General features: G+C 40.9%; 42 protein-coding genes (1 of these 42 running past the window's edge). 17 read left to right on the top strand and 25 right to left on the bottom strand.

Features of this window, described 5'->3' with window-relative positions:
• From arcA to QUB80_RS06485, 6 genes are all read left to right on the top strand, one after another.
• Positions 1-780 carry the 3' portion of an arginine deiminase gene (gene arcA, locus QUB80_RS06510; RefSeq protein ID WP_289788694.1) on the top strand. 486 nt of this gene lie to the left of the window's left edge, so only the last 780 of its 1,266 coding nucleotides appear in the window; the start codon falls outside the window, past its left edge; the stop codon is at positions 778-780.
• A 149-nt stretch (positions 781-929) separates the two neighbouring features.
• The gene (locus QUB80_RS06505) at positions 930-1,733 is read left to right on the top strand and encodes a cyanophycinase (RefSeq protein WP_289788693.1); all 804 of its coding nucleotides are present in this window, start codon (positions 930-932) and stop codon (positions 1,731-1,733) included.
• A gap of 51 nt (positions 1,734-1,784) precedes the next feature.
• Positions 1,785-2,861, top strand: coding sequence for an AOC03_06830 family ribosome hibernation factor (locus tag QUB80_RS06500; RefSeq protein WP_289788692.1), 1,077 nt, complete (start codon positions 1,785-1,787; stop codon positions 2,859-2,861).
• A 96-nt stretch (positions 2,862-2,957) separates the two neighbouring features.
• Positions 2,958-3,554, top strand: coding sequence for a hypothetical protein (locus QUB80_RS06495; protein WP_289788691.1), 597 nt, complete (start codon positions 2,958-2,960; stop codon positions 3,552-3,554).
• 86 nt (positions 3,555-3,640) lie between these two features.
• Positions 3,641-4,747, top strand: coding sequence for a M14 family metallopeptidase (locus QUB80_RS06490; protein WP_289788690.1), 1,107 nt, complete (start codon positions 3,641-3,643; stop codon positions 4,745-4,747).
• 147 nt (positions 4,748-4,894) lie between these two features.
• Positions 4,895-5,452: an HdeD family acid-resistance protein gene (locus QUB80_RS06485; protein WP_289788689.1), complete on the top strand. Its 558-nt coding sequence runs from the start codon at positions 4,895-4,897 to the stop codon at positions 5,450-5,452.
• A gap of 149 nt (positions 5,453-5,601) precedes the next feature.
• Here the strand turns inward: QUB80_RS06485 and QUB80_RS06480 are convergent, their stop codons facing one another.
• The 5 genes from QUB80_RS06480 to QUB80_RS06460 all read right to left on the bottom strand — a co-directional run bounded on the left by QUB80_RS06480 (position 5,602) and on the right by QUB80_RS06460 (position 10,248).
• The gene (locus QUB80_RS06480; protein ID WP_289788688.1) at positions 5,602-6,027 is read right to left on the bottom strand and encodes a KTSC domain-containing protein; all 426 of its coding nucleotides are present in this window, start codon (positions 6,025-6,027) and stop codon (positions 5,602-5,604) included.
• 263 nt (positions 6,028-6,290) lie between these two features.
• The gene (locus QUB80_RS06475; RefSeq protein WP_289788687.1) at positions 6,291-6,707 is read right to left on the bottom strand and encodes a secondary thiamine-phosphate synthase enzyme YjbQ; all 417 of its coding nucleotides are present in this window, start codon (positions 6,705-6,707) and stop codon (positions 6,291-6,293) included.
• 102 nt (positions 6,708-6,809) lie between these two features.
• Positions 6,810-7,841 (bottom strand): fatty acid desaturase family protein, encoded by a 1,032-nt coding sequence (locus tag QUB80_RS06470; protein WP_289788686.1) that lies wholly within the window; start codon positions 7,839-7,841, stop codon positions 6,810-6,812.
• Between the two features lie 629 nt (positions 7,842-8,470).
• A complete protein-coding gene (locus QUB80_RS06465; protein WP_502875284.1) occupies positions 8,471-9,076 on the bottom strand; it encodes an exopolysaccharide biosynthesis protein in 606 nt (201 codons plus the stop codon).
• Positions 9,077-9,327: 251 nt separating this feature from the next.
• Positions 9,328-10,248 carry a lipid kinase gene (locus QUB80_RS06460; protein ID WP_289788684.1) on the bottom strand — a complete coding sequence of 307 codons (921 nt, stop codon included), beginning with the start codon at positions 10,246-10,248 and terminating at the stop codon, positions 9,328-9,330.
• Positions 10,249-10,847: 599 nt separating this feature from the next.
• On the opposite strand from QUB80_RS06460, the gene QUB80_RS06455 reads away from it, so the two are divergent.
• On the top strand, positions 10,848-12,479 hold the full coding sequence (locus QUB80_RS06455) for an MFS transporter (protein ID WP_289788683.1): 1,632 nt from the start codon (positions 10,848-10,850) through the stop codon (positions 12,477-12,479).
• Between the two features lie 89 nt (positions 12,480-12,568).
• Here the strand turns inward: QUB80_RS06455 and QUB80_RS06450 are convergent, their stop codons facing one another.
• The 6 genes from QUB80_RS06450 to QUB80_RS06425 all read right to left on the bottom strand — a co-directional run bounded on the left by QUB80_RS06450 (position 12,569) and on the right by QUB80_RS06425 (position 22,547).
• Positions 12,569-13,987 (bottom strand): cation:proton antiporter, encoded by a 1,419-nt coding sequence (locus tag QUB80_RS06450; RefSeq protein ID WP_289788682.1) that lies wholly within the window; start codon positions 13,985-13,987, stop codon positions 12,569-12,571.
• 276 nt (positions 13,988-14,263) lie between these two features.
• Positions 14,264-15,982 (bottom strand): bicarbonate transporter BicA, encoded by a 1,719-nt coding sequence (bicA, locus tag QUB80_RS06445; protein ID WP_289788681.1) that lies wholly within the window; start codon positions 15,980-15,982, stop codon positions 14,264-14,266.
• Positions 15,983-17,088: 1,106 nt separating this feature from the next.
• Entirely contained in the window at positions 17,089-17,958 is an 870-nt protein-coding gene (locus tag QUB80_RS06440) for a nitrate ABC transporter ATP-binding protein (RefSeq protein ID WP_289788680.1), read from the bottom strand.
• A 200-nt stretch (positions 17,959-18,158) separates the two neighbouring features.
• Positions 18,159-20,162, bottom strand: coding sequence for an ABC transporter ATP-binding/substrate-binding protein (locus QUB80_RS06435; RefSeq protein WP_289788679.1), 2,004 nt, complete (start codon positions 20,160-20,162; stop codon positions 18,159-18,161).
• Positions 20,163-20,263: 101 nt separating this feature from the next.
• On the bottom strand, positions 20,264-21,106 hold the full coding sequence (ntrB, locus tag QUB80_RS06430; RefSeq protein WP_289788678.1) for a nitrate ABC transporter permease: 843 nt from the start codon (positions 21,104-21,106) through the stop codon (positions 20,264-20,266).
• 61 nt (positions 21,107-21,167) lie between these two features.
• On the bottom strand, positions 21,168-22,547 hold the full coding sequence (locus QUB80_RS06425) for a CmpA/NrtA family ABC transporter substrate-binding protein (protein WP_289788677.1): 1,380 nt from the start codon (positions 22,545-22,547) through the stop codon (positions 21,168-21,170).
• 1,045 nt (positions 22,548-23,592) lie between these two features.
• Between QUB80_RS06425 and QUB80_RS06420 the strand changes: the two genes are divergently transcribed.
• The 3 genes from QUB80_RS06420 (at position 23,593) to QUB80_RS06410 (ending at position 29,328) form a co-directional block, all read left to right on the top strand.
• Positions 23,593-24,906: an FAD-binding oxidoreductase gene (locus QUB80_RS06420; protein WP_289788676.1), complete on the top strand. Its 1,314-nt coding sequence runs from the start codon at positions 23,593-23,595 to the stop codon at positions 24,904-24,906.
• Between the two features lie 56 nt (positions 24,907-24,962).
• A complete protein-coding gene (locus QUB80_RS06415) occupies positions 24,963-26,318 on the top strand; it encodes a (Fe-S)-binding protein (protein WP_289788675.1) in 1,356 nt (451 codons plus the stop codon).
• Positions 26,319-26,676: 358 nt separating this feature from the next.
• On the top strand, positions 26,677-29,328 hold the full coding sequence (locus QUB80_RS06410; protein WP_289789090.1) for a hybrid sensor histidine kinase/response regulator: 2,652 nt from the start codon (positions 26,677-26,679) through the stop codon (positions 29,326-29,328).
• Positions 29,329-29,527: 199 nt separating this feature from the next.
• Here the strand turns inward: QUB80_RS06410 and QUB80_RS06405 are convergent, their stop codons facing one another.
• Entirely contained in the window at positions 29,528-29,731 is a 204-nt protein-coding gene (locus tag QUB80_RS06405) for a hypothetical protein (RefSeq protein ID WP_289788674.1), read from the bottom strand.
• Positions 29,732-29,944: 213 nt separating this feature from the next.
• Between QUB80_RS06405 and QUB80_RS06400 the strand changes: the two genes are divergently transcribed.
• Positions 29,945-31,243: a cation:proton antiporter gene (locus tag QUB80_RS06400; protein ID WP_289788673.1), complete on the top strand. Its 1,299-nt coding sequence runs from the start codon at positions 29,945-29,947 to the stop codon at positions 31,241-31,243.
• Here QUB80_RS06400 and QUB80_RS06395 read toward each other — a convergent pair.
• The 3 genes from QUB80_RS06395 to QUB80_RS06385 all read right to left on the bottom strand — a co-directional run bounded on the left by QUB80_RS06395 (position 31,227) and on the right by QUB80_RS06385 (position 34,485).
• The gene (locus QUB80_RS06395; protein WP_289788672.1) at positions 31,227-31,634 is read right to left on the bottom strand and encodes a hypothetical protein; all 408 of its coding nucleotides are present in this window, start codon (positions 31,632-31,634) and stop codon (positions 31,227-31,229) included. The two genes, QUB80_RS06400 and QUB80_RS06395, sit on opposite strands and share 17 nt — an antisense overlap.
• A gap of 428 nt (positions 31,635-32,062) precedes the next feature.
• The gene (locus tag QUB80_RS06390; protein WP_289788671.1) at positions 32,063-33,520 is read right to left on the bottom strand and encodes an O-antigen ligase family protein; all 1,458 of its coding nucleotides are present in this window, start codon (positions 33,518-33,520) and stop codon (positions 32,063-32,065) included.
• 122 nt (positions 33,521-33,642) lie between these two features.
• Positions 33,643-34,485 (bottom strand): YaaW family protein, encoded by an 843-nt coding sequence (locus QUB80_RS06385; protein ID WP_289788670.1) that lies wholly within the window; start codon positions 34,483-34,485, stop codon positions 33,643-33,645.
• Between the two features lie 846 nt (positions 34,486-35,331).
• On the opposite strand from QUB80_RS06385, the gene QUB80_RS06380 reads away from it, so the two are divergent.
• Positions 35,332-35,685: a hypothetical protein gene (locus QUB80_RS06380; RefSeq protein ID WP_289788669.1), complete on the top strand. Its 354-nt coding sequence runs from the start codon at positions 35,332-35,334 to the stop codon at positions 35,683-35,685.
• 155 nt (positions 35,686-35,840) lie between these two features.
• On the opposite strand, the gene QUB80_RS06375 is transcribed toward QUB80_RS06380, so the two are convergent.
• The 3 genes from QUB80_RS06375 to QUB80_RS06365 all read right to left on the bottom strand — a co-directional run bounded on the left by QUB80_RS06375 (position 35,841) and on the right by QUB80_RS06365 (position 37,978).
• Entirely contained in the window at positions 35,841-36,182 is a 342-nt protein-coding gene (locus QUB80_RS06375) for a DUF3140 domain-containing protein (RefSeq protein ID WP_289788668.1), read from the bottom strand.
• A gap of 10 nt (positions 36,183-36,192) precedes the next feature.
• On the bottom strand, positions 36,193-36,408 hold the full coding sequence (locus QUB80_RS06370) for a hypervirulence associated TUDOR domain-containing protein (RefSeq protein ID WP_289788667.1): 216 nt from the start codon (positions 36,406-36,408) through the stop codon (positions 36,193-36,195).
• Between the two features lie 172 nt (positions 36,409-36,580).
• The gene (locus tag QUB80_RS06365) at positions 36,581-37,978 is read right to left on the bottom strand and encodes a metal-dependent hydrolase family protein (protein ID WP_289788666.1); all 1,398 of its coding nucleotides are present in this window, start codon (positions 37,976-37,978) and stop codon (positions 36,581-36,583) included.
• 534 nt (positions 37,979-38,512) lie between these two features.
• Here QUB80_RS06365 and QUB80_RS06360 point away from each other — a divergent pair.
• Positions 38,513-39,835 carry a TonB-dependent receptor gene (locus QUB80_RS06360; RefSeq protein WP_289788665.1) on the top strand — a complete coding sequence of 441 codons (1,323 nt, stop codon included), beginning with the start codon at positions 38,513-38,515 and terminating at the stop codon, positions 39,833-39,835.
• A gap of 256 nt (positions 39,836-40,091) precedes the next feature.
• Here the strand turns inward: QUB80_RS06360 and QUB80_RS06355 are convergent, their stop codons facing one another.
• From QUB80_RS06355 to QUB80_RS06330, 6 genes are all read right to left on the bottom strand, one after another.
• Positions 40,092-40,544: a GNAT family N-acetyltransferase gene (locus tag QUB80_RS06355; RefSeq protein ID WP_289788664.1), complete on the bottom strand. Its 453-nt coding sequence runs from the start codon at positions 40,542-40,544 to the stop codon at positions 40,092-40,094.
• Positions 40,545-40,886: 342 nt separating this feature from the next.
• Complete coding sequence (locus QUB80_RS06350; protein WP_289788663.1) at positions 40,887-41,798, bottom strand: putative selenate ABC transporter substrate-binding protein; 912 nt, start codon at positions 41,796-41,798, stop codon at positions 40,887-40,889.
• A 158-nt stretch (positions 41,799-41,956) separates the two neighbouring features.
• Positions 41,957-43,342: an AAA-like domain-containing protein gene (locus QUB80_RS06345; protein WP_289788662.1), complete on the bottom strand. Its 1,386-nt coding sequence runs from the start codon at positions 43,340-43,342 to the stop codon at positions 41,957-41,959.
• Between the two features lie 203 nt (positions 43,343-43,545).
• Positions 43,546-44,349, bottom strand: coding sequence for a MinD/ParA family ATP-binding protein (locus QUB80_RS06340; protein ID WP_289788661.1), 804 nt, complete (start codon positions 44,347-44,349; stop codon positions 43,546-43,548).
• 16 nt (positions 44,350-44,365) lie between these two features.
• On the bottom strand, positions 44,366-44,629 hold the full coding sequence (locus QUB80_RS06335) for a hypothetical protein (RefSeq protein ID WP_289788660.1): 264 nt from the start codon (positions 44,627-44,629) through the stop codon (positions 44,366-44,368).
• Positions 44,630-44,974: 345 nt separating this feature from the next.
• Entirely contained in the window at positions 44,975-45,883 is a 909-nt protein-coding gene (locus QUB80_RS06330; protein ID WP_289788659.1) for a pyridoxamine 5'-phosphate oxidase family protein, read from the bottom strand.
• 179 nt (positions 45,884-46,062) lie between these two features.
• Between QUB80_RS06330 and QUB80_RS06325 the strand changes: the two genes are divergently transcribed.
• Positions 46,063-49,644 (top strand): NB-ARC domain-containing protein, encoded by a 3,582-nt coding sequence (locus tag QUB80_RS06325; protein ID WP_289789089.1) that lies wholly within the window; start codon positions 46,063-46,065, stop codon positions 49,642-49,644.
• Between the two features lie 161 nt (positions 49,645-49,805).
• Positions 49,806-49,997 (top strand): DUF4278 domain-containing protein, encoded by a 192-nt coding sequence (locus QUB80_RS06320; RefSeq protein ID WP_016874791.1) that lies wholly within the window; start codon positions 49,806-49,808, stop codon positions 49,995-49,997.
• Between the two features lie 323 nt (positions 49,998-50,320).
• Here QUB80_RS06320 and QUB80_RS06315 read toward each other — a convergent pair whose 3' ends face one another.
• A complete protein-coding gene (locus QUB80_RS06315; RefSeq protein ID WP_289788658.1) occupies positions 50,321-51,685 on the bottom strand; it encodes a hypothetical protein in 1,365 nt (454 codons plus the stop codon).
• Between the two features lie 467 nt (positions 51,686-52,152).
• Between QUB80_RS06315 and QUB80_RS06310 the strand changes: the two genes are divergently transcribed.
• Both QUB80_RS06310 and QUB80_RS06305 read left to right on the top strand, forming a co-directional pair.
• On the top strand, positions 52,153-55,749 hold the full coding sequence (locus tag QUB80_RS06310) for a WD40 domain-containing protein (protein ID WP_502875282.1): 3,597 nt from the start codon (positions 52,153-52,155) through the stop codon (positions 55,747-55,749).
• A gap of 289 nt (positions 55,750-56,038) precedes the next feature.
• Entirely contained in the window at positions 56,039-57,502 is a 1,464-nt protein-coding gene (locus tag QUB80_RS06305; RefSeq protein WP_289788657.1) for an amidohydrolase, read from the top strand.
• The last annotated feature ends 169 nt before the right edge of the window (positions 57,503-57,671 follow it).

Here is a 57,671-nt window from a genome sequence, read left to right as displayed (position 1 = left end):
CCCAACACCTTATATACCCGTGATACTACTTGCTGGGTTTACAATGGTGTCACACTCAATCCACTCTACTGGCCTGCTCGGCACGAAGAAACTGTCCTAACAACAGCGATATATAAGTTTCACCCCAGTTTTGCCCAGGCAAACTTTGCTATCTGGTGGGGCGATCCAGAAGTCAACCACGGTTGTGCCACCCTTGAAGGGGGTGATGTCATGCCCATTGGTAATGGTATTGTACTGATCGGCATGAGTGAGCGCACTTCGCGCCAAGCCATTACTCAACTGGCGGCGTCTTTATTTGCCAAGCAAGGTGCAAAACGGGTGATTGTTGCCGCAATGCCCAAACTTCGGTCAGCAATGCACCTGGATACAGTCTTCACCTTTTGCGATCGGGATGTAGTAACTTTATTTCCCGAAATCATGGATCAAATTGTGACATTTTCCCTGTGGCCTAGTGACAAACCTCCTGGATATGATTTGATGCAAGAATCAAAACCATTTGTCGATGTCGTCGCTTCATCCTTAGGTTTGAAAAAGCTGCGCGTAATTGAGACAGGAGGTAATGCCTATGCAAGACAGCGTCAACAGTGGGATAGCGGCAACAATGTTGTCTGTATTGAACCAGGCGTGGTTGTTGCCTATGATCGCAATACTTTTACAAATACAGCCTTACGCAAGGAAGGAATAGAAGTGATTACCATTATTGGTGCTGAACTGGGACGCGGACGGGGTGGTGGTCATTGCATGACCTGCCCGTTAATTCGGGATGGAGTCGATTTCTAAGAGGATAATTTAATGTTCAATTAAAGTGATGTTGGTACCTCTCAAAAGTAACTTAGCAGTGCTAACCTCAAGAACTTTGTTGGATTGAGGAGCGTTTAGTCTACATAAATGCTGCAAAGGCAGAGATTATATTAGGTGGGAGAGTCACTATGAATAGTGAGCAAAAGCGTGGCGCTCTAGTCATTATTGGCGGAGCAGAAGATCGGCAGGGCGATTGCGTAGTTCTACGGGAATTTGTTCGAGCGGCGGGTGGAGTGAAAGCACACATTGCGGTGATGACGGCAGCTACCAGTTTACCTAGAGAAGTTGGGGATGATTACATCCGCGTGTTTGAGCGCTTAGGAGCAGAGTCGGTACAGGTAGTACATACCGAACACCGAGAAGATTCCGAACGAGAATACTCTATCCGTACAGTTGAACAGGCAACCGGTATCTTCTTTACGGGGGGTGACCAATTACGTATTGTAGACTTTATCAAGGGAACACCACTAGACAAGGTAATTCACAAGCGTCATGAGGAAGGAGCAGTGGTTGGCGGTACCAGTGCGGGAGCTGCCATGATGCCTGATGAAATGATTGTGGGCGGTGTATCTGTATCCAATCCCAGTGTTAATGCAGTTAATATAGGCCCTGGTATGGGATTTTTACCAGGAATTTTAGTAGATCAACACTTCGCTCAACGAGGTCGCCTTGGTCGCCTACTGGCAGCCCTGGTACTGCAACCTGCGGTGCTTGGTTTAGGCATCGATGAAGATACAGCTATTATTGTCAGCGGCGATGAATTTGAAGTGGTTGGGCAGGGAGCCGTAACGGTTGTTGATGAAACCACTTCTACTCACAACAACCTGCAAGGATTATTAAAAGATGAACCCATCGCACTTTGTGGAGTTAAGTTGCACGTTTTGCCCCACGGCTATCGCTTTAACATGAAAACACACCTACCACTGATGTAAAAGACAAATGGAAAGTGGTATTCAAACCCATTGGGTTAGTAGGAAATATTCATGATTACTCGCCAGGATCTCAATCAATTGCAATCCTTAACTAAGGTGCCTGCCCTTTCTATTTTATTGCCGACTCATCGGACATGGCCCGACAACAAACAAGATCCCATCCGGGTCAAAAATCTGGTAGATGAGGCAAAGAATCGACTTCGTGCAGAATTTTCTGATCGCGAGTTAGAACCGCTACTGAAGCGACTGGAATCACTCGTGAGCGAAATTGATTACCCCTACACGCTGGATGGATTAGCACTGTATATCAGCCACGACTTTGCTAAACTTTACTATCTGCCGTTTCCGGTACCCGCCCGCGTTGTGATTGATCAAACTTTTGCAACACGAGATTTAGTGTATGGTATGCATAGGGCGCTGCGCTATTGGGTGCTGTTATTGAGCCAAGCATCTACTCGCTTATTAGCTGGAACAGGTGAGACTGTTGAAGAAGTTAACGACCAAAACTTTCCGATGCCAATGACAGGGCCAGGAGCAACAACTGCTCTTCCCTATGATGCTGATTCTAGCTATGTAGATGACCGACATCGCCGATTTTTTCAGCAGGTAGACAGTGTATTTACCTCTTATACCAAAGATGATGAACTGCCATTAGTTGTGGGAGGTGTGGATCGGCAGATATCTTTCTTTCAGGAAGTTACGCAACATACATCATCAATTGCAGGCACCCTGATCGGCAATTTTGACAAAGCAACGATTCCCGAACTGGCTCCTCAAGTATGGTCAATCATCCAAACTGTGAGAGAGGCTCAACAAACCAATGCCTTGCAAGAATTGAATTATGCAGTGGGTGCTCAAAAGGTCGTCTCAGCGATCGAGGAAGTCTGGCAATTAGCGCAACAAGGGCGAGGGAAACTGCTGTTGATTGAAAAAAACTATCATGTTCCCGCGATCGCTACTGAAGACGGCAGGCTGGAATTGGTGGAAAGCTCAGGCGGCACAGAGGTAATGGATGATGCCGTGGATGAAATTATTGAAGTAGTGTTGGCTAAGGGGGGAAAGGTTGCAATTGTTAATGATGATGCACTATCCGATCATCAACACATTGCATTAATTTTGCGGTACTGAGATCCTTGCTGTAGTTGGTTGAGTAGATACTCAATAATTGAACGAACGCACCAATTATTCAGTAACTCTCCAAACCAAAATGATATGTCATGAATCATGAACTTCTTAATCGGTTTAACAAACAAAACAGATGAAGATAGGGTTTTTAGAGAACTATACAAAATCGATGACTCTACCAATCTTTACATGATTGAGATTGCCCTGGATCAGTACACAGATATTTTCAACGAATGGGATCCTGCTCCCTTTAAACATCGAGAGCTTGATCCTGAACTGCGCCTCTATCTGGAGGAAAGTTCCAACGAAATTCCATCCAAATATCCCATTGAATTGTGTTTCACCGTTCCAGTGGCAATGCAAAATGAGCAAATAGAAGATGATTTGCGGGATAGTTTAAAAAATAGTTTTATTTACAAACGATTCTTTCTGAGAAAGGAAGTAGAGAAGACCAATAAACAGATGCTTTTGTTAGTCGTGGTTGGTTTTGTGTGTCTATGGGTAGCAAATACTATTTCTACAGAAGCAGATTTGCAATCTATCCTACTTGAAGGACTGGCAATCAGTGGATGGGTTTTTATCTGGGAAGCAGTTTCTTTGTTCTTTTTCACAAATCGTGAATTGTATCACCGTTACAAGACCTATAAAAGATTGCAAAACGCACCTGTGATTTTCCGAGAAGCAAAACAATCTTAGTGGTTAAGACCTGAGTTTGAATAGTTTCACTGCCAACAAGTATGGGCTGATGAGCGTCATTTACGACGACCAAAGGAGCTTTCAAAATGCTTTCTCACAATGATACTTACGAAATGGGGATGCATCTGAGGACAATCTTCACGGGTGACCAAATTCAAGGCGCACCAGTCATCAGTCAGCTAGATGTCAATGACCTCGAACCTGGCAAAAAGTACCGCTTTTTTTTCCAAGGTGTGCAGATGGGTACTGGTCAGCACTGGTATGTCCCCGTTGTTGTTGCAAAGGGTGCTCAAGATGGCAAACGCATCTCGCTCACCGCAGGTGTGCATGGTGATGAGTTGAGTCCGGTAAACGCAGTGCAGCGCATTATGGGCAATCTTGATCCAGCGAAGATGTCGGGTACAGCGATCGCCGTTTATGATCTCTCCCGCCCAGCCAAGGAATATACACAGCGCCAGTGGCCAGTTGCACAGAAAGGCGGCTCAGTGGTTGACCTTAATCGCGTTTGGCCGGGCGATGAAATGGGAAATGACGCACCGTCACGTCACGCTGGCATTCTCTGGAATCGACTATTCAAGCACAATGTCGATATTGCGCTCGACTATCATACAGCATCAACAGGCGGCGATTTCACAATGTTCATCTTTGCTGACTTTCGCAAAGCAGAGATTCGACAAATTGCTGAACTGTTTCCAATTGAGCAAATTAAGAACGATGCTGGTGAGAGTGGCTCCCTCGAAATGGCTTTTGTCGAGGCTGGTATCCCAGTAATAACTATCGAGGTCGGTGCTCCACGAATCTTTGATGCCCGGAAAATTGCGATGGCTGTCGAAGGCAGCATGAATGTACTTAAGCACTACAAAGTCATTAATGGCCCCATAGATCGCACATCCAAAGAAGCCGGAACATTCTTCGGTGATATGTTTGAAACTATTCGTTCGACAACCGGCGGTTACCTTGAATTGCTGGTGGATCTAAATGACAAGGTGACGCCAGGACAGAAAGTCGCAATTCAGCGCGATTCTTTTGGTGACGTTGTTGCTGAGTATACAGTGAGTGTAATTGGTAAAGTTGCAACGATCGCGAGGGACGCACTTAGCGAACCAGGCTCGCGAGTGATGCAGATTCTGTACAACAGCACAGAGCTGAATTTCAAAACAGGCACTACTCACCAACCTGGAGATGACTATTGATTCTTTTGAGATAATTCAATCCGCACACTATTTATCTCTTTCTATTAATCAATAAACAAAGATGGATGCAATCAATTTTTTCCAGAAAAGAGGATAAACAAATACAAACTTTCGATAAAAACCATTTCATTAACAAAGGTGAGTGATATGACTGCTGATTTTCAATCTGATGTAGATATCCGAAAATCTATCGGTTGGGTAATCGCCCTTAGCATTGCTCTAATTATTCTTGGCATACTGGCGATTTTCATGCCAGGTATTGCATCGGCTTTTTTTACCTCTGTGATTGGTTGGATTGCCCTGATCAGTGGCGTTGTGATGATTGTTCAGTCATTTCAGTCAAAACCAGTAAGAGGATTTTGGCTAAATCTGATTGTGGGTATTTTCTATGCCATTGCAGGTATTTACATTCTGTTTAATGTGGGAGCCGCACTGCTGGCGTTGACCTTTGCCTTTGGCATTCTGTTCATTGTTGAAGGTATTTTTACTATCATCATGGCATTTACTAATCGGGCAGGTCACAGAATGTCTTGGCTAGTAGCATTAAATGGAGTCATTACTTTGATTCTGGGCATAATGGTGCTAAATCGATTTCCCTTCAGTGCTATCTGGCTGATTGGTTTATATGTTGGTCTTAGTCTGCTCATGAGCGGCATCTCTTTGTTAGCTGCTGGGTTAGCTGCTCGGCGGGCAGTTGCTAGTTAAAATTTCATACGTTGTCACACTTTTAGGTTAAAGGTGAAGTTTTTTGAGAAATGGCCAATAATTGAGTAAAAATAAAGAAAAGGCTAATTACTAATGTCTGTTCACCATTAGCAATTAGCCAGAGCACCAGGAACGCTTACAAGAGGTAATTAACAGTCATGGTCAAAATCTATACGGTCATACTGATATTTACCTCTAAATTTTTCATTGAAAAATTTACCAGCTGAACTAGCCTCATGTAAATCCTGACAAGTCTTTTTGTCTACTTCGGTGTACTGATACACCGCCTGATGACGAAATTCAACTTGTAAAATTTTATTACGACCCTCATACTCAATAGCATTTGCCATTGGTGATTTAACCGGAAGCATGGTAACTGAATTTGGGAATGAGGGTTTTGCTTTTGCTTGAGCTACTATTTCATTTAAATATTGCAGTCCTTCAAAAGCCTCAACTGGCAAGGAAATTTCTAAAAACTCTAGCTCCTTACCACCCAGATCTAGCAATAACTGTAAATTTCCTTGAGTATGAGCGATCGCGACAACATTGCTTAAGTCCAGCTTAGATAGCTTCATCGGTTGCTCTCCTGTAGACAAAAGAGGTGCAATTTACAAAATCGGAGCAGTAATTTCTGGTGCCAAAGTTGATTGATTGCTACAGTACATATGTACTATATAAATTATAAAAAGTCAAGCACTACAGAGAAAAAATTTAAACAATGTAAAAGGGACTGGGTATCGGGGATGGGGGAGCGAGAAGAGGACACGGGGACAAGGTGACGCGGAGACACGGAGAATCAATCAGCACGTTCTTGCCCCTGTTCCCTAGTCCCCAGTCCCTAATCCCCATATACGGTGACTACGATTTGGCGCTGGCGGGGTTTGATGTCACATTCGAGGTGAAAGATTTGCTGCCAAGTACCCGAAATTAATTTACTATCTCGAATGGGAACGGTAATTTCTGGCCCTAACCAGGTAGCCTGCAAGTGTGAATGTCCGTTACCGTCGTGCCAAGTTTGCTCATGTCCGTATTCCCGATTGGGGGGAATTAACTTGTTGAGAAGTTGTGGTAAGTCTCTTTGCAGTCCCGGTTCAAATTCAATTGTACCAATTGCTGCTGTACTACCAATATTAAACACATTCACCATCCCAGCCTTGACGCCAGATTTTTTAATAATTTGATTGACTTTATCAGTCAAATCGTGCATTTCACCGTGGCCTTTAGTAGAAATTGTGATTTGCTCTTGATAAACCATATTGCTTATTGATTTCATTGATGACGTTGTTACCAAAATAGTGCCATTTGCTTACTCTGGAGCAAAAGAGCAAAGACAACTGGTATACCAAGCGCGATCGCATCAAACTAAAATCATCTGATGACGGCATGTTGGCTCAGATTGGTTAATATCGCCAATTAATGAGGGATGACGGCTAAACCAATAGGTAGATTGAAGGTAACCCGGTTCCATTTGCATGAGGGGAAGTCCACGCTTTTGCAATATGCTTTGAATTCGCTCATATGCTTCTGGAAGTCGGTTAAAGGGAATATTAGGAAAAGCATGATGAACAGCATGATAGTTCAAACCACCCATCAACCATCCAATTAAGGAACTGGTTTTGAGATTACGACAAGCATAGAGCTGTGTCAGTTGATGACTGGTAAACTTGCCCCAAAGTCCGTAGTGTTCTAAGTGGTCGCGTGTCTGTCCGATCATTCCCATAATGCGTTCTAAAATTAACCAAAACAATAAGTAATGCAGCAGTTCTCCTTGCAAAATAACTATAGTCAGCAAAACACCGTTGACGATCAGCATACCTGTTAAATCAAGCAGCATTTGTCGGCGGATGCGAGGTACTAACTTCTGAAAACGCACAGCCTTAGTAAAAGTTTTCACAATCATCCCAAATCCGCTCAGTAAGAAAATATCCCAAATCCACTGATAGCAAACATACCACTGCAAGAGGGGGTGAGCTTGCTGGTATTCTTGCCAAGTCCACTGTACTCGCTCTGGATCTCGCAGATCAATTCCATTCCAGCTATGATGCAAACGGTGCAGTTCTGAATAGAGACTGTAAGGCCAAAGCATTGGCCAGGTTATCAACCGAGACATTACAGAATCAAACCACGTCCAACCTGTCAAGGTTCGATGAATCATATCATGGGTGCAGATGAACCAGAAAGCATAAAAAACTCCAGCCAGTGCTGTTACACTCACAAACAGAATTGTGTTCGATACTGACCAAGCTAATGTCACCAAGCTAAAGAAGATTAAACCAATTACACTGAAGCGTAGTAGTCCTGCCCAAGCATTCACTCGGTGTAAATCTGCGGTGACTTGCTGTAACTCTTGGGAGAGACTAGTCGTCGAAGTCATGGTGCGATCGCCCATAACCCACCTCACCTGAATTTGTAACCTAAGTTACTTTTAGCTTAACTCTTGAAATTAATATTGCTATGTTGCGATTCTAAAATGATTTATAAACAAAAGTATTTAATCGCTAATTGCTAATACTTGATTACCTAATGACAATTAGCTATTAACTGTTAGCAACTTCTCAATCGTATTTTTGACTTTAGTAGTGAGAATAGGTATAAATTCCCAGAAAAATTGGGAATTATGATGAATAAAATTATCCGGATACAGTCGTCAGAATCAAGGATAAAGAAATGGTAGATACACCCGAATTTGTAGCCTTCAGCCTCTGGCTGGGGGCTTTATTATAACATATTAAAATTTTAAATTCTCTCTATCTTTGTAGAGATGAAAATTTTTCTTTTCTAATTAAATATTTCCGGATGCTCAAATTAGGATTGCGGATACATAAATGGTAGATGCACCCTAATCGCTGCCCTCAGTTTTTAGCTGGGGGTTTTTCCTGTAAATATAAAAACTACTAAGTAAAATTTTTTATATTAATGTGTTTGAAGAGAACTAGTTAGAATTGCCAACTCAAATAATTCTATTGCTTATATTTTAAGCTTTAAGGTAATCTCAGCAAGAATTATGTAACTTAGTAACTATCGAAATATTGCTGGTAGCCAACTAGGAGCGTACCACAATAAATAACCAATCAGTGCAAATACTAATGTTGTTAATATTGTAAATATGTAACCAAAACACATCAGTAAACCATCAGATTCTATTGTTGCTACAGCTAGCAGTAAAATACCGATAGTAGGGATGGGATTGGTCAAAGGAACTGGTGAAATTAATAATACAGCTAACCAAGAAATACAAAACCCGTTAAAACGCCAAACTAAAGGTTTTTCAGCTATTCGCATTAAACGGGGACGAGTAATTTTTTCTAATATTTTGGTAACACGTTGCAAATTTTGCAGGAGAATTTTTGCAAAAGGACGAGAAAATTTATACTGAGAAATTTTTTTTGGTAGCCAAGGCGATCGCCTTCCTAACATCATTTGCATTGATAATAACAAGCAAGCGCCACCAAAAGGGCCTGTTAATCCTGGTGGCATGGGAAACAAAAAGGGTAAAACTAATAATGCAATCACTAAGCTAAAACCCCGCTCGGAGGTTTCTGCCAAAATATCTCCTATGCTCAAAGGTTTCTCGGCTAGACGTTGTAGCAATAACTTAATATCTTGTGAAAATCTCAAGTGTATTTGACGTGAAGGAACTTTAGTAGTCACAATATCCTTATATTACTAACTAAAATAAATTTAATTTGATTATTAATCAAAAAGGAACTCCATGCTTTTTTCAGAAGAACTCAGAACCCACAATAGATATAAGAATTTTGTATTATTTATGGCAGCTTAAACCTTGGGTAGAGTAATTCTGTATGCTGAGTACTTTTATTTCTAAAATATCAGATTTTGATTTGTTTAAGCTAAATTTTGGCTAATATTCAGGATTAAACACCAGCAACTTTTGGACTTGTATTTGTTTTGACTATATTTGATTTGAGTGGAACAAATACTGCCAAAGCCTGAGGAACAACACGGAAATTAGCAGGTGTGTAAGTTGTAATTTCACCATCGGTATTAATAGGACGTGGTTTACGGGTATAGACTTTAATTTCTTGCCCGTGAAGGGCGCGAACATTAGACTGATGAATATGCTGTCCTTGTCGCATTGCAGGTAACAAAAGAATTATTTCCCACCAGTGCTTAATCTCTAAACTGTATAAATCCAATCTTTGATCATCGATAGCAGCATCAGGAGCTACCGCCATTCCACCACCATAATATCGACCGTTTCCAACAGCAATTTGTACTGTTTTCACACGCATTGATTTGCCATTCATATCAATCTCTGCACTAAAAGGTCGAGATTCAAAAATTACTTGTAACGCTGTAAAAGCATAGGCAAATACTCCCCAACGACGCTTAACTTCTTTAGTTAATCGTTGTGTTATTTTTACACTTAATCCTAAACTGGCAACATTGAAAAAGTGTTTACCGTTTACACATCCCAAATCAATGCGTCTTAACTCTCCCTGAGCGATCGCTTTGCTAGCTTCGGGTAGGGAGTTGGGTATTCCTAAAGTTCTTGCCAAATCATTGGCAGTTCCTAAAGGCAAGATTCCCAAAGGTAAATGAGTTTCTATCAATGTATCTACTGCCGCATTGAGGCTACCATCTCCACCACCAATAATTACCAAGTCAACTTGATGTTGGTACCTGCGAATCACTAGTGAAAAATCTTCAGGTTTTTCTGCGGATGCAGCGATAATCTCGAAGCCTTGCTGCACAAGACAACTGATCGCTTCTGGCAAACGCCTTTGCCCTTGGCGAGATTGACAGTTTACTAATAGCAGTGCACGCTGACTCATGGGCATTACTCTTCATTGATTATACTGAAAATTGGTAGTATAACACCTACAATTCATGAAAGTTTTCTTTCAATATGCATAGATTTAATTATAAATTTTGGAATTAATTCAGTTTTTATAAGCTTATTATACCGATTTATATATTTTTTAATATGTTGTTTTGTTTTGCTTTCTATTGCTAGCTATAATAATGTTTTTATCTCAAAGTAATTAAATTACTGAGAGTATAATAATGAATGCAAAATATCTAATTAAAATATATTTATTGATTCTAGCATTAGAATATCAATTAAAAAAATTGCTTTTGATTTAGCATAACTAAAGATATGGAGGATATTCAAACCAGATTTAAAGTTTATTTAAAAATAATAAAAAAATTGTATATGTAACAATTACAACTAGAACAACCAAATTAAATGTAAAATATGTCTTGTTTATAACCCCAACTTCTGGTAAGAAGTTGGGAGCCTATGTTTAGATTTTAGTAAGTAATATTACGACATCTTAGTAACACCATCTCAACAACTAAAAATTAGATAGAAAATTATTAATGTCGCAGATTAGGATATTGATTAATACCATCAACTGAGATAAATCTCATGATACAGGAGCGGCAATCATTTCTTCAGAAGTGGTCTTCTCCAATAGGTCTATGCTTGACCCTATTTTTAGTGGCATACAACGTCAGTGTTGTCCCGGCAATCATGCCGCGTATTGTGCGGGATCTAGATTCGAGTGTGGGTAGCATTCAAGGAGCATTAGTGCTGCTGGCTCTGGTTAAAGCCTCATTTGCCCCTACTTGTGAAAATCTGATCAAACAATTTGGGCGCAAAAAAGTCTTGATAGCAGGATTGGGACTGTTCACACTCGGTGTGCTCGCCACCTCCTTCAGTCAGACTATAGGTTTATTTGTTGTTGCCTATTCTTTCATTACTGGATTGGGAGCTACACCCTTGGTTGGCTCACCACGAGATCTGGTCGGTAGAATTTATCAGGAAAAGACAGAAAAATATGCGCTGTTAGCTTTGATTGTCTTCTCAATTATCGGTGGTTTGACAGGAGCGTTACTTGGAGGATGGATTGCTTCTAGATATGGCTGGCGATGGTCTTTTTTTCCAGAATTTATACTCATTCCTGTCATTGCTTTACTGCTGCGAAGCGTTCCCCGAATTCCTCCAACCCAATCTGTGCCATTAGATTGGATTGGAGGACTATTATCATTTTTAGGATTTGGTTTGACTCTTGTTGGTGTCAGTTTGGCAGGTGAATATGGCTGGTGGAAACCCAAACAACCATTTACAATATTTGGAATTGTGATTCCGCCCTTTGCACTCTCAATAGTTCCGGTGTTGATTGCAGTGGGTATGATCTGTTTAGGAATCTTTGCAGCCTGGCAACGACAACAGGCTCAACAAGGAAAAGCCTCACTGCTGCGAGCAGGATTGCTTCGCCACAAGCCTTTTTTGCTGGGGCTATTCACAGCGACTCTGCACACTATGATTACAACAGGAATGCAGTTCAACCTTTATCAGTTCTTACCTGTCATACTGCAACTGAATCCATTCCAAACAGCCCTTGCCGTTTTACCTTTGTCTTTAGCCACTTTAGTTGTGGTTGTCTTTACCACATTCAAAGTCGTTGGACGAGTTCCATCTCAGTTACCAATCTATACTGGACTGACGTTGTTCTGTCTTGGAGTTTGGCTGCTGCATAATGCTATTGGCTTCAATATGACTACTCTAAAGTTGCTGCCTGCCTTGGTAATTATGGGAGCAGGTTCGGGTTTGTTTCTGGCACAAATTGGCACAATTACTTTTTCGACAGTCAACCGAGATCATATCGCTGAAGCTAGTGGCATTTATACCCCATTTCAAAATTTAGGTAATGCATTGGGGCGAGGAATCTTAGGATCTGTCTTGATTGGAACTGCTTCCATTAGAATTGTTGATCAAGCGATCGCACAACTGGGGACAACAGTAACCTTAACGCAGAGAAATGAAGCGATCGCCAAATTAGAACAAGTGATTCAAACCTATAGCCGCGATGAGCGACAAGAATTTTTCAGTAACTTACCTCATGCAATTCAACCCTCCCTCAACACTATTCTCAATACATCTGCGATAGAAGCGATGCAAACCGCTTTATTGTTTATCCTTGCATTGAGTGTATGTTGCTTGTTATTATCATTCTTTCTACCTAAGCACCCCTCTTTGCAAGCAAAGAAGAGTTAGTAAAAACATAGATTCCCGACTTTTCTAAAAAGCCGGGAATCCTACAGAGCGCATTTTACTTAAATTTGATTGCTCTACTTATCAGCTTGTTACCCAGTCACATCAGCTTGTTCGATTATTTCTTCCGCTTCCACAGGCTGTCTGTTAAATGCAACCCTCAAAAAAGGCGGTGCTAAGAAGGTTGTGAGAATAACCATGATAATAATAGCTGCTTGCAAAGGTTTGTCGATTGCACCGCTAGCTGCACCAATCCCAAGGAATACTAAACCCACTTCACCCCGTGGAATCATACCGACACCAATTGCGAGACGATTAATTCCAGATTGACCAAATACTGACCAACCTGTGACTATTTTGCCAAGAATGGCCACTACCACTAAGAAAATAGCAATAATCAATCCTTGCTGATTCTCAGGTACAACGGGATTGAGAACACCTAAATCAACTCTAGCACCGACGGTGACAAAGAAAATTGGCACCAAGATATCAGCAATAGGAATTACTTGCTGATCGAGTTCTTTGCGCTTATCTGTTTCGTCTAAGACTAATCCGGCAGCAAAGGCTCCTAAAATTGCTTCTAAATGAATGGCGTTGCCAATAAAAGCCATGAAGAACGCAAAGATAAATGCAGGGATAACAAGTTTTCCGCGTGTTTGCAGCTTATCGGCAATAGTGACAAAGGTTTTGTTGAAGAATTTACCGAGTAAAATTGAACCGATAAGAAAAACAGTAGCACTGGCAATTAAATAAATAACGTTGAAAACGTCTACTTCACCAGTTTTGGCAAGACTTGCTACTACTGCTAAAACGATGATTCCCAAAACATCATCAATAACAGCAGCTCCAACAATAATCTGTCCTTCTCTCGATTTAAGATGTCCAAGTTCTGATAAAACTTTGGAGGTAATGCCTATACTAGTAGCTGTTAAAGCTGCACCAGCAAAAATCGCGGGAATTGTTGGAGTATGAAACAAAAGCATTAAACCAGCAGTACCAGCCGCAAACGGAACTGCAACACCAACACATGCAACGATCGCTGCTTGATAACCGACTTTCTTGAGTTCCCGTAAGTCAGACTCTAGTCCAATTTCAAATAAAAGGACAATAACGCCTAACTCAGCTAGGATAGAAATCGCCTCGCTTTGGCTTTCAAAAATTGATGTTACCGCTTCCGGGCTGAGGTTATTGATGAGTTGCAGGATATTCATGATTACAGAGTCGGAGGCGTTGGCACCACTTTCGGGAAATACCAACAGATGCAAAGCAGAAGCACCTACTACGACTCCACCAACCAATTCCCCCAACACTGGCGGAAAGTCCATCATCCTAGATAACTCACCACCGAGTTTACTGGCAAAATAAATTACAACTAAACTTAGCAGTACTCCGGTGAGAACAACAGGAGCATATTCTGATTCGGTTGCTGTTGCTAATAACGGAGTTTGCAACGACGAGTTTAAGGCAGATATCCAGGTTAATGAATTTGGTAGTTGTTCGGTAAAAATCATGTTTTCTATCTTTGTAGCGATTAGTTCTCCGGCTTGATCAAAAATTTGTAGTTGAAGTTTGTAGAGACATTAATTGAAAGGGAACAGGAAACGGGGAACAGGAGGTTTTGTGATAAATAAAATTCGCCTTGGGTTTGCTGCGTTTATCGCAACAGGGGGGTTTGGGAGGGGGACTTTAACCCCAACCCTTTACTTTTAACAAGCGCTCCAGTTGGGGTTTTAGATCCCCATAGGGGAACAGATAAAATGTAATTCTCTACACCCACACAATCAGTGCTACTGTGCTGTAGCAGCATCATTAAAATCGCTGCGATATGTACTGCTTGCAGAAACATCTCGATCCAAATTGTTGGCAGTAACAAAAGCAACTGCTTCTTTTATTGCCTCTGTACGATCCATTAGTAGGTGATGTGGGGGTAACAGTTGCAAAATTCCAAAGCGTTCCAACCGCCGTTTAATCTTGCCAGTCGCCCCAACGATAAATACTTGACGCCCTTTCTCGACAGCTTCTTTAATCGCATTCTCAATTGCTAGTGAAGCAGTAACACCCAATAAAGGTACATCGCTCAAATCCACAATTAAAACATCGCAATTTTGTAGGGCGTTGTGTTCACGAGCGATCGCCTTAGAAACTCCAAAAATCATCGGCCCGCTCAAGTAGAATAGCAACACGCGGCCGTTGGCTCGATCTAAGAGTCGTTTTTCTTCATCGCTTAAGATAATTGCATCATCTGTGTCGGTAATAGTCTTGACTTCTTCGGATTGCAAGCTGGAAAGACGCTCAATAGTCAGGATGTTAGCAATGAATACCCCAACACCAACAGCAACAATCAAATCCACAAATACTGTCAGGAACATTACCCCATACATGATGAGTGTTCCCTTGAGAGAAACTTTGTGAGCGCGTTTTAAGAAGCTCCAGTCGAGAATATCTATCCCCACCTTGAGAGCGATCGCTGCTAATACCGCCATTGGAATTGGTTCAGTAAAATTAGCAGCCCACAAAACCACCACCAGCAAAATTAAAGCGCGAGTTAAACCAGATACAGCCGTTTGAGCACCTGTTTGAATATTTACCACAGTCCCCATCGTTGCGCCGGCACCGGGTAAACCACCACACAAACCAGAAACCAAGTTACCAATACCCTGACCAATCAATTCTTTGTCTGATTTGTGTTCAGTTCTAGTCAAACTATCTGCAATTACCGCAGTCAGTAATGTATCAATACATCCCAGCATCCCTAATACTACGCCATCTACAAGCATTACAACGGCTTGGGCAGCAGTAAAAGTGGGTAATTGCAATTCTGGCAGACCCATTGGAATTTCACCAATACGTCTGATATTTGCATCACCGAAAAAGATTAGAGAAACCGCAGTTCCTACAATTAGTGCTACAAGTTGGGGTGGAGCAATACGCTTTAATTTAGATGGTATTAAGAAAATTATTGCCAGCGTCAGCACTCCCAAAATGGTTTCGATGGGATTGATATTTGCGAACAGCTGGGGCAGATTTTGTACCACACCCAGCACCCCACCTTTAGGATTAGGCTGTCCTAGAAAAGGAGCAATTTGTAAAATAATCAAAATTACTCCAATCCCAGACATAAAACCCGAAATCACGCTGTAAGGCATGAGGGTGATGTATTTCCCTAAGCGAAATATTCCAAACAAAATTTGGAATATCCCCGCCAGCATGACTACAGTGAATGCCATTGCCAAGCCATTTTCCGGATTACTTGCAGTCAGTGAAGTGATAATCCCGGTAATGACTACAGTCATTGGGCCTGTTGGCTCAGAAATCAGAGTCGGTGTACCACCAAACAGTGCCGCAAAAAAGCCAACACAAACAGCACCGTAAAGACCGGCTACAGGCCCAGCACCGGAGGCAACACCGAATGCCAAAGCTAGCGGAAGCGAAACAATTGCAGCAGTAAGACCACCAAAAAGATCACCGCGCAAATTTCGGAAATTTATCGTATTAGTTATTTGCATGAGTGGGCAATTAATGACAGTAGAATTGTCGATTCATCCAACTTTTTTCTTGCCATAGATAGCACTCAATCAAACCCCTAGAAACTTGCACTCGTTAGCTCAACTACAACCATGCTATATTTAATCTTAGTTGATTTTTTGCATAGCGATAATTAGCTGAACTAAATCTACATCCAGGCTAGATATATATTTATCCTGGCAGTCTAGATCGCTTGGTATATGCTAAGTGCTGGCAAGAATTAAGCTGTACTCAAGGGCTGTAAAACTAGTTGTATCTAATAGTAAAATTGCTAGCCCAATTCTGAACAAGAATATTTGCTTACAAAATCGTAGTCCTCATTTAATCAACTAGGTAAATTGAGAGTTTTAAAAGCAACACATTTTTTTGCAAGAATAACTTTCTTGCACTTTTTTGTGTTCTAAAATGCATACATGATAAATAACGGTTAGCCTAGATTTACAAAAAAGTAGACTGACGCAACTATCTCATAATTTGGCTAAAAACCGTTAGTTATGTAGAAAACGTATTTAAGTTGTTAAAAATAGCATACAGCTTTTCCAGCCAAAAAAGTTAATACTTAGGCTGCAATTATTAAATAAATATTAGATAGCTTTGATAAGCAATACTTTATGTATCACTAAAATTCCGACGAAAAGTGACAATATATAACTGAGATCATATGATAACTATTGCTTTAAATCAATGCATGAAGAATTTTGGTTATTTACAAGCTACAAAGACATAGGTGAATCTAAGAAGTTCCAACTGATGCTATTGAAGTTATTAAGGAATTAGTAGGGGAGGTAAAAAACGGTCAGATGTTCTGCCTACCGAACTTCAGAGCCTCACTCCGCGAGGAGCTAACGCACTTCGGCGGTAGACGCGTAGACGGACGTAGTCCGGCTTCTCGCAGAGTAGCGGCTTCTGTTAAGTAGCCGCCGCTCTGAGTTCTCGTTTTATTACCGTTGTGTTACGGCTATGCAAGGATTTGAGAGTTTAAGAGAATCAGAACTAGCCGTAGCGCACTGCTTTAACACACTTCATAAATACTCTCTTAGTTCTCGTTACCAGATTGAACCTAGTAACGAGGGTGGTAGGTAGCCAATTAACCTACGTCATCATGGGCATAACGGTTGAAGAGGAAATCAAGGGCATAATTACGCAACTTGTAATATTGTGGATCTTCCATAATCCGGGCGCGATCGCGTGGACGGGGGAAAGGAATTTCCATGACTTCACCGATTTTGGCATGAGGGCCGTTAGTCATCATCACTAACTTGTCTGCTAAAAACAACGCCTCATCGATATCGTGGGTAATCATCAATACCGTGCAGCGATTTTCGTTCCAAATTTTCAGTAACTCTTCCTGTAATTCTTCTTTGGTGATCGCATCCAATGCCCCAAAAGGTTCATCTAAAATTAGGACTTTAGGACGGATTGCCAAAGCGCGGGCAATCGAAACCCGTTGTCTCATCCCACCCGACATTTGAGTAGGCTTTTTCTCCATTGCATCCCCTAAGCCCACCATTGCCAGATGTTCGCGAACGATTGCTGACTTTTCTGCCTCTGGTTTACTGGGATGAACAGCGTTAACAGCCAAATAGATATTTTCAAAAGCAGTTCGCCAAGGTAGCAGGGCATAGTTTTGGAATACAACCATGCGATCGGGACCTGGTTTAGTGATAGGTTTACCCTCTAGCAAGACTTGCCCGGAGGTGGGAGAGTTAAAACCCGATACCATATTCAACAGAGTAGACTTACCACAGCCAGAGTGACCGATGACACAAATAAATTCTCCTTCGCCAACGTTGAGGTTTACTCCATCCAGAACAGTGAAAGGCCCGTTTTTAGTTGAATAAACTTTAGAAACATCTTGAATTTGCAAATAAGGCTTGCGATTAGCAGCTGCGGTGGCTAGAGGTACTCCTAGTCTGTTTGCGGCTGTGTTGGTAACTTTAAAACTGCGGTTTTGCATGTCAGTTAATAGAGGTAAAGGTAGAATTTATCAGGTTAAAGAGGTATAATTCTTAACTTTATGTCTAAGAGTTTGTTGATAAATAAAATCTTCTGAATTTGGTGCGTTACTCATGCTGCCAAGCTTTTGCATTGTCGTAACACACCCTACAAAAATTTTATTTTTATCTTACAAACATACTCTCGGTTAATTGTTAAGAATTAAGCAACTCTTCTTGTCGGTGCATCGAGAATAACTTCTGCAACAGAAAAATCGTGCTTAATCTTCAAGCTGTTGAGATAGGCAATTGGATCGTCAGCGTTAAAGACTGTGCCATCAAATAAATTAATTGGCTGACGAGTGTAACTTGTATCCATACCTAGTTCTCGTGCGGCGGTGCTAAATACACCAACTCGACATACTCGTTCTACAATTTCCACCCAATTTCTGGGGAAAGGTACTTCACCCCAACGTGCTAACTGCGTCATAATCCATATTTGCTCGGTACGACTGGGGCGATTGATGGCAGACTCTGCAAAAAATTGGTGATGGGCATATTCCTGCATCGGATGATCTAAGTCACAAGTAATCTTGTTTGGATCTTCGATTTGGATGTACTCAATATCGGTGCTGACATATTCCCGCCGCGCCAAAATTTCCCGAATTTCTTGAGCATTTTCAGGCAACGAACAGTAATAACAAGCTTCCAACAAAGCTTTAGTCAAGGCAATATAGGTATTGGGGTAAGCTGTTGCCCAATCTTCTCGTACACCAAGAACTTTACCCGGATGTCCCAACCAAACTTCTAAATCGGTAGCAATTGTAAAGCCAACGTTTTCAGCCGCAGCGCGGATGTTCCAAGGCTCACCTACACAGTAACCATCGATAGTCCCAGCTTGCAAGTCAGCTACCATCTGGGCGGGGGGAATAGTTTTTATATCCACGTCTCGATCAGGATCGACACCACCAGATGCCAGCCAGTAACGTAACAGCAAGCTATGCATTGAGGAAGGATGCACTACCCCCATAATGTGCCGTTTGTCACGGGTACTTTTGAGATACTGTTTGAATTCAGCGACAGTTTGTATCCCTTGTTCGTAAAAGCGTTTGGCGAGGGTGATGGCATTACCGTTGCGCGTCATGGTAAGAGAGGTAACAATCGGTAGAGGTCGATTTTCATTACCTCCCAAAGTTAGCCACATCGGCATTCCAGAGGGCATTTGGGCAGCATCTAAATATCCGCCCGCAATGCCATCGACGATTCCGCGCCAACTGGTTTCACGCACTAGGTTGACATCATCTAAACCGTGCTTGGCGAAAAAGCCTTTTTCTTTTGCCACTGCTAGGGGGGCGCAGGCAGTCAGGGGTACAAAGCCAATTTCCAGATTAACTTTTTCTAAACCGTGCTTCGAGACAATTGTAGTTTTGCGTGCGCGAATTTTTTTGATGCGCTTTTGCTGGTTGAGGAAGTAAATCATTTCGCTGCGCAAGCTGTAGTAACTGGGATGTTCTACTACTTCCATCCGCTTGCGAGGTCTAGGAATGTCTACTTCTAGGATGCCACCAATTTTCGATTCCGGCCCATTGGTGAGCATCACAATTCTATCGGAAAGCAGCACTGCTTCATCAACATCGTGGGTAACCATCACGGCGGTGACTTGGTTTTGTTCGCAGATTTGCATTAGTTGTTCTTGCAAATTACCGCGTGTCAGTGCATCCAAAGCACCAAATGGTTCATCCAGCAGCAGTAACTTGGGGCGAATTGCTAAAGCGCGGGCGATCGCTACCCTTTGCTTTTGTCCACCAGATAACATTGCCGGAGGTTTTTCAGCATGAGGACGCAACCCCACCATATCGATATGTTGTTCGACAATAGCGCGACGTTCGCCTGCTGGCAGATGCGTCATCACCGAGTCTACAGCCAAAGTTATATTTTCCCGTACCGTTCGCCAAGGCAGCAACGAATAATTTTGGAAAACTACCATTCGATCAGGCCCTGGTTTGGTAATACGTTTGCCTTCAAGAGTCACCAAACCATCGCTTGGTAAATCCAAACCGGCAATCATATTTAATAATGTGGATTTACCACAACCTGAGTGGCCGATCAGGGAAATAAATTCTCCTTTTTTGATTTCCAAGTCAATACCTTTGAGAGCAATGTATTGTCCACCATTGCTGAGGTTAAAAACCTTATCAATTTGGTCAATTGCAACGAATACAGACATGGCGTTTTGGGAATAGAAAATAGGGGATGGGAAAAGAAGACTTGCTAAGAGTTAATGGCTAATTGCACTTCTACTATTAGCTATTAGCCATTAACTGTTGACTATTTTTGGTCTGCTGGTGGCAAAATCAATGTTTGAATCCAAGCCATTAATTTATCTAAGAGCAAACCAACGGCACCGATGTAAATGAGGGCTAGGATGATTTCGCTGACGTTATTATTTTGATAGGCATCCCAGATGAAAAAGCCAATACCAACAATACCTGACATGACAATTTCGGCTGCGATAATGGCTAACCAAGCTAAACCAATCGCAATTCTCAAACCTGTAAAAATGTAGGGTAGAGCCGCAGGAATGAGAATATTAAAGAAATACTCTTTTTTGGAAAGTTGTAGAACTTTGGCAACGTTGTTGTAATCTTGAGGAATTTCTTTTACACCTACAGCAGTGTTAATTAAAATTGGCCAAATTGCAGTGATGAAAATAACAAACAATGCTGCTGGTTCATTTTGTCGCAAAGCTGCTAAAGAGATAGGAACCCAAGCCAAGGGTGGTACAGTTCTCAATAACTGAAATAGAGGGTCTAAAGCTTTGGACATCGTTTTACTAGTACCAATTAAAATGCCCAAACCTATACCTACAATGGCAGCTAAGGTATAACTAATTGCTACCCTTTTGAGACTAGCAAGAATCTGCCAAAATAAGCCCTTGTCAATTCCGCCTCTGTCATAAAAGGGATACAAAATCAATATCCAGGTGTCTTGAACAACTTGAATTGGCCCTGGTAAGGTTGCTCCTGGCAGCCAAGAAAACAGTTGCCATATAGCTAGAAATATAGCGATTGCAATAACAGGAGGTAAAAGGTCAGGAAATTGCTTTTGCAAGCGCGATAGGAAGCTATTGTCAAAACTAGGGTTAGGACGTCGTCTGCTGGCTACTGTCATGGATTTTGCTCTCCTCTACTCGTGATTTTTGGGGTTTGTTGATTGCTTATGAGTCGTGGTTCTACACACTGACTTTCTTGATTTTGAGGCTCTTTAAGTATGCTTCTGGCTTGTCTGGATCAAACTTGATGCCATCAAAAAATTCTTCTACACCACGAGATGTATTTGTGGGAATGTCAGCAGTAGCTATTCCTGCTTCTTTTGCTGCTTGTTTCCAAATATCTTCACGGTTGACTTTATTGATTAATTCCTTCGCTTTGGCACCATTATTAGCTATGTAATCTTTGGGCAAGAAGTTCCAACGCACACTTTCTGTAATAAACCACAAATCATGGCTCTTGTAAGGATAAGAAACGCTACCTCTTCCATCTTTCCAGTAGTAAGGTGCCATTGATTTATCATTTACTGTGCGCCCATCACCCATGTCGTAATTGCCTTGAAATGGCCCTGCCAAAATTTCTGCTGGTAGATTAAAATAGTTGCGTCCACCGAGAATTTCTGCTGCTTCTTTGCGGTTGTCAAAATTATCTAACCATTGCTGCGCTTCCATAATTCCTTTTAAAAGTGCTCTGGTGGCTTTGGGATTTTTATCAACCCAATCACCTCTCATCGCAAAATATTCTTCCGGGTGATTCTTCCAAATTTCTGCTGTTAATGTTGCCAAAAAGCCAATTTTGTCTTTGACAATACGATAAGGCCAAGGATCGCCGGTACTGAAGGCATCCATTGTTCCTGTCTTCATGTTGGCGACTGTTTGCGCTGCCGGCACCGTTAGCAACTTTATATCTGCATCTGGATCTATACCGCCGGCAGCTAACCAATAGCGAATCCAAAAATCTTGGTTGACTGCGGGAAATGTTTGAGCTGCTGTGAAAGGTGCGTTGCTTGATTTGAGTTGGCTAAATAAAGATTTAGCGCCAGCAAGTTGCAAGCTAATACCCTTGCCTTGGTGCTTACTTGCGATCGCAATTCCGTTCCCATGGGTATTCAACTGCGCTAAAACATACATGGGAATTTTTTGATTGCCCTTGGTAATTAAACCTTCTGTAATTAAATGTGGCATTGGCATCTGCCATTGTCCGCCATCAATCCCACCACCAGCAGATCCAATTTCAACATTATCCCTTGCCGAACCCCAAGAAGCTTGCTTGGAAAGTTCAACATCAGTCATGCCATACTTAGCAAAAAAGCCTCTTTCTTTGGCAATAATTAAAGGCGCTGCTTCAACAATCGGAACGTATCCCAGTTTAACTTTAGTAGTTTCTGGTGCTTGTTCTGGACTAATATTCGCAACTGGCTGCACTGCTGACTGAGTTTGAGCGCTGCCACCACCTGGTTCTGGTGGATTTCCTAAACAACCTTTCAGTAAAACAGCACTAGCAGATAAACTTGCTGTTAATAAAAATTTGCGACGAGTAAATTGGTTGAAAAACTCAGACATGACAACCTCTGTGTAATAAATTTGTTTTTTAGGTATGATAATTTTGGGCAAGAAAAACTTGGTGTTTCTTGCTCTATTAGGGCGTAATTAACGCTATAGACTATTGACCATCAGCCAACATCAAAAAAGGGATGGCACACATCATAAAAATTCTGTATTTGCAATCACGCTTTTGTATTTAGAAAATTTATTCACGCTGTTTCTTTTCAATAGCTTACAGCTTTTCAGACAAAAAAGTTCATTTCCAACCAGTGATTATTAAATAAATATTAGATTAGTGATATAAGAAAAAGTTTATATTAATGGCTAAATGTTACTTGGGATTACTATGGAAGAGCTAAACTCCTATTATATGTATCATTAAATATCTATGCTTGATATCAATTATGCATTTTTTAAGTAGATTTTGGATGTAATCATTGATAAAAACGATGATAATTACAGGCATATTTCTATGTATGTAAGAATTTACGAAATATAAATTAATAAAGCTAGTTGATAAAGACAAACAAGATATTAATAAGAGATAAATAAGAGATAAATAAGTATTACTGACATTGAATCGAGGTGCGCTACGTAGAGGAATCAAATTTTCTGAGGGTTCCTTTCCCTAGCCACAAGTACTTAGTCCCTAATTTTCCTTGACAAATTTCAGGGATTGTAGTTAGAAATGATGATCGCTATTTTGCATACTATATATAGTTGTCATATAGTTGTCGAGAAACAATCGCATACCAAACAATACCCTTTACCTTTTCCCCTTCGCCTTCTTATCCCACGAGCTACGAACTTTAAACAATGAGGGGTTCGGGGAGCTATAAGTTCCGCGCTCATGCTACGCATAGAGCGTCGGGATACATTTCTCTAGGGAAGAGGATTTTACTTTTGGAGCGATCGCACTTTTTAAGTCATGTTCACCAGTAAGTTATACCTAGGTGGACATAGTTAACCAAAGTATGAAACCCTATCAAGAAGAAACTTTTAACTGCTATCTTCTGCCCTCTGCCTTTTATACAGGGAGTAAAACATAAAATTGATGAAAGCAATGTCTAGTAAACAGCTGCCACCCCATATGTGTACTTCTGAACTTGCATCTATTGTGGGCGAAGATGCTGTATGTCTTTGGGAACATTTAACACCTACTGAGCAAAAACCTTTATTAGAAGCAATATCATCTGGAAATCATCCTATTTGTATTGTTTATCCCCAAACTACAGAACAACTAGCTCGTGCGATCGCCCAAGCCCACCATAATAACTGGCGAGTTCTTGCTTGTGGCAGTGGTAGTAAACTCAGTTGGGGAGGGTTAATCAAGGAAGTTGATTTTGTAGTTAGTACAGAACGTCTCAAACAGTTAATTAATCATGCCGTCGGCGATCTGACAGTTACAGTCGAAGCGGGAATGAAGTTCTGTGAACTCCAGTCTATTTTGGCTAAAGCTAATCAATTTCTTGCCCTTGATCCTGTAGTGCCAGAATCAGCAACTATCGGTGGTATTGTTGCTACAGCAGATACAGGTTCTCTCAGGCAGCGTTATGGTAGCGTTCGCGATCAACTGTTGGGCATCAGCTTTGTACGTGCCGATGGACAAATCGCTAAAGCCGGAGGACGAGTGGTAAAAAATGTTGCCGGTTATGACTTAATGAAGTTGTTTACGGGTTCTTACGGCACTTTGGGAGTAATTACTCAAGCCACGTTTCGTGTTTATCCGTTACCGCAAATATCGGGAACTGTAGTACTGACTGGCACGGCAGAGAATGTATCCCAAGCAGCTGCGACTCTGCGTAATTCAGCACTGACACCGACTCAGGCAGATTTACTTTCTTCTCAACTAGTATCTAGCTTGGGCTTAGGTAAAAAATTGGGATTAATTGCACGCTTCCAAAGTATAGCTGAGAGTGTGAGGGAACAGTCAAACCGACTTGTGGAAGTAGGACAACAGTTGGATTTACAAGGAATTATTTATTCGGCAGCAGACGAAGCTGATTTATGGCAAAGATTACGAGAATCAATTCATTCTCGTGGCAATGAGTCGGTAATTACTTGCAAAATAGGAGTATTACCCACAGCTGCACTGAAAGTTTTAACTCAGGCGCAAAAGGGTGTAATTCATATTGCTAGCGGTTTGGGGGTATTGCAGTTTGAAAGTGAAGTAGGGGTTAAGCAAGTTTTACAGATGCGATCGCTCTGTGAGGCGAATAGGGGTTTTCTGACTATTTTGGAAGCGCCAGTGATGGTTAAACAAAAATTAGATGTGTGGGGTTACACTGGCAATGCTTTGGAGATCATGAAGCGACTAAAAGTACAGTTTGACACTAAAGATATTTTAAGTTCTGGTCGTTTTGTGGGTGGAATTTAGGCAATAAACCACAAAGACACAAAGAACCCGAAGGGAAGAGGGGAGAGGAATTTAATATGCAAGTTTCGGATGATTCTATTCAGAACATAGCGAGTTTGAAGAATTTGAAGGGGTTTGATGCTAATCATCCGCCCGATCCAAAGTTGATTGATAGTTGTGTGCATTGTGGGTTTTGTCTTTCGACTTGCCCTAGCTATCGGGTGATTGGCAAGGAGATGGATTCTCCTAGAGGACGTATCTATTTAATGGATGCGATTAATGAAGGCGAAATTGCACTGAATACGGCAAGTGTGGAACATTTTGATTCTTGTTTGGGTTGTCTTGCTTGTGTGACGACTTGCCCTTCTGGTGTGCAATACGATAAGTTAATTTCTGCTACTCGCCACCAAGTTGAACGTAATTATCCGCGCAGTTTTTTTGATAAATTATTGCGGCAGGTGATATTTTCTTTGTTTCCTAGACCAAATATTTTAAGAATATTACTGGTGCCATTATTTGTTTATCAGAAGTTAGGTTTTTCTAAGTTATTTCGCAATAGTGGTTTACTCAAGAAAATTTCTCCTCGATTGGCGGCGATGGAATCGATTTTACCGGAAATTACTTTGAAATCTTTTCAGAATAATTTAGCGGATGTGATTCCAGCAAAAGGTAAAAAACGCTATCGAGTCGGAGTAATTTTGGGATGCGTGCAGCGTTTATTTTTCTCGCCTGTGAATGAAGCAACGGTGCGAGTTTTAACTGCAAATGGTTGTGAGGTGATTATTCCTAAATCTCAAGGTTGTTGTGCGGCGCTTCCCGAACATCAAGGGCAAACTGAACAAGCTAAAGCTTTGGCTCGGCAGATGATTGATAGTTTTGAGAATACTGGTGTAGATTTTGTGATTATCAATGCTGCTGGATGTGGTCATACTTTAAAGGAATACGGTCATATTTTAGAAGATGATCCAGAATATCGGGAAAAGGCGAAGGAGTTTGCCGGAAAAGTCAGAGATGCACAAGAGTTTTTGGCGACAGTTGGGTTAACGACAAAACTTTCGCCATTGCGTGAAAAACCTTTAAATTTGGTTTATCAAGATGCGTGTCACCTCTTGCACGGACAAAAGATTAGCGTGCAACCACGGCAGTTGTTACAGCAAATTCCAGGGGTGAAATTGAAAGAACCTTTAGATGCTGCAATATGTTGTGGTAGTGCGGGAGTATATAATATGCTGCAACCGGAAGTAGCGGAAGAATTAGGAAGGCAAAAAGTCTGGAATTTATTGAATACTGGTGCTGATTTGATTACTTCACCTAATCCGGGTTGTGCATTGCAGATTAGTAAGCATTTAAAATTGCAAGGTAAGGAAGTAGCGATCGCTCATCCGATGGAGTTGTTAGATTATTCAATTCGAGGAGAGAAGTTAAAAATTTAATCTCACCCCCTACTCCTCTCATTTGTTAAGGCTATGGTGTACACACAAGTCTATTTTTTCTCATTACCATGCTCTGCATGGTGATGAAAATTGGAAGGCTCTGCCTCATGATTAGAGGCGGAGCCTCAATCCATGCTTTTCCAGCCTCCAGCCTGGGAAAGAGGAAAGTTTTTGGGGCTGAAGTTTGAGCTTTTGAGGATGCGATCGCATTCTTTCTGGACGTATTGCCATCCAAAATTACGATTCGCTGTAGGATAAGTTAAAGAATCATCTCAGTATGAACTAGAGCGATCGCCTTTTATGAAAATTTTTGTATCTGCTGCTTACTAAGGAAGCTTTTTCTAAAAATCCAATGATGATGAAAGATGAGAAAAAGACTAAAAAGCAGCTGATTAGAGAATTAGCTGCGCTGCGTCAAAACTTTTCTAACTTACAAAAATTAGTTGTTCAGCAGCAGGCAAAAGCGGTACAGCAACAGAAAATGCAGCGAGATCAACGACTCACAAATAGGGAGCATTCCATCCAGGGGGATTTGAACTTAGATATTGTGCTTCAGAAAAGCCAGCTGTACGAAAAAACTCAAGCTCTCCTGCAAAAAGAGCAGGCTCTCAAGCAGGTGATTCAAAGTATCCGCAATTCTCTAGACTTAGAAACTATTTTTGCCACAGCAGTACGTGAGATTGCTCCGCTTTTAGGAGCCGAGCGAGTTCATATTGTGCAGTACCTACCCGAACGTCAACTGTGGTTAAATGTGATGGATTATTGCCAAACTCCAGAGCTACCAAGTGCTTTGGGGTTAGAAATTCCTGATGTTGGCAACGAGATTGCCGCCCGACTCAAGCGCTTGGAAGTTGTGCAAATAGAAGACTCCAGCACTTGTTCAGATGAAATTAATCGCAGCTATGCTCAAACTTATCCTGGAGCGTGGTTGTTAGTACCATTGCACTTTGGCTCTTCGATTTGGGGCAGTCTCGGCTTAGTCAGAAATAAGCAACCGTTGTCTTGGCAACCAGAGGAAGTAGAATTAATCCTGGCAGTAGCCGATCAACTAGCGATCGCTATTCAGCAATCTATACTCTTGCTGCAACTACAAGCCGAACTCACCGAACGTCAGCAAATAGAAACTGCACTGCAACAAAAGCAGTATTTTCTGCACAGAATTTTGGAAACAACTCCAGACATTATCTATGTTTATGATTTAGTAGAACAGCGCAATATTTATATAAATCGCCAAATTTGGGAGATTCTTGGCTACACCTCACACCAAATTCAATCAATGGGAGAGACTGTATTACCAACTCTTGTTCATCCGGATGATATGCCAAGAGTTACAGAACACCTTAAAAGTTTTCTTAGTCTCAATGAAGGTGAAGCCACTGAAATAGAATACAGAATGAAACACGCTCATGGGGAGTGGCGTTGGTTGAGTAGTCGTGAAACTGTATTCACGAAAAATGCAGATGGTGTGCCAGTACAAATTTTAGGTGCGGCTAGTGATATCACTAAGCGCAAGCAGGCAGATGAACAAATTTGTGAACAAGCTGCTTTGCTTGATATTGCTACAGATGCAATTGTGATTCAAGATTTGGAAAACAAAATTTTATTCTGGAACAAAAGCGCCGAGCGAATTTATGGTTGGCAAGCACAAGAAGCTTTGGGTAAAAATGCCAATCAGCTCCTGTACAAGCAAAAATCGCTGCAATTGAAAGAAGCTCTAGACCAAGTTAACCTTGTAGGTGAATGGTATGGAGAATTATATCAACTAGGCAAAGATGGTAAAGAAATAATCGTTGCCAGCCATTGGACTCTTGTACGTGATCAACAAGGTACTCCAAAATCTATCCTTACTGTCAATAGCAATATCACACAAAAAAAACAACTCGAAGCCCAGTTTCTTCGTGCTCAACGATTGGATAGCTTAGGTACCCTTGCAAGTGGCATTGCTCACGACCTCAATAATATCCTGACTCCAATGCTAATGTCTGCTCAACTTTTGCAAATGAAAATCTCTGATGAGCAACATCAGCCACTAATTCAAACCTTGACGAATAATACTCAACGCGGTGCTGCTTTGGTTAAGCAAGTGTTATCGTTTGCTCGTGGTGTTGAAGGTAAGCGCACGATTTTACAGCTTCAGCATTTAATCTTAGAAATTAAGCAGTTTGCTCAACAAACTTTTCCCAAACACATCGAATTTAGTATAGAAATTGCATCAAACCTTTGGACTATTTCTGGAAATGCTACACAACTTCATCAGATGTTAATGAATCTGATAATTAATGCTCGCGATGCCATGTCTAACGGAGGGATTTTGAGTATCACTGCTGAAAATTTCTACGTTGATGAAACTTATGCCAAGATGAATCTTGATGCTTCTGTTGGCCCGCATATTGTTATTAATGTTCAGGATACTGGAATCGGTATGCCTCCAGAAATATTAGATAAAATTTTTGAGCCTTTTTTCACAACTAAAGAAGTTGGACAAGGTACAGGATTGGGACTTTCAAGTGTACTTGGTATTATTAAAAGCCACGACGGTTTTATTAATGTTTATAGTACTGTTGGTAAAGGAACGCAATTTCAAGTTTTTTTAAAAGCAGTAGTACAAAAGCCAACGCAACAAACAACAGAGACAGAATTACTTGCAGGCAATGGAGAATTAATTTTAGTAGTAGATGATGAAATAGAAATTTTAGAGATTACTAAAACAACTCTTTTGAGATATAACTATAGAGTTCTTACTGCTAAAAATGGTATTGAAGCAATAGATATTTACATTCAAAATCGAGGTGCAATCAGTGCAATTCTGGTTGATATGATGATGCCTATTATGGATGGTTTAACTACCATTCGTACTTTGCAAAAAATTAATCCACTTGTTAAAGTTATCTCATCTAGCGGACTTTCAGAAAGTAAGCAGCTTTGTCAAGTATGTGGCACAACAACATTTTTGTTAAAACCATATTCAATTAAGCAATTATTAGAAGTTTTACATAATACTATTAATTAAGTTTTTGAGCCCTGGCGACTAGAAGTCGCGGCTACACAAACATAGATGCCGGAGGCGGTGAGGGGTTCGCATCTCCTACGAAGTTATACTATTTCACGAAAAGGCTGATATGGATGTACCCCACCGCCTACGGCACCTCCCCTTAGTAGGGGGAGGTTGGGAGGGGTTGAATATGAATCACTCAAAAAGTGAAATGGTATTAGCGCGCTGCAAAGGTTGCGATCACATATTCCCAAGGGGTGCAAGTGTTGATGTGTACCAGATCTGGATGCAAGCGATGTAATGCCTGAAGATGTGCAAATTCTGAGTAAACTTCTGTTGCAGGTAATACCACTTGTTTTACTTTGGTTCTGTGGCGGATGATTGCATCTACTACCAATTGGCAAATACCGACTATCGTCACTTCAAAATCCACTTATTACATTTGTAACTAAGTGTGCAAGGCTAATTTCTGCGACGCAAATCCCAGCAGAGTCAGTGTAGTCTACCATGTGCATAACTAGTCAAAAGTGAATAGAAAATAACTTCTATAAATCTATCTGAAGGTAAATTTGACCATAAAGCAATCATCAGTAAACTTTCAATGCAAAGCCCTTTTTTAGTCTCATAAATTCTTATGATAGATATTTATATTATTGACCTATTTGTTATTGGTCTACTATTACTATTTGTGACATTGGGGTCGGGTTGGATTTCGCGTCTACCCCTTTCTTTTGCCATTATTTATTTAGTAGTTGGTATTATTTTAGGCCCTTATGGTTTTGAATTAATTCAATTACGTCGTGCTGGAGTATTCAATGCCCAAGTACTAGAGCGTTTAACAGAATTTGTAGTAATTATTTCAGTTTTTAGTTGTGGTTTAAAAATTGTTCGTCCATTGGGCTGGCGTTCTTGGAGTATTACAACGCGGCTCATAGTATTTTTGATGCCATTTTCTATTTTTGGAATAGCTATTGTAGGCAGATTATTTTTAGGTATGAATTGGGGAGAGGCAATTTTGTTAGGAGCGATTCTTGCTCCTACAGATCCAGTTTTAGCTTCAGAAGTTCAACTGACTGATACAAATGATGAAGATGAGTTACGTTTTGGTTTAACTTCAGAAGGTGGGTTAAATGATGCTTTAGCCTTTCCATTTGTTTATTTTGGTCTTTATGCTTTAAAAGATAATAATTGGAATAACTGGTTAAAAAATTGGGTAAGTATTGATTTAATTTGGGCTATTGCTGCTGGCATTGGCATGGGAGTTATTGTAGCTAAAGCAGTAATATGGATTGAGCATAAAATTCAAAAACGTCGTCGTCCTGATGAATTGATGGAGGATTTTATAGCCATTAGTACAATTTTATTAACTTATTCACTCACAGAAATTGTTAATGGCTATGGATTTCTTGCTGTATTTGTAGCTGGGTTAGTTGTACAGAGAAGTTATAAAAATCCAGAACATACCGTGGCAAAATTGGAATTCATAGAGCGCATGGAAAAGCTATTAGAAGTAGGAACCATTTTACTATTGGGTTCAATATTATTATTTCAACCCATGCTCACTTATGCGAGCCAATCCTTATTAGTAATAGTATTTTTGTTTTTTATCATTCGACCCCTTGGTGCTTGGATAAGTACAATTGGTAAACGTTCCCCTTCTTCACGCCGTCGTTATTTGCATCCATTTACCCGTGGGTTGTTTGGTTGGTTTGGGATTCGTGGTGTAGGCTCTTTATATTATCTTGCCTATGCCTTTGGTCATGGTTTGAAAGGCAAAATAGGTGAAGAAATTTCTTGGATTACTTATACAACTATTGTTGTTTCTGTAATTATCCACGGTATTAGCTCCACTCCATTAATGAATTTGTATGAACGCTATATTGCTGAACGTAGAGATACTCATCCGCCTGCAACAATTAGTGAATTTGAGTAATTTTGTGCGATCGCCCCTCATACCAATGCGTGGATTTTGGAATTTGCGAAAAGTTTGTATACGCGGAGTGACTTCCCGTAAGGGTGCGGTGAGCAGCGCCTTGGTGAGCCAGCGCTCTTGGTAGGGTTTCCAACGGACAGTTCCTACAACGGGGCGAAGCCCTCCGAAGTCTCCCCAACGGGGGAAACCCCCGCACGGCGCTTCTGTTGGCAACGGACTGTCCTCCTCCACAGGCGACTGGCGTAGACACGTAGACGGACGTAGTCCGGCTTCTCGCAGAGTAGTGGATAAGCGAAAGTAAGGCTTCCCCGACTTGTGGCGACTGCGTACACGCGAAGCGGGTTCTCGTTAGAGTACCCGGAGGGAGGTTTCCTCCGCTCAAACTTTTCAAGACGGATTTTGGATTCAAAACATTGATTAATAGGCTAGTCCACAATTTTGAAACAAGACTCCCACGTGCCAATTTGGTATAAAACTACAAGGTACTTAAATCATCACAAAATAAATAAGGGCATCTTTTTATAGACGCCCATTTTGCAGGAGAACACCCACAAGGGGTGAACCTACGCTTCCCAACTATCAGCAACAGTGACTAATTTGCGATTAGCCACACTCACAATCACAGGTGTGATTACAGTAATATTAGTCACTATAAAATAGATTAGCCACTGTATTAATACTTAGAAAAATTATAACTTACTAGGACAGTAAGTCAGTCAAAATGTAAAAACACAAACCCCTAAAATATTGGGAAATTTGGGGGTCTTATTAGCCGCAAAACTTACAATTTTGCAATGGTTAATTACACTTGATCATCAGCTAAAGTGAATACTTATAGTGATTAATTATACCAGGAATTGAACTTAAAAGTAGCCACGAAATTGTATTTAACCGAAAATCGAAGAGAGTTACATCAGCTGTATTAAATAGTATCCATGCTCCATAGACTAGCAAATAACTAAAAAAGATTAATTTATCTTCTTTTTCAAAATATTGTGAATTTTGTAAAAGTTTAGCTCCCCCGATAAAAATCCAGCCTAGTAAAACACAAAATAAGAGAGTGGCTGGCAACCCAATTTCTGCACAGAGCATCAAAAACAGATTATGGGGATGACCTAACCAGATTTGTGTTTGTGTTTCGTAAAGTTGAGTAAAATTGCGTAAACCCCAACCAGTCCAAGGACGCTTTTGAGACATCGACCAAGCAAACTGCCATTGGGTTTTGCGCAGTAGTCCTATCGGTCGATCTGGATACAATTGGTCGTTTAATCGCGCCCAAAAGTAAGCTGGAACAATTTTACGAAACCAAGCACCAATTGATAAGGGAGCAAAAGCAGCTAAAAATATGCTTGTCACAAAGCCAGTGACGCCAGCGACAGCAATATGCCAGCCCTGATATAGGGCATAGGCTAGACAAGCAAAACAAGCGATCGCCCATCCATTTCGAGAATTAGTCAAAATCAATGCCACGAAATTAGCAATCACCACTACAGTTAGGAAAAGCAAGGAAAGGGTAGCAGAAATTCTTCCCTGTTCCTCCGAACTTCTGAGCCTCGCTTTACGAGGGGCTAACGCTAACGGAGGAAACCTCCGCACCCTGCGGGAAGCCGCAGAAGCGTCTAAAGAGTTCTCTGTGTTCCCTATCCCCTGTTCCCTATTTCTGTTGCATCTTATAAATACTTGATAAGTATCTAGCCATAATCCCAATCCAAGAATAAAAACTATCACCAAGTAGGCAGCCAAGATGTTTGCATACATAAAAATGGCAGCCATCCGCCCAGGTGGGTTTCCTCCCGGTGCGATCGCCCATCCCAGAAAGCCTTCCCATTGCTGGGTGGTATGCCAACTGTAAAATAGTTGCCCCAAGCCAATTACTACTATCGGGACAGAGTTAACTACCAAAATCCAAGATAGTCGTCGCAGTTGTTCTGGTGTTTGAATTAAGGTACTAAAGCCAGCAAAAAATAAAATGAAGGGTAAGAAATTAAATAAGCCAAGAATTGCTTCTTTTTTGTCAAAAGCAAAGATGGTGGAAATGATTAACAATACAATGAAAAGCGCAAAACCTATATTTAGTGGATGATAAATAATTTTGCGACATTTTTGCAGCCATGTTACTAGCATTGCTAAACCCAAAACCACGCCCCCAATCAATGGGGTGAATGGAAAGACAAGCAATCCTAGCTCGGCACAATTCCAAGCAAATTGGAGCTTAGGATCAGGATGTTGAAGAAAAGGCAATTTATATTTTGTCATTAGTCCTTTGTTATTAGTCATTAGCCATTAGTGTTTTGTCTTTTATCTTTTGTTATGTTGTCAGTTATTTTTTGTTTTACACTGACGACTGACGAACGACCAATGACTCATGACTAATTACTCATGACTCATGACTATATTTGTTAAGCTAGTTCCCAACACTCTGTGCGGGTAAGGCGAATTTGAGCTATGGCAAAGATAGTTGGTATGATCCGACCGTAGTTGGTAGCGATCGCTCTCCAACCTAAATCAGCTAGAAACCAAGCCCACATCATCGGTCCTAAAAAGGCAAAAACACTGCGGACAACTCCATACCGAGCTGCACTCACAGCCATTCCCTGCCGTGCCATTTGCAAAGCGACGTAATTTTGAAACTGGCTGGCTGCTGCTACTCCTCCTTGAAGCGTAGCTTGCTTAGTAACTTGATAGGTGGCAAAGTGCATCGCAAATTGACGGGCAATTTGTTTGAGCAGTAATGGCTGAATGATGGAGGTAACAGCAAGAGCACTACCCCCTTTAACCAGCAATCCGAAAGGATCGCGCTGTAAAGACAACGGTAGTGGTTCGCTCAGTTGCGATTTAGCTAAATGACGCTGTACCTGTACAGTCAGTTTTTGCTTTTCTTTTTCTGGTAATTTTTTCCAAACCCGCCCCAGCAGATGTAAAAAGACTTCGGCTTCTAAATCAATCGTTGACAAATCGTCAGAATAGTTGATTTTTAAATACTTACACACTTGAATTAGCGCCTGCCGATATGTTATCTGGTTTGTACGCCCCCGCAATACAGTTACACCATCGGCCGCTAAAAAGCGAAAACGCTGTTCTAATGCGTCTAACCAAGCTTCGCGCCCTTGGCTCTGTATTTCTATCGGTTCAGGTGTTTGAACATAATCTAGGGGATTGAACTTACGGCTAAATAGAATTGCCGTCAAGTCCTGCAATTCGTCTTCTGTTGCCAGTTCAAGTGCCGCCCTTAGTTCATCCAATTTTCCTTCCTCCCTTCCATCAGCTTTTTCTGTACCTTATTCTACTATTAGCTTTTAGTAGTCTTTTGTTTGCTATGTAGTTGTCATGCTAGTACTAGGTATTAGGGATTGGGCCAAGAGGACGCACAGACACGCAGATAAGGAGAGGATCTTTCTCCCAGTCTCTCACTCCCTATCCTCTTCCTAGTCCCCTATTACATTTGCAGTAATTTACTGTGGCAATCATCTAACAAAGGGTATTTGCCGCTTTGGTTGAATATTTTCATTAATAATTTTTATTACAATTATGTTCCTATTGCTATTATAAGTTTCAGAATTCTTTTTTAAGAAATATTGTATTTATCTATACACAATTTCTAAATTGCAAGGGTGTACGATTACCGATTAAGCTCTTTCCTGATTAGTTAGGTATTTTTTCTTTTCACTAGAAAATCAAGTTAATTTTTCATTGCTTAGAATTAAAACAAATTTCTTTTACTATTTTTTTAGATTTTTAAGTGTTCGTATTATTGATGACACTATTTACACCAACTTATAATTAGATTTGTGTATCTTTCCGCCAAAATGTCAGGAAATTTAAATAATTAGCATTAAGTACAGAACAGACAGCTTTAACCAGTGTATTTAAGGTTGGTTTAAGTATTTGTTAGCTAACAATCATGAAGTTTTATCTAGATAATTTTATCTTGAATTTATCATGTTTTCGGTGGATTTAAGACTTAACTTCATAAATAAAGCATCGATTACTTAAATGATTTGTTGATTCCTGGTTGTAATGACAATGGGCCAATAATACCGTTAGCTCGGTGACAAAAATTTATTGGATAATAGAGGAGTTAATAACTGATGAAAACAGTACTCAATTTAACGCAGCAATCAGTAATAGCAGAGATTGAAAGTGTTTTAGACACTTATCCTTATCATCCTCATCAACAAGCTTTTGCGATTCCTGAGTTACGCCAAGATTTGATCACGTACGTCTTCAGCCGTATTCCTTGTCTTTACAGTGCGATTGAGCCTGAACAAGCTTGCTGGTTAAACTACAAATTACCTCGCACTCCTTTGGAACATCAAATACATCTACAGAATTTGATTCACCAAGGAGTTTACTCAATTATGCAAGAGAAATCTGATTGGATTAGCCATCATTTTTGTGAAACAATTCAATCAGGCTGTGAACCATCTCACTGGTTTGGTTAAAAACAGTTAAGTAGGCAGTTGATAGTTAGTGTTCTTAATTAACTACGAACTATTAACTACCATACTGACAGGCTTTATCTGTAGTATTTATATTAAAAACTACAGTTTATTTTCTAAACCTGCACGGCAAAACACAGTATAAGCTGATTCTCTTACTAAGCATTTTTATCTTTCAATGGGTCATGCCCCCAATTCATTAATGAGTAGCGCCAGCGTGTATGTTCCACATCACCATCAGGTTTTTGTGCTAGATGCCTGTGAATGTAACTAACAACTTTTTTCATGTGCGATACATCATCATCAGTGTAATCATCTTTTTTATTTTTTAGTAGTTCAACAATGCGTTTACCTGACTGATGTCCAATTGATTCTGAGTTTCCATCCTTTTGCCCAACTGATTGAGATTCCTCTGTTTTTAACCAAGTTTCTAATTCTTTGGTTTGCATATTAACTGAGTAATAAAACTGCTCAATCACTGATTGAACTTCTTTATTCATAAGTTTGTATTTATTGATCTATTTTTTCAAGAGCATCAGGTTTATGAACTGCTTGTTTTCCACTTTTGTCGCTTTCTACTAAGTACTCAGGATTATCCTCTGAGGCAGCGACGTGATGCCTTTTAATATTTGTAGGTGATGTTAGCTTCTTTTTCACTTCTCCAGTAGTTTCACCTTGAGAAGTATGCCAACTAACGCGATCGCCTTTTTTGAGTTCTTCAGTCATAGCTTGTGTGTCTCTAAAATTTGCTTTGTGTTAATTTTGTTGACAACAACATAGTAATTAATCAGTCTCTCGATAGAAAAATTTTTGACAATCCCTTTCAACCACCTAGAGCACCTAGAGATTGATTAATGATTTAGCATCTTAAATCACCAGATTAAATTTAAATCTTCAATCAACTGAGGAGATTCTTGTAAACCTTACCGTCTTTGATGATCACAATGAAGTTTTTAGCTGGGTTCTCGATTAACTTGATGTTCTCCAGTGGATTGCCGTTCACCAGCAGCAAGTCAGCCAGCGCACCTTCTTCGACAACACCCAACTTTCCGGGATAAGGATTGCGGGGACCAGATAATGCTAGCAATTCAGCATTTGTACTCGTTGCCATCCTCAGCACCTCAGCAGGCGTGTACCAGCGCACCATTTTCGCAAGCTGTGCTCCTTGGCGAGCAGCTTTTTTAGCGCTGTATAACGTATCGGTACCCCAAGCTGTTTTGAGATTATATTTCTTAGCCAGTTTATAGGCAGTGTCCGTACCCTGAGACACTTGCAGTTGTCTGGCGCGATTGGTCGAACCTTCCGGATATGGATTTGCATCTTCATCATCAAGGAACGGCTGGATACTTAACCAGATACCCTTGTCAGCCATTAACTTAGCGGTCTTCTCATCCATCAGTTGACCATGTTCAATGCTCTTCACCCCAGCCCGAATTGCTGTTTGAATTGCAGTAGGCGTATAGGCGTGAACGGCGACGTAGGTGTTCCAATTCGCGGCGGCATCGACGGCGGCTTTAAACTCGGCTTCAGTGTATTGACTGACATCTATCGGGTCGTAGCTTGATGCTACACCACCACCTGCCGCCAGCTTAATTTGGCTGGCCCCCCGCATCAGTTGCTCACGGGTTCTGCGGAGTACCTCATCCACCCCATCGGCGATCGCACCTACTCCATATTGTTCGGCCAGACTAAGCTTAGAAGTCGGCGTTCTGGGCAGTTCTTCAAGTTTACGAAAGTCTCCATGACCACCAGTTTGTGAAATCATCGCCCCCGAAGGCCAAATTCTCGGCCCAACGACCTTACCACTGTCAATCGCCTTCTTTAACTCAAACACTGGCCCCGCCATATCCCGCACACTGGTAAACCCACGCATGAGCATGGCCGTAGCATTTTTCTGCAATTGTCGAAACGCAAGCTCTGGCGAGCCACTAGTGGCCATCGCCATTAGGTCATCAACCTCAGTCGTCTCCATAAACAGGTGGGTATGAGCATCGATCAGTCCAGGCATCAGCACACGCCCCTTGCCGTTAATCCGGGTCACGCTACCTTCTGCTGGTGTAGGAATCGAGGCTGTAGAAATCGTCTGAATCTTGTTGCCCACCACTAATACGTTAGAAGGAGCAGACAGTTTCTCGGAGGTGCCGTTAAATATCTGCACATTTTCAAACAAGATGCTAGTGAGTTCCTGACTTTTGCTCTTCGGAGGTGACTGACCTTGAGCAAATCCCATTTGTGCCATGAATCCAGTTAGCACCAGTAGCAAAGTTGCTAAGACGATCTGGTAGCGAAATCGCATATGCACATCTCCAAAATAGCAATGAATGTATCTATTTAACGCTAGTTTTCATACTAGAAATCTAGTGCAAGAACTTTAAACTCCAGACACAGAATATCAGCAGGTTTTCGTACACAGCCTAGTCATACTAATTTTGGATCTTGGATTAAAACCATTGATTAGTAGGGTTGTCCAGAATTTTGAAACAAGACTTCCTACGCCATGTTAATGTCGCATTAGCTTGGCTATACTTCAATAGATTTACAATGAGTAGCGCCATTAAAATAAATAAACACAAAAAATAAGAAATTTATAAGCAAAAAATAAAGGTCTTGTTAGAAAAATAAGATTATTTACCAAATAATTTTTTGTTTTCAGTTCAGGATAATGGCTAGCACTTTGACTAAGCTCAATTAAAGCTGCTGAAGTCATAATAAACTGCAATAAATAATAATAAATTATTTGCTTTTTATCATTTTATTGCTTTAACTCTCTATAATGTGGAGTACTAAATAATAGAAAGCAACTAGAAAGTGTGTAACTGAGTTGAAAATAATGGAATTAAGAAACAGCAAAGGCAATCAAAATAACCAAGCGAATCAGGCTCTTAATAATAACTCAAACAAGCTTTGCGATCAGTTATTAAAGCGATTTGTTTTGTATTGCAGCAATATGCTGTTAGTCGCGATCGCGCTTTTGGTTTCTCCTGTGCAAGCAGAAGATAGATTAGTTGTTATTCAAGATTCCGAAAGCGTTACTCCTGAACTCGAAACCTTGTTCTTCAATGCAGATCCCTCAGCCTCAAGAGTAAGCATTTTAGTTTTAAAAGCGATTATTCTCAACAATGAGCAACCTCACAAATCTACACAAGATTCGCTCTCGTCCGTTGCTTCAACTAAAGATATTAATTTAACGCGATCGCTCAATCAGGCTGCTAATTTATTGCCTGAACCGTCTATTGCATCTATAGAGTCAGCTTCCTGGCTCAATCATATTGTTCAGGCTGATGTCCCCACTCCACAGCCTTCCGAACCATTCTCTCAGCCTGGATCAAGCAATGCTCCAAGGGAGCCGCTAGGCGAGCCTTGGCAAATCTCGGTGGAACCCTATTTTTTTATACCCTTGGATGTACGTGCTGATGTAACAGCTGCCGGACGGAGTGCCTCCATTCGTGCAGGACTAGGAGAAATATTGAATCTTGATCGCGCCTTTGATGCTGGACTACGGTTGGAAGCACGAAAAAATCGATTTGGGTTAATACTGGACGGTTTCTATCTCTCTGCTGGACAGAGCGGAAATCTTGGGGTGACTTTTCCTCAAGGAAGTCTGCAAAGCCTTGGAATCAATACCGATGTCAGATTGAGTACGGATGGAAGTGTATCTGTCCGTCAAGGCACTATCAATTTGGCAGCATTTTATCGTGTGCTTGACACGCCTTTAAACAACCCGGCAAAATCATCTAATCTCTACCCTAGATTGGTCATAGATCCAATTTTAGGACTCCGAACCAACATTCGCAAACAAGAGATAGAAGTCGATAACATTCGCATCGGCAACACTACTGTTCCGGTTGAGCGAGACTTTCGCTTCTCTAGAACTACTGTGGAACCATTAATTGGCGCACGGATCGAGTTAGATTTGTCTGAGCGTTGGACGATGGGCATCCGAGGGGATGTATCTGGTTTTAATATCAATGCTGATCGAGACATTACCTGGAATCTGTTGGTCGGTACTCGGTATCGCCTGTCTCCGACTACATCGCTTCAACTTGCCTATGGCTTCAACGATTTTGACTTTGAGGATGGAGAAGGGCTAAGACGAGCCAGATTAAATTTACATCAGCAAGGGGCATGGCTGAGTGTGATGTTTCAGTTCTGACGATTGCTTTGAGTCTTCACCGATAGATTTCCGCTCAATGTAGCTTAAAATTTTATTTACAAATCAGCTTTTATTTTCAGTCTCAAATATCTCAGATAAACGTGAGCATCATACAAATTTTGAGAACCCTTGCGCCAGAGAGTTGAGGCTCCTGCATTTATAACACCTGGAGATTCGAGCGTACCATCCGAACTTTGCTCAGTAACATATTTTGGGCTATTTTTATCCGCTTTTTCTTAACATTCAGTATTTCTGGTTATGGGATAATCCATTTTGTCAGAAAATAACGATTCTTATCTGTGAAACCTGCCTGACGATATAAGTTTTGTGCTTTTTGATTTTCTCTTTCAACTTCTAGATGAACTGCTTGGATTCCTAAATCATCACAAAAATTTTCTATAAATTGAATGGTCTTTTTCCCTACTCCTTTTCCTCGATAACTTTCCCTAATATAAAACTCATCAATCATTGCGTCACGACCACGGTATTCCAAACTGTAGCCAAAAGTCAGAACAATATATCCAACTGCTTGGTTATCTTGATGAATCAGCCAAACTCTTCCTAAAGAGTCATCCTTCAAAATTCCTGCTAAGGCAGCACGAATGATGGTTTCATTATACTTAATACCCTCATATTCGTAAAACTCTTGAATAAACTGAATGAGAGTTTCAGTATCAGAACTATCGGCAAATTTAAAATATATTTCCATTGGTGATCTAAAAATTTTCGCGCCAGGGACTATTGTCCCCGGCGCTCTAACTACAACGCTATGTAGTTAAGAAAATACAATTACTATATTATGATTATTCAATGCAAAAATCAATAGGGTTTGCATAATTTTACATAAATATAGAATGACTAAAATCAGCCAAATAAAAGAATTCAGAATTCAGAATTCAGTGGTCATAATTAACCTAAATATCAACACAAAGAATGAGGTTTAAAAGCGGAAAAATTTATTTTTGATTTTGACCACAAGGGAAAGAGGTATTATACCTTTAGCCATCAGGAGTGCAGTATGCCATTCTGAATTCTGGCTCCTGGCTTCTGATTACTTGATTTTGCCTATATCTCGACCTATTTTTTCTATTTGAGCATAGTTTTCATTTTTAGTAGGGATGAATTCACTTGCTTGTAAAAGTTCGAGAATTTCTTTGTCTTCTGGCTCTTTTGGATCTAGTTTAAAGAAAGCATTCTGAACTTTTTTCGTAAAATCTTCCCCGTAGCGTTGTTTAGCTTGTGGGTTTAGTACCCAGTGGTAATCATAATAAGGAGGAGTACGCCATAGAACTTCAACTCTATTCAAATCAACTTCTTTGGCATCAACACGCTTCAACCAAACTTTTTCATTAACAGCGCCAGCATCATAGGTTCCTGCTTCAACCAACTTGATAGTTTTATCATGGTCACCAGAAAAGCCTGGTTGTCCTTTAAAATGTGTTAATTTAACACCAGCTTGTTCGAGGAAATATTGTGGCATTAATCGCCCAGAGGTGGAAGACTCGCTGCCGAAGGTAAAAGTATATCCTTTGAGTTGTTTGAGGTCAGCAATATCTTTAAATGGTTTCAATTTAGTCTTTTTATTAACAATGAAGACACTGTGGAACTTTTCGTCTACATCACGTTGAGCGATCGCTTCTGCACCTGGTACTTGTAATCTTGCCTGTACGCCAGTCAAACCACCAAACCAGACTAAGTCTAAATCTCCTACTTTAAAGGCAGTAACTGCTGCGGTGTAATCGGTAACAGGCTTGTATTCTACAGGTACACCTAATTCCTTCTGCAAATAGGCGGCGAGTTTGGTGTATTGGCGCTGTAACTTTTCTGGATCTTGATCGGGAATTGCACCCGTTACCAAAGGTTTTACTTGGTTTGTGTTAGTTGTCCTATCGGAATTAGTTGAGCAAGCCGCTAAAGGGAGTAAGAAGATAATTAACAATCCTGATAGCAAAATTTTTTTCATTGTTTCAAAACTAATTGTTTTTCTATCAAGATTAAAATCTTACAATTCTATGCCCAAAAATCCAACTATATACACAATTGAAACATATCTTTTTGTGCAGACGTAACATGGCACATCTGTACATGATTTATGTGTATCGCTATTAATGTCAAATAGTATTATGTACGGTTGCTAAAATAGCGACGATATAAACCACAACTGGGTATAACCTGATTTCCTTGCAGCGTTACTAGTCCCATACTATGTAGCTTAAATACTAAAAGCTGTTCTATTTCTATAGGTATTGATGACTTCAGCACCTGATTGTAGGTCATTGCTAATTGCGGATGTTCTTGTAAAATTCGTAAGTGCCGATGTAAGTGATTACTATAAATGCCTGCATCTGTGGGGGCTGTTTGCACAAGTTGATTCAAACTTATGTCGCGCTGTGCTAGATAATAGAGAGCTTGCTGTACTAAGTATGGATGTCCACTAACGAGTTCCATAAGAGCAGATAGTTCGCGCTCCAAGAGATTAAGCCCATAACGTTGAGCTAAATCAATGACTTGCTCTTGAGTAAACGTTTGTAATTCAATTGCCAAACCTACATTAAAGGGTGATTTATTAATATCTAAAGGAATATAAACCTCAGTAGAATGAACAATAATTAGTCGGAGATTTTGCCACAAAGAGTTGCCACTATCTCCATAAGCTGCTTCTTCATACCAAGAGCGTAACAGCGTAAAAAAATCATCAGCAATTTCTGGATGTAAAAATACCTCATCAACTTGATCTAAAGCTAATACTAAAACACCATTAATATCGGGTAACAAACAATCTTCAAAATAAGCAGTGCAGTTACTCTTACTGCCAAAGGTTTCACTCCAGTAATTCTCTACCCGATGCTGTAGATGCAACTTCCGCGTGATTGAAGCGCAAAACCAGCGCAAAAATTTATCCAAGTCGCTAAAAACTGCTCGATCTGCTTGCTGGAGGTTGAGTGCTACAGTGTATGTTCTCGGTGTATCTCCACTCTGAGGGTGATGTTGCTTGGTATGAGCTAACATCCTCACCATTAAAGACGTTTTACCCATTTGGCTGGGTGCTTTAATGCGAATCAACGCGCCTAGTCTGGTAATCTCTTCATAACAGCGAGACTCAATTGGAGGACGTTCTATATAAAAAGCAGAATCTAGAGGTATCAGTCCAACTGGCGGCTCTAAGTCAGAAGATATTTTTGTGGTGACATTATTTTGCTTTTCTTCGTTTTTTTCCTGCCTATTTTGTTGTGCTATAATTGCCATTAAATTAGATTTACTAACTTTTTCTCCCAAACTTAATGAAAGGGTTTGCCATAATTTTGGCCCGACATCATGCTTGATATATTCAGGAGTATAGCCACTAACTGCGGCAATTTCGTCATATTTTTGACCTAGCCAAGCTCCTCGCAAAACAGCAATTTCTATGTTTTTTAAATGTCTAGATGTCTTAGCAAAAACAGCTGCATCTGCTACTTTTAAGGCTAATTCAAAAGATAGGGGTTGCTCTGGACTGGGGTTAGTCATTTTTCTGACTTAGGAATTAAGGAGTTGATTGGCAGTTATTCAAATTGGTGATAACGAACACAGATGAACACAGATAAACACAGATAATTTATCGGTGTGCATTTCGTGGTTTATTTATAGTCGATTTCACAAACATGATTTTTGCTTGCCATTTCAATTCACATCAGACGTAAAGTTGTATTTTTATTTTTTACAGCAGTAATTTACTGAGTCACTCCACTATCTGCATAAACTAAAGGAGATGGCTGCTCAGGCATAATTGCTTTGTCTGCAATCTGTTTAATTATTCTAGTAAATGGATGATGGGGATATTGTAAGGAAAATAAACCACAACTACCCATTTGCACTATATCTTCTGATAGTGGCAATATACCTGCAACTAAAATGTTGTATGTCTTTTCTAATTTCTGTTGCAGTGCCAAAAAATCCATCTTACTAGGAATTTTATTAATTATTAACATCATATTATTAACTTTTAACTGGCGAGCAACATCGACTGTTACTGCTGTCCCTTGAAAATCTTGACGGTCGGGACGCAAAATTATAAACAGTAGGTCTGAAATAGCAATTGAAAGTAAAGTTTCTCTACCTAAACCAGGGTGAGTATCGATAAATAAATAGTCTAATTCTAGCTCTTTAATTAAACGTTGAAATCCGCTATTTAATAAGCTAACGTTGTATCCTTCATATTCTATTCGCGCAATTTCATCAGCGTTGACGCTAGAAGGAATGAGGAAGACTCTACCTGCACCCTCAATTTTCAAATGGGAAGTGACATCGCAAGCTGTATCACTAATAGAAACACGATTCCACAAATAATCATTTAAAGTCTTGGTTGATGCTACCTCATCAACGCTAAATAAAGCATGAATTCCGGGTGATTGCAGATCAGTGTCAACTACTGCGACTCGATATCCTTTAAGCGCGATCGCTACTGCTATATTTGCTGTTAAGTTAGATTTGCCGGTGCCGCCACGAAAAGAGTGAATCGCGATAATTTTAGCCATAAAACACCTCTAACTCTCACAAGCTACTTCTAATTTCCTTCTGGCGCAGTACCTTTTTGACTTCATTTTGCAGTTTCGCCTTTTCCTGTGTCAGGGCTGCAATCTCTGCTCTTAATCTCGTTTCTGTTTTTTCATCTGTTGGCAATTGATTCCAAAGGTGGCTGGATGAAAAAGGCTTCAGTGTAGAATTTCCCATATTCATAGCATCAGTGAAACTGACAATACGAACCATTGTCGAGAACAGGGTTTTGATGTCAGTGCGATCGCTGTTTTGGGGCATGATTTACTCTATTCCCATCAATACCAGTGTTAGGAGTATGCTGACATCTTGCACCAGCTTTTCATCCCGCCAAGAAATCAATTTCTTGGCTTATACCTTAAGTCAGATAAATCTGACTAGAACAGTCTTTGAGTTCGTTTGAACGGACTTGTGCTATAAGGTTTGAGAATTGATTCTCTGGTGTGTTGGAGGGGTAGGTGCAAGATACCAACTAAAGAACTTTATCCTTAGTCTTTTCTTAGCTTTACTTTCTTATCCCCACTCAGGAAAGATCAGTTTGGAGCAAATTAAAGTTCAGAAAAACTGAGCTTGACAAAAAAATAATTATATGTGTCTTAAATATCTCTACTCATCAAAGCTAGGATTTGCTGGCGAATAGCTCCCAAATCGCCAACGCAAAAGGGTAGCATTTTGGGTTTCGATAATTTGCTCAATGTCAAACTCTACCAAACGTTGCGCCCCAGCAAAACTAGTTAATCTTTCTCGCTCCCAAATCACTTTTACTGTTCCGGTGAGTTGCAGAATATGTCCCTTAGTAAAATTGATGAATAACAAACCTGCCTGAGGATTAACAGCGAAATTACCCAAGGTTTGGAACATATTGTTACCAGCATAATCGGGAAACACCAGTTTGTTACTGTTTAAGACTTGCACAAATCCTGGAAATCCTCCTCGGTGGGAAGCATCTGCACCGGCTTTTTGAGCGTAACTACCGATAAAAAAGGTATCAGCTTGGGCAATCAAGTTTTGATGGGTTGTGCTCAAAGTCTGCGCGATCGATATTTGCAGTTCTGGCGATGATTCAGTAGTTTCTAGCTCTAAGTGACGGGCTTGAATGTATTTGGGACAGTTAAAAAATGCTTGCTCAATTGTAATGTTTATTTGTCTTTGGGGTTGAATTTCGGCTTGTCCATTGAGGCGCAAACGTTTGCGGTTTGTCAAATCAATTACCAATAAACCTATTTGATTATTGCCGTGCAGGTTGTGATGCAGTGGATCGCTTGGAACTGAGATAGCATCAACTTGTACTGTTTGCTGGTTCAATACTTTGACAAAACCAGGCTCCCCCGTGAGTAAGGATGCCCAAACTCTACCATTGGTGTCTACTGTACTGGCAATCGCTAATTGTTGGGTACTGAGGAAAATTTGAGCAGCTGGTTTAATCAAGTTACTAATGAGATGATGCAGAGTTTTTGCTTCTTCTCGCACTCCTGCTTGAGCTTGAACTGCGATTTCTCCAGCATGAAATTGCATTACTATTCTCCATCGTTTTATAACGATAATCTTACGAAGTATCTCAATTGCCCCAGATCAGTTTGATCTATATCCAATATTTGGTAAAACTGATCTTGGCATCTCGTGTCTATTATGGTATAGCAAAGAACATTGAATTTCTGCCAATATATTTTGTACCTAAGTCCCGATCGCAAAACGTGGCTACTCTTAAAGCTTCTCAACAAGGTTTGACAAAAATTAAGCAAGCTAGAATTGCTAAGGGATGGGCTGTGGATGATTTTAGATGGATTGAGTCAGCGAGCGAACTGCTCGGAGTTTATTGGCAAGAAAATGGGGTTCTTGCGGTTGGCATATCCGAAGGTACTTGGAAGCGTTTTTTAGCAGGAAAGCACCCAATTAATGCGGAGGCGTTTAAAGCCTATTGCCAAGTGCTGGAAATTGACTGGGAAGAAGTAATTGAAAAGCCAGACACAACAAACAAATCTCCATCTTTTTCCCCACTCTCCACTTCCCAAGACTGGGGTGAGGCTCCTGATGTCTCCATTTTTTATGGTCGTGAGGCAGAATTAAATACTGTTAAAGGTTGGATAGTAGAGGACAAATGCCGCTTAGTTACATTGCTGGGGATGGGTGGAATTGGTAAAACTACTCTAGCAGTGAAGTTGGCACAGGAAATTATTCCGAGTTTTGAGTATGTGATCTGGCGGAGTTTGCGTAATCCTGCACCGATAGAAGATATTTTGGCAGAACTGATTCAATTTTTATCTGGGCAGCAAGAAACCAATTTACCCACTCATCTAGATGGTAGAATTTCGCGATTGTTGAAGTGTTTGCGTGCTTCGCGCTGCTTGCTGATTTTAGACAACGTTGAGTCAATTTTACAGGCAGGCGATCGCACTGGTCGTTATCGTACAGGATATGAAGGTTACGGTCAATTATTCCAATGTATTGCTGATACTTCACACCAAAGCAGTCTCATCTTAACCTCGCGGGAGAAACCCCAAGGTATTGCTAAGTTTGAAGGGGAACTTTTACCTGTGCGTTATCTCCAACTTACGGGTTTACCAGACACTCCAGGGCGCGAATTATTCAAGCTCAAAGGCACATTTACAGCGACAGAAGATGAATGGCAAACACTTATTAACCGTTACGGTGGCAATCCTCTAGCTTTGAAGATTGTAGCTTCTTCTATTCATGATATTTTTGACGGCGATATTTCCCAATTTCTCGCCATTTCTCAACAAGGTAATTTTATCTTTGATGATATCCGCGATTTGCTAAATCAACAGTTCCATCGCCTCACCAACTTGGAACAAGAAATTATGTATTGGCTGGCAATTAATCGGGAACCAATTTCATTAGCACAATTGCAAGCAGATTTTGTTACTCACATACCACTGCGAGAAGTCATAGAATCACTCAGTTCTTTGCAAAGGCGCTCTTTTATCGAAAAAAGTTCTTCTGGTTTTTCTCAGCAACCTGTGGTGATGGAATATGTCACTAATCAATTAATTGAGTGTGTTTGTCAAGAAATAGTTAGTCAAAAAATTTCTCTATTTAAAAGCCATGCCTTGATGAAAGCCCAAGCCAAAGATTATGTAAGAGAAACTCAAATTAGTTTAATTTTGCAACCAATAATTGATGAATTAATTGTCCAGCTTGGTAGTGCAGAAAAAATAGCAAATTATATCAGTGAAATCCTCACTCAACTGCGGATGCAATCAACTCAGATAACAGGTTATGCCGGGGGAAATGCTCTGAATTTGCTGCACCATGCCCAAGTTGATTTGAGTGGTTTTGATTTTTCTCAGTTAAATGTTTGGCAAGCTTACCTTCAGGGTGTGAATTTGCATAATCTGAATTTTGCAGGTTCAGATTTATCAAGTTGCGTTTTTACGGAAACTCTGGGCAATATTTTATCGGCTGCTTTTAGCCCAGATGGTGAACTTTTGGCAACCTGTGATACTGATTGTCACGTGCGTTTGTGGGAAGTGAAAACAGGTAAATTGCTATTTATTTGTCAGGGGCATAGCAATTGGGTACGTTGTGTAGTGTTTAGTCCTGATGGAGAAATATTAGCGAGTTGTGGTGCTGACAAAACAGTGAAGTTGTGGAGTGTGCGAGATGGAGTTTGTATTAAAACTTTGATTGGGCATGAACACGAGACATTTGGCGTTGCTTTTAGTCCAGATAGTCAAATTTTAGCTAGTGCTAGTGGCGATCGCACGATTAAATTATGGGATATTCAAGATGGTAAATGCTTGAACACCCTCAACGGACATCAAGATTGGGTGCGTTGTGTGGCTTTTAGTGCGGATGGGCAAACCTTGGCAAGTGGCAGTAGCGATCGCACAATTAAGTTATGGAATGTGAGTAAAGGTAAATGTTCAACTACTCTAACAGAACATCAAGGTTGGGTGCGTTCAGTAGCATTTAGTCCGGATGGAAACATTTTAGCCAGTGGCAGTGGCGATCGCACGATCAAAATTTGGAACTATCGCACAGGTAATTGCTTAAAAACTTACACTGGACACACCAACGGAGTCTACTCGGTAGCATTTTCTCCCCAAGGTGAAATACTTGCCAGTGGTAGCGGCGATAATACAGTTAAACTTTGGGATACGCAAACTCATACTTGCATCAAAACTTTACATGGGCATACAAACGAAGTCTGCTTTGTCGCCTTCAGCCCCGATAGTCAAAGTTTGGTTTGTGTAAGTCTAGACCAAACCGTGAGATTATGGGATTCGCACACCGGGCAATGCTTAAAAACATGGTATGGCAATACAGATTGGGCGTTACCAGTAGCTTTTAGCCCAATCCCCCCCTTCATAAGCGGGGTTGGGGGGATCTTAGCGAGTGGCAGTAACGATAAAACAATCAAATTATGGAATTGGCAGACTGGCGAGTGCGTAAGAACATTACAGGGACACACAGACTTTATTTATGGCATCGCCTTTAGTCCAGACGGACAAATCTTGGCAAGTGGTAGTACAGATTCCTCAGTCAGATTGTGGAATGTTGACACAGGTAAATGCTTTCAAATTCTTCACGGACATACCGATTGGATAGATACAGTCGCCTATCATCCCCAAGGTAAAATAATTGCTAGTGGTAGTGCCGACTGTACGGTTAAGCTGTGGGATAACAGTACAAGTCAACGCCTCAAAACCTTAACTGGACATACAGAAAAAATCCTGGGAATTGCCTTTAGTCCTGGTGGAGAAATTATCGCTAGTGCCAGCGCCGACCAAACTGTAAAATTATGGGATTCGCAAACAGGTAACTGCATCAAAACAATTCTCGCCCATAATGCTCGAATTTACGCTGCTGTTTTTAGTCCAGAGGGGAAAACCTTAGCCACCGCCAGTACAGATCAAACCATCAAACTGTGGGATATCTCCACTCTTAAATGTCTCAAAACCTTTACAGGGCATACCAATTGGGTATTTGCTATTGCTTTTAGTCCCGATGGCAAAACCCTGGCTAGTGCTTCCCACGATCAAACGGTGAGAATTTGGGATGTGAAGACAGGCAAATGTCGCCATGTCTGCATTGGACATACACATTTAGTATCTGGCATTGCCTTTAGTCCAGATGGACAATACATTGCTAGTGGTTCTCAAGATCAAACTGTGAGAATTTGGGATGTGAGAACAGGCGAATGCATCAGATTATTGAGGGCAAAAAGGCTATATGAGGGGATGAATATTGCTGGTGTGAAAGGGTTAACGGAAGCTACAGTTTTAACATTACAAGCTCTTGGTGCTGTGATTTAGTATAGTAGAAAAAGTATGTATTTATCTGGGGAATCATCGACTGCAATATTCTAAAGTTAAGTGGCTAAAATACTTAACTTTTCTGTATCGACTATTGTTTGTCTGCAACCTATAAGTAAAAGAATCAATCACAGATATCCTCAGGTCAGGAGAACAAAGTCATGCAATTAACTTATCGGGCTGCTAATTACGAATTTAACTCTACAGTTGTGAAAGTAGCCAATAGCGATCGCATCGGTATGTATAGAGGTACAAAAATTAAATTTTCCAGTCCTGCTGTTACACGTAAATCCCATGCCCATACTTCTAGTCAACTGAAGTATCGTGGTATAAATTACACTATCTGGCATTAAACTAATTCGTAATTTGGGTAGGCAAAATTAAAGTTACAGATGAAGGCGGGAGGAAACAGATTTTGTTTCCTATCCCGCCTAGTTTCTAAGAAGAAAGTGTGTAATTAGTTTTATTTTAGTATCAGGAAATGAATATTCAAGAAGAGCCAGAAGCTCTAGTTATCGTTACCAGGTTCAACCTGGTAACGAGGGTTTGTCGGCTAACACCTCTAAGCTGTCGGGACTGGTACAAGATGTGAATAAAAGAAGAATTCAGACGTCAAAATAAAATTCCCCGAATTGTATTCGAGGAATTGACTCAAAAGTTAAAAGTAAATCTTTGTTTACGAAGCTGCTTCGATTGGTGTTCTAGTAGTCGTTAAGATGTTCGTCATAAATCTGCTGAAATCAACATACTTATAACTGTCATTTGCCGGATCGTATCTCAATATTGCAGAAAGCAGATAACCTTGATAAGTAAATGCTTTCTTGCCTGCTGGCACAGTGAACTCCATAGTTTCAGTTGTACTTTCACTCCATTGTTCTGTAAAAGTGATGTTGAATCCGATCTTGAAACCAGCTTTTACCACCTCTGCACTAGCCTCAAACGAGAGTTCTGTGCTGAAAGATTGGGATGCTGTGAAAGTAAAACCACTAGTTACGCTTTTGCTATACTTTGTGTCAGCATCGGAATTGCTGTTATCTAAAGAGCCAATATTATCTAAATCAGGAGAGTATAAAACAATTACCTCCACAAATTCCTCTTTTGAAATTTTTGGTAAGCTTTTGCTAAATGTATCCTTAATTGCTGGAGGTAAACTAGGAAATATTTCTACTGTGCTAGGTTTTGCGGGTATCTTGAAAAGGAACAGATTATTTTTGAGATGGGATTGGACAAATTCAACATCTGCTTTGAGGGCATCGATGCTATCGTATAGCACTGAGCGAGACCAGATAGTTAGAGTAGTATCATGTTTAAGCGAATCTTTTTTCTTTTTGTAATCTTTAATGACTAAATGCCAGTTGATTGTTAATACACCGATCGCATCAGCTTCACGTGTTTCTGGATTGTAATTTTCTACTAAAAATATGACTCTACTATCTGAGACATTGTAGTCTTGGACATTTGCATCATTAATGGGAGCGATCGCATTACTCAATACGGATTCGATAGATTCTTTATCAAGTCCTTTAACGAGAGTTGCAGAAGCGACAGTTCCGACATTTACGAATAAACTTTTAATTGAGTCTACAGATGTAAATTTTCCCATGTACGTAGTTGGCTGAAATTTTATGCCAGTAAAGCTCGATCTGTTCTTGACAAGATAATCAAAGTGAGACGGGAATTGGATATATTCCAATTCAGTACTATATCCCAAAGCTGAAGAATCAGGTTCCCAATTTGCCTCTGAGGCTTTTTCCAAACCATTGTAGGATAAACTGCCGACATCAACTTGACCATCAAACTCATTTGTATAGAATGCTTTGCCGTCTTCACTTTGTTTATATGATTTAATGCCATAAGTTTGTATAACTCCGCTGGGAAGTTTACTCTTTACTTCACTGATGGATGCGCTAAGGTTCTCTTTTTCTGTATATATACAGGTCAACCCAATACTTGCTAGTTGTTTTTGTAATATCTCCGTTGTCAGTTTTGTTGGTTCAGTTTTATTCAGGCTAATTTTTACTTTTCTTTGAGGTATAGGCATTGTTATTCTCCTTTTGATTACCATTAATCGGTAGCTATGATTAACATTATTGATGGTGTTTTAGATAATAGTCCATACAGAAAAATTAAGGATTTATCAACTTAAGTTTTAGCTAAAATTGGGTTTTATTTAAGTAAAATTATTAATTTTATATTTGTGATTATTAAATATACACATCTAATTTTTGTAGACGCTAAATTCTTTATAGAACTACTCTTAATTCACTCTTTTCTCGGTTTCTTAGCTTATATCTTGTACCAGCTTTTCATTCCGCCAAGAAATTTATTTCTTGGCTGAGAGTTGAAGTCAGATAAATCTGACTAGAACATCTTTGAGTCAGTTTTAACTGACTTATGCTACTAGCCAGAGAATTTATTCTCTGGCGGGTTACTTCAAAATCCTTAACTTTTCTACATGGACAATTGACCGCTCAAGCCTTAAAAATAAGTTCAGTCAAGCTTTGATAAATGACGCAGGCAATCCGAATGCACGAACTGTTGTCACCCTACGAGTATCAAGTTGGCGGTCGTCTCCCTGTAGATGCACCTAGCTATGTCATACGCCAAGCGGATAAAGAACTCTACCAGGCTTTAAAATCAGGTGCATTTTGTTACGTCCTCAACTGCCGTCAAATGGGAAAGTCTAGCCTGCGGGTACAGGTGGCAAAGCAACTACAAGAGGATGGCTTTGCCTGTGCAACGGTTGATCTATCTGGAATAGGAAACAGAAATATTACGCCAGACCAGTGGTACGCTGACATTATTATGCGTCTGGTACGAAGTTTAGGGTTATCTGGGCAAATTAATGTCCGCAGTTGGTTAGCAGAAAGACAATATTTATCGCCTGTCGGTCGTTTGGGTGAGTTACTCCAAAACTTACTGCCAGAGTTGATTGCTCAACCAATCGTGATTTTTTTCGACGAAATCGACAGTACCCTCAGCTTACCATTTAATTCTGATGATTTTTTTGCATTAATCCGGGCTTGCCACGAACGCGAACGTCTCACTTTTGCCTTGTTAGGAGTAGCAACCCCCTCGGATTTGATTGTAGATAAAACCCGGACACCTTTTAATATTGGTCGGGCAATTGAGTTGAATGGGTTTGATTTGGATGAAGTTAAACCGTTAGAGGTAGGATTGGCTGATTTGGTAGACAATCCCAAGGCAGTGCTGAAGGAAATACTTGCTTGGACGGGAGGACAGCCATTTCTCACTCAGAAGTTGTGTAATTTGATAGCACAGCAGGAGAAATGGGAGAGCGGGGTGCCAAGCCGCAGGGAAGAAAAATTTCCCACTCTTGAGTACCCGTTTTTGCAAAAACTGATGGGGGAGATATTAACGCAGCATGAAGAAATTGCCGATCGCGTGTCTGCAATTGTGCGATCGCATCTGATCGAAAATTGGGCAGCCCAAGACGAACCACCCCATCTGAGGACAATACGCGATCGCCTACTGAGCAACGAGCAACGTGCCAGCAGACTGCTAGGACTATATCAGCAAATTCTCCAAGATGGCAGTGTTCCTGCTGATGATTCTCCAGAAAAAATTGAGTTACTTTTATCGGGGTTGGTTGTCAAAAAACAGGGTTATTTGCGAGTTTACAACCGCATCTATCAAGAAGTTTTTAACTCTGAATGGGTGGAAAAGCAATTAAATAAATTACGACCTTACGCAGATTTACTGAATGCTTGGGTAGCTTATAATTATCAAAATGAAACCTATCTCCTGCGGGGAGAAGCGCTCAAAGCAGCTCAAGCTTGGTCGAAGGGAAAAAGCTTAAGTAATCAAGATTACCGATTTTTAGCTGCTAGTGAAGAACTGGATAAACGAGAGGTACAGATTGCACTCACTGCATCGGAGCAAGCAAATCAAATATTACTCAACGCTCAACAGCAAGCCAAGAAAACCATTCAGCGCGGACTGATGGGATTAACAGTACTTTCGGTAGCAGCTGCTACCTTAGTAGGATTATCGGGATTGTTGACATGGCAAACAGCGCAACAAAAACGACAGGTAAATATTGGCGAGATTAAAACACTGATTCTTTCATCAGAAGCTGCTTTTAAGTCTGATCAAAATTTAGATGCCTTGGTTGAAAGTATCAAAGCAAATATTAAATTGAACCAATTGGGATGGAACCATGTAGGTACAGACTTGACAGTACAGTTAGAAAAGGCATTGCGGCAGTCTATCTATTGGGTGCGCGAAAGCAATCGTTTAGTAGGGCATACAGATGTAGTCACACGGGTGAAATTCAGTCCCGACGGTCAAAAGCTCGCTTCTGCCAGTTGGGACAAGACTGTGAAAATTTGGCGGCGTGACGGAAAGCTACTTCATACATTGCGGGGACATACTGATGGTGTCTGGAGTGTGAATTTTAGCTCTGATGGCAAGTTGCTCCTTAGTGCCAGTCGAGATAAAACTGTTAAAGTTTGGCGGGTTGAGGATGGTCGAGAACTTCTGACTTTACCTCACAACGATTGGGTAGCGTGTGTAGGCTTCAGCCCCGATCGCAAGATGGTAGCAGGGATGGAGTGGAATGGCACAATGCGATTGTGGAATTTGGCAGGTAAAGAATTGCGATCGTTTCATACGCATAATGCACCTGCTGTAGCAATTAGTTTCAGTCCCAAGGGGAATGCGATCGCTACCGCTAGTCGTGATGGTACTGCAAAACTCTGGAGCCTGAACGGTGAAGAACTGGTGACACTCAAGGGGCATCGCGATTGGGTAATGTACGTTAATTTCAGTCAGGATGGCAAAACAATTGCTACTGCCAGTAAGGACAAAACCGCGAAACTTTGGGATTTAGAGGGAAAAGAACTAGTGACTTTGCGCGGACATACTGACACTCTTGGTAGTGTAGTCTTTAATCGCGATGGTCAGACTATTGCTACAGCTGGTTGGGATCAAACCATCCGACTATGGAACCGTCAAGGAAAACAACTACAAGTTCTCCAAGGTCATACAGATGCAATTTGGGGTGTCAACTTTAGTAATGATGGTCAGTTTCTTGCTAGTAGTAGTGAAGACGGGATGGTAAGATTGTGGAATTTAGGCAATAAATCCCACTCTTTCAGACTCAACCTTGGTGATGCTGCGGCTGCTAGTGTCAGTTTTAGTCCTGATGGTCAGACTTTGGGTAGTGCTGGTAGATATACAATGGCTAAACTGTGGAATCGGCAAGGACAAGAACTAGCTAGATTGAGCAGTCATGACGATACCTTGAGAAGTTTACAATTCAGCCCTAATGGTAAATTCATTGCTACTACCAGTCGAGACAAAACCATAAAGTTGTGGAACCGACAAGGAAAAGAACTGGCGACACTGCGAGGACATCAAGCAGATGTTAGGAGCGTGACTTTTAGTCCTGACAGTCAAACTCTTGCTAGTGCAAGTTGGGATACAACTGCCAAATTGTGGAATCTGGCAGGTCAAGAAATTGCTACCCTGCAAGGGCATGAGGCTGCTGTTAGAAGTGTGAATTTTAGCCGCGATGGTCAAATTATCGCTACCGCCAGCGAAGATGGTACAGCCAAACTCTGGAGCACTCAAGGGAAAGAAGTGTTAACCCTGCGAGGGCATCAAGCAGGAGTCAATTCAGTTAGTTTCAGTCCTGTTCGCGACATAATTGCAACTGCTAGTAAAGATAAAACAGTCAAGCTTTGGAACCGAAAGGGCGAAGAATTGCTGACTCTCCGGGGACATAAAGGTGAAGTAAATGTTGTGATTTTCAGTTCTAATGGACAGATGATCGTCACTGCCAGCGAAGATATGACAGTTAAGCTTTGGAACCGCAAGGGCGAAGTGTTGCAAACTCTTGGCGGACATAGCGCTGGGGTAAAAAGTCTGAGTTTTAGTGCTGATAGTCGGGTTTTAGCCTCATCAGACTCAATTGGTAACGTCATTCTTTGGAATTTAGATATTGATTCCAGCCCAGAGAAATTATTGCTGGAAGGGTGCAATTGGATCGGGGATTATTTAAAAAATAGTGCAAATGTCAAAGCAGAAGACCGTCATTTGTGCGATCGCCTGAGCAGGAATGGCAACAAAAGTAGTACTTAGGCTGCGAGTTTAGTATACTGGTGCGTCTTCTGCCTTGCTCGTTGAAAGCGTATATATTTAAGTCCGTCTTCCGTCTAAAGTATAGTAACTCGATGCCATTCTAATTAATCTTCAATGATAAGAAGCTAATACGGAAAAATCTGCCTAAAATTCCGTGTTGTTAAATTATCATTGAGATTTTCAGTTCAAAATTCCTTAGAGGGTACTATCAGCTAGAAATTCGTCTAGTTGTAGGTTCGTAATTAGACGGATGGTAAAACTACGAATAAACAAAAATGAGGAGAATAGTGTGATACGCCAGTCTCCAAAATACTACAAGCTGTTAGTTCTTTTCCTTTGTACAGCGTGTTTTATCTTTTTTAGTCCGATAGTCATTGCTCAGAGCAATCATAACTTCCATAACTTCAAGAATCGAGGAAAGCAGAATGTAGAACTGATCGTGGGTGGGGATTTTGTCGTTACCATGAACGAGGCACAACCCGTCATCCAGAATGGCGCGATCGCAATTCAGGACGGCAAAATTGTTGCAGTAGATACAAAAGACAAGATAGTGGCATCTTACAAAGCTGCCACGACATTACCAGGTGAGGGAATGGTACTAATGCCTGGTCTTATTAACGGCCATTCTCACTCGGCAATGGTGCTTTTTCGCGGTCTTGCGGACGATTTAGCGTTGGAGGATTGGCTTCAGAATTACATTTTCCCAGCGGAAGCGAAGTTCGTTGACGAAAATTTTGTCCGAGTTGGTGAGCAACTTGCCTGCTGGGAGATGATCCGTAGTGGAATAACGACTTTTGTTGATATGTATTTTGAGCCAGATGTGGCAGCAGAAGTGGTTAATGAATGTGGCTTACGCGCCGTTATTGCACCGTCATCTATAGATTTCCCCAGCCCTGGTTTCCAAGGATGGGATGATGCATTTGCCGCAGCGGTGGATTTTGTGAAACGCTGGAAAGGCAAGAACCCACGTATCATACCAGCTATTGCTGCCCATGCTCCCTACACCGTCTCACCGGAGAATCTGACACAGGCTATAGGAGCCGCGCGTCAATACGATGTCCCGCTGACAATTCACGTGGCGGAGACACAAACCGAAGTCAAAGATGTCGAACAACGCTATAACGCAACTCCAGTGCAACACCTGGAAAATCTTGGCTTTTTGGAGCCGCGCGTATTTGCTGCACATATGGTGTGGCCTAACGAAGATGAAATTGATTTGTTGGCAAAACGCGGTGTTGGTGTTATCCACAACCCTGACTCGAATTTGAAGCTGGCTTCTGGCTTTGCACCGATACCAGCAATGCTAAAAGCAGGAGTTAAGGTTGGATTAGGTACGGATGGAGCCGCATCAAACAACGATCTTGATATGTGGGAGGCAATCCGCCTTACCGCCCTGATCCATAAGGGAACAACTCTTAACCCCACAGTTGTACCAGCCAAGACAGTTTTGCGTATGGCAACACTCGGCGGTGCAGAAGCACTCAACTTAGCAGATAGAATAGGTGCGATTAAAGTGGGACTCCAAGCAGACGTGATTCAAGTCCAACTCACAGAACCCCACCTGACCCCACTTTACGATGTCATCTCGCATCTTGTTTACGCAGCGGATGCTCAGGATGTTGATACCGTCATTGTAAACGGGCAAGTTTTAATGCATAGACGCAAAATGCTCACGGTTAATCCTGATCAGATTCGCTTGGAAGCTAACTCCATTGCTGAGAAAATTAAAGCTGAGTTACGACTCTCCAATTAAAGCACTCAAAAATATGCTTCTTTTCAATTCTTCACAAACGTAAAGCGTCTTCCTGCAGGGTATTCTGCTTCTTAAATAACGTGAATTCGACAGAGTTAAAAAACAGCAGGAGGTAGGGCAGGTAAGTCTTTGGGGTAGATGTCGAGGGAAGGTTTTTTGGGCAGATAAG

This window comes from Chlorogloeopsis sp. ULAP01 (assembly GCF_030381805.1).
GTDB lineage: Bacteria > Cyanobacteriota > Cyanobacteriia > Cyanobacteriales > Nostocaceae > Chlorogloeopsis.
This window is presented reverse-complemented; position numbering and strand designations above follow the sequence as displayed.

What these genes read in the sequence shown, in the direction of transcription:
- QUB80_RS06505 (WP_289788693.1), top strand. Translation starts at nt 930, where the DNA reads ATGAATAGTGAGCAAAAGCGTGGCGCTCTAGTCATTATTGGCGGAGCA.
- QUB80_RS06500 (WP_289788692.1), top strand. Translation starts at nt 1,785, where the DNA reads ATGATTACTCGCCAGGATCTCAATCAATTGCAATCCTTAACTAAGGTG.
- QUB80_RS06495 (WP_289788691.1), top strand. Translation starts at nt 2,958, where the DNA reads ATGAACTTCTTAATCGGTTTAACAAACAAAACAGATGAAGATAGGGTT.
- QUB80_RS06490 (WP_289788690.1), top strand. Translation starts at nt 3,641, where the DNA reads ATGCTTTCTCACAATGATACTTACGAAATGGGGATGCATCTGAGGACA.
- QUB80_RS06485 (WP_289788689.1), top strand. Translation starts at nt 4,895, where the DNA reads ATGACTGCTGATTTTCAATCTGATGTAGATATCCGAAAATCTATCGGT.
- QUB80_RS06480 (WP_289788688.1), bottom strand. Translation starts at nt 6,027, where the DNA reads ATGAAGCTATCTAAGCTGGACTTAAGCAATGTTGTCGCGATCGCTCAT.
- QUB80_RS06475 (WP_289788687.1), bottom strand. Translation starts at nt 6,707, where the DNA reads ATGGTTTATCAAGAGCAAATCACAATTTCTACTAAAGGCCACGGTGAA.
- QUB80_RS06470 (WP_289788686.1), bottom strand. Translation starts at nt 7,841, where the DNA reads ATGGGCGATCGCACCATGACTTCGACGACTAGTCTCTCCCAAGAGTTA.
- QUB80_RS06460 (WP_289788684.1), bottom strand. Translation starts at nt 10,248, where the DNA reads ATGAGTCAGCGTGCACTGCTATTAGTAAACTGTCAATCTCGCCAAGGG.
- QUB80_RS06455 (WP_289788683.1), top strand. Translation starts at nt 10,848, where the DNA reads ATGATACAGGAGCGGCAATCATTTCTTCAGAAGTGGTCTTCTCCAATA.
- QUB80_RS06450 (WP_289788682.1), bottom strand. Translation starts at nt 13,987, where the DNA reads ATGATTTTTACCGAACAACTACCAAATTCATTAACCTGGATATCTGCC.
- bicA (WP_289788681.1), bottom strand. Translation starts at nt 15,982, where the DNA reads ATGCAAATAACTAATACGATAAATTTCCGAAATTTGCGCGGTGATCTT.
- QUB80_RS06440 (WP_289788680.1), bottom strand. Translation starts at nt 17,958, where the DNA reads ATGCAAAACCGCAGTTTTAAAGTTACCAACACAGCCGCAAACAGACTA.
- QUB80_RS06435 (WP_289788679.1), bottom strand. Translation starts at nt 20,162, where the DNA reads ATGTCTGTATTCGTTGCAATTGACCAAATTGATAAGGTTTTTAACCTC.
- ntrB (WP_289788678.1), bottom strand. Translation starts at nt 21,106, where the DNA reads ATGACAGTAGCCAGCAGACGACGTCCTAACCCTAGTTTTGACAATAGC.
- QUB80_RS06425 (WP_289788677.1), bottom strand. Translation starts at nt 22,547, where the DNA reads ATGTCTGAGTTTTTCAACCAATTTACTCGTCGCAAATTTTTATTAACA.
- QUB80_RS06420 (WP_289788676.1), top strand. Translation starts at nt 23,593, where the DNA reads ATGTCTAGTAAACAGCTGCCACCCCATATGTGTACTTCTGAACTTGCA.
- QUB80_RS06415 (WP_289788675.1), top strand. Translation starts at nt 24,963, where the DNA reads ATGCAAGTTTCGGATGATTCTATTCAGAACATAGCGAGTTTGAAGAAT.
- QUB80_RS06410 (WP_289789090.1), top strand. Translation starts at nt 26,677, where the DNA reads ATGAAAGATGAGAAAAAGACTAAAAAGCAGCTGATTAGAGAATTAGCT.
- QUB80_RS06400 (WP_289788673.1), top strand. Translation starts at nt 29,945, where the DNA reads ATGATAGATATTTATATTATTGACCTATTTGTTATTGGTCTACTATTA.
- QUB80_RS06390 (WP_289788671.1), bottom strand. Translation starts at nt 33,520, where the DNA reads ATGACTAATAACAAAGGACTAATGACAAAATATAAATTGCCTTTTCTT.
- QUB80_RS06380 (WP_289788669.1), top strand. Translation starts at nt 35,332, where the DNA reads ATGAAAACAGTACTCAATTTAACGCAGCAATCAGTAATAGCAGAGATT.
- QUB80_RS06375 (WP_289788668.1), bottom strand. Translation starts at nt 36,182, where the DNA reads ATGAATAAAGAAGTTCAATCAGTGATTGAGCAGTTTTATTACTCAGTT.
- QUB80_RS06370 (WP_289788667.1), bottom strand. Translation starts at nt 36,408, where the DNA reads ATGACTGAAGAACTCAAAAAAGGCGATCGCGTTAGTTGGCATACTTCT.
- QUB80_RS06365 (WP_289788666.1), bottom strand. Translation starts at nt 37,978, where the DNA reads ATGCGATTTCGCTACCAGATCGTCTTAGCAACTTTGCTACTGGTGCTA.
- QUB80_RS06360 (WP_289788665.1), top strand. Translation starts at nt 38,513, where the DNA reads ATGGAATTAAGAAACAGCAAAGGCAATCAAAATAACCAAGCGAATCAG.
- QUB80_RS06355 (WP_289788664.1), bottom strand. Translation starts at nt 40,544, where the DNA reads ATGGAAATATATTTTAAATTTGCCGATAGTTCTGATACTGAAACTCTC.
- QUB80_RS06350 (WP_289788663.1), bottom strand. Translation starts at nt 41,798, where the DNA reads ATGAAAAAAATTTTGCTATCAGGATTGTTAATTATCTTCTTACTCCCT.
- QUB80_RS06345 (WP_289788662.1), bottom strand. Translation starts at nt 43,342, where the DNA reads ATGACTAACCCCAGTCCAGAGCAACCCCTATCTTTTGAATTAGCCTTA.
- QUB80_RS06340 (WP_289788661.1), bottom strand. Translation starts at nt 44,349, where the DNA reads ATGGCTAAAATTATCGCGATTCACTCTTTTCGTGGCGGCACCGGCAAA.
- QUB80_RS06335 (WP_289788660.1), bottom strand. Translation starts at nt 44,629, where the DNA reads ATGCCCCAAAACAGCGATCGCACTGACATCAAAACCCTGTTCTCGACA.
- QUB80_RS06330 (WP_289788659.1), bottom strand. Translation starts at nt 45,883, where the DNA reads ATGCAATTTCATGCTGGAGAAATCGCAGTTCAAGCTCAAGCAGGAGTG.
- QUB80_RS06320 (WP_016874791.1), top strand. Translation starts at nt 49,806, where the DNA reads ATGCAATTAACTTATCGGGCTGCTAATTACGAATTTAACTCTACAGTT.
- QUB80_RS06315 (WP_289788658.1), bottom strand. Translation starts at nt 51,685, where the DNA reads ATGCCTATACCTCAAAGAAAAGTAAAAATTAGCCTGAATAAAACTGAA.
- QUB80_RS06310 (WP_502875282.1), top strand. Translation starts at nt 52,153, where the DNA reads ATGACGCAGGCAATCCGAATGCACGAACTGTTGTCACCCTACGAGTAT.